53 protein-coding genes, 2 tRNA genes and 4 pseudogenes (2 of these 59 running past the window's edge) are annotated in these 57,671 nt (G+C 56.5%); 22 read left to right on the top strand and 37 right to left on the bottom strand.

Annotated elements, in window-relative coordinates:
- A protein-coding gene (locus HA41_RS20550) for a YhbP family protein (protein ID WP_094122304.1) crosses the window boundary here: on the bottom strand, positions 1-269 show its 5' portion. It extends 160 nt beyond the left edge of the window; only the first 269 of its 429 coding nucleotides appear in the window; the start codon lies at positions 267-269; its stop codon lies beyond the left edge, outside the window.
- Positions 270-354: 85 nt separating this feature from the next.
- Between HA41_RS20550 and HA41_RS20545 the strand changes: the two genes are divergently transcribed.
- Complete coding sequence (locus HA41_RS20545; protein ID WP_094122286.1) at positions 355-654, top strand: GIY-YIG nuclease family protein; 300 nt, start codon at positions 355-357, stop codon at positions 652-654.
- On the opposite strand, the gene HA41_RS20540 is transcribed toward HA41_RS20545, so the two are convergent.
- Positions 638-1,144 carry a GNAT family N-acetyltransferase gene (locus tag HA41_RS20540; RefSeq protein WP_094122285.1) on the bottom strand — a complete coding sequence of 169 codons (507 nt, stop codon included), beginning with the start codon at positions 1,142-1,144 and terminating at the stop codon, positions 638-640. The genes HA41_RS20545 and HA41_RS20540 overlap by 17 nt on opposite strands.
- Complete coding sequence (gene ubiT / locus HA41_RS20535) at positions 1,138-1,662, bottom strand: ubiquinone anaerobic biosynthesis accessory factor UbiT (RefSeq protein ID WP_094122303.1); 525 nt, start codon at positions 1,660-1,662, stop codon at positions 1,138-1,140. Before ubiT ends, HA41_RS20540 begins: the two co-directional genes overlap by 7 nt.
- 205 nt (positions 1,663-1,867) lie before the next feature.
- Between ubiT and ubiU the strand changes: the two genes are divergently transcribed.
- From ubiU to HA41_RS20520, 3 genes are all read left to right on the top strand, one after another.
- A complete protein-coding gene (gene ubiU, locus HA41_RS20530; RefSeq protein ID WP_094122284.1) occupies positions 1,868-2,863 on the top strand; it encodes a ubiquinone anaerobic biosynthesis protein UbiU in 996 nt (331 codons plus the stop codon).
- A 9-nt stretch (positions 2,864-2,872) separates the two neighbouring features.
- Complete coding sequence (locus HA41_RS20525; protein WP_094122283.1) at positions 2,873-3,751, top strand: U32 family peptidase; 879 nt, start codon at positions 2,873-2,875, stop codon at positions 3,749-3,751.
- 116 nt (positions 3,752-3,867) lie between these two features.
- Complete coding sequence (locus tag HA41_RS20520) at positions 3,868-4,878, top strand: luciferase-like monooxygenase (RefSeq protein WP_094122282.1); 1,011 nt, start codon at positions 3,868-3,870, stop codon at positions 4,876-4,878.
- Here the strand turns inward: HA41_RS20520 and HA41_RS20515 are convergent.
- Complete coding sequence (locus HA41_RS20515; protein ID WP_094122281.1) at positions 4,840-5,799, bottom strand: AraC family transcriptional regulator; 960 nt, start codon at positions 5,797-5,799, stop codon at positions 4,840-4,842. The genes HA41_RS20520 and HA41_RS20515 overlap by 39 nt on opposite strands.
- A gap of 185 nt (positions 5,800-5,984) precedes the next feature.
- Between HA41_RS20515 and HA41_RS20510 the strand changes: the two genes are divergently transcribed.
- Positions 5,985-6,731: an SDR family NAD(P)-dependent oxidoreductase gene (locus tag HA41_RS20510; RefSeq protein WP_094122280.1), complete on the top strand. Its 747-nt coding sequence runs from the start codon at positions 5,985-5,987 to the stop codon at positions 6,729-6,731.
- Between the two features lie 57 nt (positions 6,732-6,788).
- Here HA41_RS20510 and HA41_RS20505 read toward each other — a convergent pair whose 3' ends face one another.
- From HA41_RS20505 to rlmE, 17 genes are all read right to left on the bottom strand, one after another.
- Positions 6,789-8,705, bottom strand: coding sequence for a DEAD/DEAH family ATP-dependent RNA helicase (locus HA41_RS20505; RefSeq protein WP_094122279.1), 1,917 nt, complete (start codon positions 8,703-8,705; stop codon positions 6,789-6,791).
- 16 nt (positions 8,706-8,721) lie between these two features.
- Positions 8,722-8,778: a protein YrbN gene (gene yrbN, locus HA41_RS21750; protein WP_098053093.1), complete on the bottom strand. Its 57-nt coding sequence runs from the start codon at positions 8,776-8,778 to the stop codon at positions 8,722-8,724.
- A 105-nt stretch (positions 8,779-8,883) separates the two neighbouring features.
- Positions 8,884-9,768, bottom strand: a complete 885-nt coding sequence (nlpI, locus tag HA41_RS20500; RefSeq protein ID WP_094122278.1) for a lipoprotein NlpI — start codon at positions 9,766-9,768, stop codon at positions 8,884-8,886.
- A gap of 129 nt (positions 9,769-9,897) precedes the next feature.
- A complete protein-coding gene (gene pnp, locus HA41_RS20495; RefSeq protein ID WP_094122277.1) occupies positions 9,898-12,033 on the bottom strand; it encodes a polyribonucleotide nucleotidyltransferase in 2,136 nt (711 codons plus the stop codon).
- A 310-nt stretch (positions 12,034-12,343) separates the two neighbouring features.
- Positions 12,344-12,613: a 30S ribosomal protein S15 gene (rpsO, locus tag HA41_RS20490; protein WP_003851063.1), complete on the bottom strand. Its 270-nt coding sequence runs from the start codon at positions 12,611-12,613 to the stop codon at positions 12,344-12,346.
- Positions 12,614-12,744: 131 nt separating this feature from the next.
- Positions 12,745-13,689 carry a tRNA pseudouridine(55) synthase TruB gene (truB, locus tag HA41_RS20485; RefSeq protein WP_094122276.1) on the bottom strand — a complete coding sequence of 315 codons (945 nt, stop codon included), beginning with the start codon at positions 13,687-13,689 and terminating at the stop codon, positions 12,745-12,747.
- Positions 13,689-14,096, bottom strand: coding sequence for a 30S ribosome-binding factor RbfA (gene rbfA, locus HA41_RS20480; protein ID WP_094122275.1), 408 nt, complete (start codon positions 14,094-14,096; stop codon positions 13,689-13,691). The genes truB and rbfA overlap by 1 nt, the downstream gene beginning before the upstream one ends.
- Positions 14,097-14,161: 65 nt before the next feature.
- Positions 14,162-16,855 carry a translation initiation factor IF-2 gene (infB, locus tag HA41_RS20475; RefSeq protein WP_094122274.1) on the bottom strand — a complete coding sequence of 898 codons (2,694 nt, stop codon included), beginning with the start codon at positions 16,853-16,855 and terminating at the stop codon, positions 14,162-14,164.
- Positions 16,856-16,872: 17 nt separating this feature from the next.
- Entirely contained in the window at positions 16,873-18,360 is a 1,488-nt protein-coding gene (gene nusA / locus HA41_RS20470) for a transcription termination factor NusA (protein WP_094122273.1), read from the bottom strand.
- A gap of 24 nt (positions 18,361-18,384) precedes the next feature.
- The gene (gene rimP, locus HA41_RS20465) at positions 18,385-18,837 is read right to left on the bottom strand and encodes a ribosome maturation factor RimP (protein ID WP_143807390.1); all 453 of its coding nucleotides are present in this window, start codon (positions 18,835-18,837) and stop codon (positions 18,385-18,387) included.
- Positions 18,838-19,049: 212 nt separating this feature from the next.
- A tRNA-Met gene (locus HA41_RS20460) sits at positions 19,050-19,126 on the bottom strand.
- Positions 19,127-19,185: 59 nt separating this feature from the next.
- Positions 19,186-19,272 (bottom strand) — tRNA-Leu (locus tag HA41_RS20455).
- 37 nt (positions 19,273-19,309) lie between these two features.
- Positions 19,310-19,648: a preprotein translocase subunit SecG gene (gene secG, locus HA41_RS20450; RefSeq protein ID WP_094122271.1), complete on the bottom strand. Its 339-nt coding sequence runs from the start codon at positions 19,646-19,648 to the stop codon at positions 19,310-19,312.
- Positions 19,649-19,864: 216 nt separating this feature from the next.
- Complete coding sequence (glmM, locus tag HA41_RS20445; protein WP_094122270.1) at positions 19,865-21,199, bottom strand: phosphoglucosamine mutase; 1,335 nt, start codon at positions 21,197-21,199, stop codon at positions 19,865-19,867.
- Entirely contained in the window at positions 21,196-22,035 is an 840-nt protein-coding gene (folP, locus tag HA41_RS20440; protein ID WP_094122269.1) for a dihydropteroate synthase, read from the bottom strand. Before folP ends, glmM begins: the two co-directional genes overlap by 4 nt.
- Before the next feature lie 80 nt (positions 22,036-22,115).
- Positions 22,116-24,044 carry an ATP-dependent zinc metalloprotease FtsH gene (gene ftsH, locus HA41_RS20435; RefSeq protein ID WP_094122268.1) on the bottom strand — a complete coding sequence of 643 codons (1,929 nt, stop codon included), beginning with the start codon at positions 24,042-24,044 and terminating at the stop codon, positions 22,116-22,118.
- A 113-nt stretch (positions 24,045-24,157) separates the two neighbouring features.
- On the bottom strand, positions 24,158-24,787 hold the full coding sequence (gene rlmE / locus HA41_RS20430) for a 23S rRNA (uridine(2552)-2'-O)-methyltransferase RlmE (protein WP_031375418.1): 630 nt from the start codon (positions 24,785-24,787) through the stop codon (positions 24,158-24,160).
- 127 nt (positions 24,788-24,914) lie between these two features.
- On the opposite strand from rlmE, the gene yhbY reads away from it, so the two are divergent.
- Positions 24,915-25,208: a ribosome assembly RNA-binding protein YhbY gene (gene yhbY / locus HA41_RS20425; RefSeq protein ID WP_008925418.1), complete on the top strand. Its 294-nt coding sequence runs from the start codon at positions 24,915-24,917 to the stop codon at positions 25,206-25,208.
- A gap of 106 nt (positions 25,209-25,314) precedes the next feature.
- On the opposite strand, the gene greA is transcribed toward yhbY, so the two are convergent.
- A complete protein-coding gene (gene greA / locus HA41_RS20420; protein WP_094122267.1) occupies positions 25,315-25,791 on the bottom strand; it encodes a transcription elongation factor GreA in 477 nt (158 codons plus the stop codon).
- A 248-nt stretch (positions 25,792-26,039) separates the two neighbouring features.
- On the opposite strand from greA, the gene dacB reads away from it, so the two are divergent.
- Positions 26,040-27,473, top strand: a complete 1,434-nt coding sequence (gene dacB / locus HA41_RS20415) for a serine-type D-Ala-D-Ala carboxypeptidase (RefSeq protein WP_094122302.1) — start codon at positions 26,040-26,042, stop codon at positions 27,471-27,473.
- Between the two features lie 64 nt (positions 27,474-27,537).
- On the opposite strand, the gene HA41_RS20410 is transcribed toward dacB, so the two are convergent.
- The gene (locus tag HA41_RS20410; RefSeq protein WP_094122266.1) at positions 27,538-29,793 is read right to left on the bottom strand and encodes a TonB-dependent siderophore receptor; all 2,256 of its coding nucleotides are present in this window, start codon (positions 29,791-29,793) and stop codon (positions 27,538-27,540) included.
- A gap of 252 nt (positions 29,794-30,045) precedes the next feature.
- On the opposite strand from HA41_RS20410, the gene fes reads away from it, so the two are divergent.
- The 3 genes from fes to HA41_RS20395 all read left to right on the top strand — a co-directional run bounded on the left by fes (position 30,046) and on the right by HA41_RS20395 (position 35,495).
- Positions 30,046-31,263, top strand: coding sequence for an enterochelin esterase (gene fes / locus HA41_RS20405; RefSeq protein WP_094122265.1), 1,218 nt, complete (start codon positions 30,046-30,048; stop codon positions 31,261-31,263).
- A gap of 103 nt (positions 31,264-31,366) precedes the next feature.
- The gene (locus tag HA41_RS20400) at positions 31,367-31,576 is read left to right on the top strand and encodes an MbtH family protein (RefSeq protein ID WP_094122264.1); all 210 of its coding nucleotides are present in this window, start codon (positions 31,367-31,369) and stop codon (positions 31,574-31,576) included.
- On the top strand, positions 31,569-35,495 hold the full coding sequence (locus tag HA41_RS20395; RefSeq protein WP_094122263.1) for an enterobactin synthase subunit F: 3,927 nt from the start codon (positions 31,569-31,571) through the stop codon (positions 35,493-35,495). Before HA41_RS20400 ends, HA41_RS20395 begins: the two co-directional genes overlap by 8 nt.
- Positions 35,496-35,548: 53 nt before the next feature.
- On the opposite strand, the pseudogene HA41_RS20390 reads toward HA41_RS20395, so the two are convergent.
- The 3 genes and pseudogenes from HA41_RS20390 to fepD form a co-directional block, all read right to left on the bottom strand.
- Positions 35,549-36,345: pseudogene (locus tag HA41_RS20390) on the bottom strand (ATP-binding cassette domain-containing protein).
- On the bottom strand, positions 36,342-37,322 hold the full coding sequence (gene fepG, locus HA41_RS20385; RefSeq protein ID WP_094122262.1) for an iron-enterobactin ABC transporter permease: 981 nt from the start codon (positions 37,320-37,322) through the stop codon (positions 36,342-36,344). The pseudogene HA41_RS20390 and the gene fepG overlap by 4 nt, the downstream one beginning before the upstream one ends.
- A pseudogene (gene fepD / locus HA41_RS20380) lies at positions 37,319-38,309 on the bottom strand (Fe(3+)-siderophore ABC transporter permease). Before fepD ends, fepG begins: the two are co-directional and overlap by 4 nt.
- A 145-nt stretch (positions 38,310-38,454) precedes the next feature.
- Between fepD and entS the strand changes: the two are divergent.
- Positions 38,455-39,708 (top strand): enterobactin transporter EntS, encoded by a 1,254-nt coding sequence (entS, locus tag HA41_RS20375; protein ID WP_094122261.1) that lies wholly within the window; start codon positions 38,455-38,457, stop codon positions 39,706-39,708.
- Here the strand turns inward: entS and fepB are convergent.
- A complete protein-coding gene (gene fepB, locus HA41_RS20370) occupies positions 39,703-40,662 on the bottom strand; it encodes a Fe2+-enterobactin ABC transporter substrate-binding protein (RefSeq protein WP_094122260.1) in 960 nt (319 codons plus the stop codon). The two genes, entS and fepB, sit on opposite strands and share 6 nt — an antisense overlap.
- A gap of 177 nt (positions 40,663-40,839) precedes the next feature.
- On the opposite strand from fepB, the gene HA41_RS20365 reads away from it, so the two are divergent.
- From HA41_RS20365 to HA41_RS20345, 5 genes and pseudogenes are all read left to right on the top strand, one after another.
- Positions 40,840-42,018: an isochorismate synthase gene (locus HA41_RS20365; RefSeq protein WP_094122301.1), complete on the top strand. Its 1,179-nt coding sequence runs from the start codon at positions 40,840-40,842 to the stop codon at positions 42,016-42,018.
- Between the two features lie 10 nt (positions 42,019-42,028).
- Positions 42,029-43,644 (top strand): annotated as a pseudogene (locus tag HA41_RS20360) ((2,3-dihydroxybenzoyl)adenylate synthase).
- 19 nt (positions 43,645-43,663) lie between these two features.
- Positions 43,664-44,518, top strand: coding sequence for an isochorismatase family protein (locus HA41_RS20355; RefSeq protein ID WP_094122259.1), 855 nt, complete (start codon positions 43,664-43,666; stop codon positions 44,516-44,518).
- Complete coding sequence (gene dhbA, locus HA41_RS20350; protein ID WP_094122258.1) at positions 44,515-45,273, top strand: 2,3-dihydro-2,3-dihydroxybenzoate dehydrogenase; 759 nt, start codon at positions 44,515-44,517, stop codon at positions 45,271-45,273. Before HA41_RS20355 ends, dhbA begins: the two co-directional genes overlap by 4 nt.
- Positions 45,274-45,275: 2 nt before the next feature.
- A complete protein-coding gene (locus HA41_RS20345; protein ID WP_167373392.1) occupies positions 45,276-45,695 on the top strand; it encodes a hotdog fold thioesterase in 420 nt (139 codons plus the stop codon).
- Between the two features lie 75 nt (positions 45,696-45,770).
- On the opposite strand, the gene cgtA is transcribed toward HA41_RS20345, so the two are convergent.
- From cgtA to rplU, 3 genes are all read right to left on the bottom strand, one after another.
- Positions 45,771-46,943: an Obg family GTPase CgtA gene (gene cgtA / locus HA41_RS20340; protein WP_094122256.1), complete on the bottom strand. Its 1,173-nt coding sequence runs from the start codon at positions 46,941-46,943 to the stop codon at positions 45,771-45,773.
- A gap of 242 nt (positions 46,944-47,185) precedes the next feature.
- The gene (gene rpmA / locus HA41_RS20335) at positions 47,186-47,443 is read right to left on the bottom strand and encodes a 50S ribosomal protein L27 (RefSeq protein WP_003851093.1); all 258 of its coding nucleotides are present in this window, start codon (positions 47,441-47,443) and stop codon (positions 47,186-47,188) included.
- A 15-nt stretch (positions 47,444-47,458) separates the two neighbouring features.
- Complete coding sequence (gene rplU, locus HA41_RS20330; RefSeq protein WP_008925416.1) at positions 47,459-47,770, bottom strand: 50S ribosomal protein L21; 312 nt, start codon at positions 47,768-47,770, stop codon at positions 47,459-47,461.
- A gap of 256 nt (positions 47,771-48,026) precedes the next feature.
- Here rplU and ispB point away from each other — a divergent pair, with 256 nt between their 5' ends.
- On the top strand, positions 48,027-48,998 hold the full coding sequence (gene ispB / locus HA41_RS20325) for an octaprenyl diphosphate synthase (RefSeq protein ID WP_094122255.1): 972 nt from the start codon (positions 48,027-48,029) through the stop codon (positions 48,996-48,998).
- A gap of 241 nt (positions 48,999-49,239) precedes the next feature.
- The gene (locus HA41_RS20320) at positions 49,240-49,533 is read left to right on the top strand and encodes a helix-turn-helix domain-containing protein (protein WP_094122254.1); all 294 of its coding nucleotides are present in this window, start codon (positions 49,240-49,242) and stop codon (positions 49,531-49,533) included.
- 67 nt (positions 49,534-49,600) lie between these two features.
- Here HA41_RS20320 and murA read toward each other — a convergent pair whose 3' ends face one another.
- From murA to mlaF, 7 genes and pseudogenes are all read right to left on the bottom strand, one after another.
- Entirely contained in the window at positions 49,601-50,863 is a 1,263-nt protein-coding gene (gene murA, locus HA41_RS20315; protein WP_094122253.1) for a UDP-N-acetylglucosamine 1-carboxyvinyltransferase, read from the bottom strand.
- 67 nt (positions 50,864-50,930) lie between these two features.
- Positions 50,931-51,188 (bottom strand): BolA family iron metabolism protein IbaG, encoded by a 258-nt coding sequence (ibaG, locus tag HA41_RS20310; RefSeq protein WP_010251880.1) that lies wholly within the window; start codon positions 51,186-51,188, stop codon positions 50,931-50,933.
- Positions 51,189-51,301: 113 nt separating this feature from the next.
- Complete coding sequence (gene mlaB, locus HA41_RS20305) at positions 51,302-51,607, bottom strand: lipid asymmetry maintenance protein MlaB (protein WP_094122252.1); 306 nt, start codon at positions 51,605-51,607, stop codon at positions 51,302-51,304.
- Complete coding sequence (gene mlaC, locus HA41_RS20300; RefSeq protein ID WP_094122251.1) at positions 51,607-52,242, bottom strand: phospholipid-binding protein MlaC; 636 nt, start codon at positions 52,240-52,242, stop codon at positions 51,607-51,609. The genes mlaB and mlaC overlap by 1 nt, the downstream gene beginning before the upstream one ends.
- Before the next feature lie 15 nt (positions 52,243-52,257).
- Positions 52,258-52,803 carry an outer membrane lipid asymmetry maintenance protein MlaD gene (mlaD, locus tag HA41_RS20295; protein ID WP_094122250.1) on the bottom strand — a complete coding sequence of 182 codons (546 nt, stop codon included), beginning with the start codon at positions 52,801-52,803 and terminating at the stop codon, positions 52,258-52,260.
- A gap of 4 nt (positions 52,804-52,807) precedes the next feature.
- Entirely contained in the window at positions 52,808-53,590 is a 783-nt protein-coding gene (gene mlaE, locus HA41_RS20290; protein ID WP_094122249.1) for a lipid asymmetry maintenance ABC transporter permease subunit MlaE, read from the bottom strand.
- 4 nt (positions 53,591-53,594) lie between these two features.
- Positions 53,595-54,411, bottom strand: a pseudogene (gene mlaF, locus HA41_RS20285) (phospholipid ABC transporter ATP-binding protein MlaF).
- 227 nt (positions 54,412-54,638) lie between these two features.
- Here mlaF and HA41_RS20280 point away from each other — a divergent pair.
- The 4 genes in view from HA41_RS20280 to lptC are tightly spaced (at most 16 nt apart) and all read left to right on the top strand, a layout consistent with a single transcriptional unit that may run on beyond the window.
- Positions 54,639-55,619, top strand: a complete 981-nt coding sequence (locus tag HA41_RS20280; protein ID WP_094122248.1) for a calcium/sodium antiporter — start codon at positions 54,639-54,641, stop codon at positions 55,617-55,619.
- Positions 55,620-55,635: 16 nt separating this feature from the next.
- A complete protein-coding gene (kdsD, locus tag HA41_RS20275; RefSeq protein WP_094122247.1) occupies positions 55,636-56,619 on the top strand; it encodes an arabinose-5-phosphate isomerase KdsD in 984 nt (327 codons plus the stop codon).
- A 13-nt stretch (positions 56,620-56,632) separates the two neighbouring features.
- Entirely contained in the window at positions 56,633-57,199 is a 567-nt protein-coding gene (gene kdsC / locus HA41_RS20270) for a 3-deoxy-manno-octulosonate-8-phosphatase KdsC (RefSeq protein ID WP_094122246.1), read from the top strand.
- On the top strand, positions 57,196-57,671 hold the 5' portion of the coding sequence (gene lptC / locus HA41_RS20265) for an LPS export ABC transporter periplasmic protein LptC (RefSeq protein ID WP_094122245.1). It continues 100 nt past the right edge of the window; 476 of the gene's 576 nt are visible here — the first part of the coding sequence; the start codon lies at positions 57,196-57,198; the stop codon falls past the right edge of the window. Before kdsC ends, lptC begins: the two co-directional genes overlap by 4 nt.

The raw sequence follows: 57,671 nt of genomic DNA, 5'->3' as shown, positions 1-57,671 counted from the left end.
TCTAACCGCACGATCTGGCCGCGATACTGCACCCCTTTGATCAGCAGTACGCTTCTGGGCTGGCCGTTAACCGTGCCGGCCACCTGGGGGTTTTTCATCACCAGCAAGCCGTGGCGGGTATCCGATTCGGTCATGATCCAGAACGCCATGCGTGTTTCATCAAAGACGTAATAGCAGTTGGCGCACCACAGCTCATCATCGGCGGTACAGCAAAGAGAAAGGACGTGCTGTTTTCTGAGATAGCGAACAAGATGGGCATGGTCGGACAAGGTGATCTCCTGGCTGCGTACCGGATAGCGGCAGGCGGCGAAGCGCGCTACACTGCCTGGCACTGTTTTTCTGGAATTCATTGTGATGAGTCAGCGCTGGCAACTCTACATCGTCCGCACGGCGAAAGGGAGTCTCTACACCGGCATTACCACCGATGTCCCGCGCCGGGTGGATCAGCATCAGCGTGGGCGCGGTGCCCGCGCACTGCGTGGCAAAGGTCCGCTGGATCTGGTCTTTCACTGTGAGGCGGGCGATCGTGCCAGCGCGTCCAGACTGGAGTACCAGGTTAAGCAGCTGACCCGCCAGCAGAAGTTACTGTTAGTGGCGAGCCAGCCGGTCAGTCTGGAAAGCTGGCTGGGTGAGCCGGTTAAGGCTGACGGTTAAACGGCTCCGCGAAATCGATGCGCCCTTCCGCGCCGTCAAAAGCATTATCCGCCAGCCGATAAACCTGGAAAGCCGCTTCGCTGCCGGGCCAGCGGCTGTGCAGACCATGACGCGCCGCAGGCTCAAAGCCAAAACGGTTAAAAAACGCCGGATCGCCCAGCACTACCACGGCGCTGTAGCCAAACTCATTGAGCGTATCCAGCCCTTCATAAATCAGCTGTTTAGCGATGCCCTGACCGCGCAGGCTTTCGTCCACCGCCAACGGTGCCAGTGCAACCCAGCCGCGATCTTCGCCCTGCACGCTGACCGGACTGAATGCCGCATAGCCCAGCACCTGACCCCCTTCATCAGTGGCAACCACGCCTAAGGTCAGCAGGCCATCTTCACGCAGCGCCTGGGTCAGCTCAGCTTCGGCTGAACGATCAAAACAGCGTCGGAGTAAACTGTCGATGCCAGCGGCATCAACGCCAATTTCGGTACGAATCAACATGCAACACCCGCGCGCGCCTGTGCGGCCTTCGCGTCCTGTTTCATTCCGGCCTCGGCAAAATTCGCCATCTGCTGAATCGCCGTGCGTAATGCGGTGGGCATGGCGTCGAGTTCAATAGCATCCATTACGTTCTTCACCTCCAGTCCCAGCTCGGTGTCACCTTCAATCGCCAGTCGGCGCTGAAAGAACAGCATGTCAGGATCTGCTTTGCGTGCTGCCACCAGCAATAAGTCGTTGGCATTGCCCCGAAACCAGACATCCGCTTCGGCGTGCTGCAATACCGCCAGTCGGCCATCCTGCATCGTGGTGATCCATCGCAAATTGACATCCGCAATCTCAATACCGAGCAGGCGACCTTCCAGAAAGTCTAACTCACCTTCAGCTAAAGCATGGCGAAATTGCCAGTTCAGGAGTTGTTGCAAAAGCAACTTTTTAACCGGGAATGGGGTTAGCGCTACAGGTAAGCCTAAGATTTCAGGCGCCTTTTTCACAATCCTGGCATGTAACCGCTCTAACACTTTCTTCACTCCCTTCAGAAAATTTTACCTATATTGCCATATCCTTTTCTGCGCACCTCCTCTTAGATCAATAAAAACCCCTGACGGATGATGAAAAAAATCATCACCGGCAACGCTCAAATGGGATTTCACTGCCTCAAATCAACGTTTGTCCGCAGGCAGATGCCTAGACTCGACGCCCATCTGCATGTCGAGAGGATTACCGATGGAACTGCTCTGCCCGGCAGGAAATTTACCCGCAGTGCGCACCGCCGTAGAGAATGGCGCTGATGCGGTCTATGTGGGACTGAAAGATGACACCAATGCCCGTCACTTTGCGGGTCTCAACTTTACCGATAAAAAGCTGGCAGAAGCCGCACGCTATCTGCATCAGCATCGCCGCAAACTGCACGTGGCGATCAATACCTTTGCGCATCCGGATGGCATGGGACGCTGGCAGCGGGCAATTGACGTGGCAGCGCAAAACGGTGCAGATGCGCTGATCCTGGCAGATATCGCCACGCTGGAGTATGCCGCAACGCGCTATCCAGAGGTTGAACGCCATCTGTCGGTGCAGGCCTCCGCCACTAACCTTGAGGCGATTCGCTTTTATCACCGCCACTTCAATTTGCACCGGGTCGTGCTGCCACGGGTGTTGTCGATTCATCAGGTGAAACAGCTTGCCCGCTCAACGCCGGTGCCGCTGGAGGTGTTCGCTTTCGGCAGCCTTTGCATTATGGCGGAAGGACGTTGCTACCTCTCATCATGGCTGACCGGTGAATCACCCAACAGCGCCGGTGCCTGCTCGCCCGCGAAGTTTGTGCGCTGGCAGCAGACGCCGCAGGGCATGGAGTCACGGCTGAATGAAGTGCTGATTGATCGTTATGCCCCCGACGAAAGCGCGGGTTACCCCACCCTGTGCAAAGGCCGCTATCAGGTTAACGATCAGCGCTATCACGTACTGGAAGAACCCACCAGCCTCAATACGCTGGAACTGCTGCCGGAACTGCTGCGGGCCGGCATCGCCTCGGTGAAAATCGAAGGCCGTCAGCGCAGCCCGGCCTACGTGGCTGACGTGGCGCGCGTCTGGCGTCAGGCGATCGATCGCTGTCAGGCGCAGCCGGAACAGTTTGGGGTCACGCCAGAGTGGATGCAGACGCTGGGTGATCTGTCCGAAGGCACCCAGACCACGCTGGGCGCCTATCACCGTGAATGGCAATAAGGAGTCATGATGCAATATGCCCTGGGACCGGTGCTCTGGTACTGGCCAACTGACACGCTGGAACAATTTTACCAGCAGGCCGCGCGCAGCAGTGCGGATATCATCTACCTTGGCGAAGCGGTATGTAGCAAACGGCGCGCCACCGCCTATGCGGACTGGATGGCGCTGGCACGTGAGCTGGCGGCCAGTGGCAAACAGGTGGTGCTCAGCACGCTGGCGCTGCTGCAGTCGCCGTCAGAACTGAAAGAGCTGCAGCGCTACGTCGAAAATGGTGAGTTTCTGATCGAAGCCAATGATATTGGCACGGTGAACATGGCTGCAGAACGTCATCTGCCGTTTGTCGCCGGGCCGACGCTGAATGTCTATAACGCCGAAACGCTGCAGCTGCTGGTCAAAGAAGGCATGACCCGCTGGTGCATGCCGGTCGAGATGTCGCGTGACTGGCTGCTGCAGTTGCTGCAGCAGTGCGAAGAGCGCGGTATCCGCCAGCAGTTTGAGGTGGAGGTGCTGGGCTATGGTCATCTGCCGCTGGCGCTGTCGGCACGCTGCTTCACCGCGCGTTCAGAGAACCGGGCTAAAGATGCCTGTGAAACCTGCTGCATCAACTATCCGGCAGGTCGTCGCGTCCTGTCGCAGGAGGGTCAGCAGGTGTTTGTGCTTAACGGCATTCAGACCATGAGTGGCTACTGCTATAACCTCGGTAACGATCTGGTGGGCATGCATAACCGGGTCGATTGCGTGCGGCTCTCACCGCAGGATTGCACAACGCTGGCGGAGATCGATCGCTTCCGCGCCAATGAAAATGGTCAGGCACCGCTGATGATGGCGAAAGGCAACGATTGCAACGGCTACTGGCGCAAACTGGCGGGCATGACGCTGGCTTCCTGAGTAGAAAGCACATACCGGCTATATTCCTGCTGAGGTTAGCAGTTTTAATATAAGAAATGATGCGTAATACTAAAGGGTGCAGATTTTAATGTCTGCGCCATATAACGGGAGTAGCCATGTCTGAGAAAAAACCTATTCGTCTGTCCGTGCTGGACCTGGCGCCGATTCCCCAGGGCCTGACCGCGCGCGAGGCGTTCCACACGTCGCTGGCACTGGCGCGTCAGGCTGAAAAACTGGGATATCAGCGTTACTGGCTGGCGGAACATCACAACATGACGGGCATTGCCAGCGCCGCAACCTCGGTGCTGATAGGTTATCTGGCGGCGAACACCGACACACTGCAGCTGGGCTCTGGCGGTATCATGCTGCCTAACCATGCACCGCTGGTGATCGCCGAGCAGTTCGGCACCCTGGCTTCGCTCTATCCCGGCCGTATCGATCTGGGCTTAGGCCGTGCGCCCGGCTCCGACCAGCGCACCATGATGGCCTTACGCCGCCATCTCTCCAGCATGCATGCCGATACCTTCCCGGACGATGTGGCTGAGTTGATTAGCTGGTTCGATGCCGAACCGGGCGATCAGCCGCCGGTGCAACCGGTGCCGGGTCTCGGTCTGAAGATTCCGGTCTGGCTGCTGGGTTCCAGCCTTTACAGCGCTCAGCTGTCAGCCAGAATGGGGCTGCCGTTCGCCTTTGCCTCGCATTTCGCGCCGGATCAGTTATTCCAGGCGCTGCATGTCTACCGTGAGAATTTCCAGCCTTCGGCGCGCCTTGAAAAACCGTACGCGATGGTCTGTATCAACGTGGTGGCCGCCGACAGCGAGCGCGATGCCCGTTTCCTGTTTACCTCGCAGCAGCAGCAGTTTATTAATCTGCGCCGCGGTAAGCCGGGTCCCTTGCCGGCACCGGTAGAGAATATGGATAATCTCTGGTCGCCATCCGAGCAGTATGGCGTACAGCAGGCGCTCAGTATGTCACTGGTCGGTGATACCGATAAAGTGCGTCACGGACTGGCCTCGCTGATGCGCGAAACCCAGGCTGACGAGATCATGGTTAACGGCCAGATTTTTGATACTGAAGCCCGTCTGCGTTCATTCGCCATTGCGATGGAGGCGGCCCGCAGTCTGTAATGCCGTCTGCGGCGGACGCAGCGTCTCTGCGCCCGCCGCCAGTTGGCGACTGTCACGCGCCGGTGAGCAGCCATAAAACCGGCTGTATTCCCGGCTGAACTGCGACGCACTCTGATACCCCACCCGATAGCCCGCCGTACCGGCATCCAGCTTCTCCACCCGCATCAGCCTTCTTGCCTCATTCAGCCGTAGCTGTTTCTGATACTGCATCGGCGTCATTGCGGTCACCGCTTTGAAGTGATGGTGCAGCGACGAGACGCTCATTCCCACCTTACTGGCGAGTTGATCAATCTTCAGCGGCTGATGAAAGTTTTCCCGTAGCCAGCGCGCCGCCTGCGCCACGCGGTTGCCGGGTCGCTCGGCCAGCGCCATATTCAGGATGCGCGGCCCTTCCGGTCCGGTCAGCAACCGATAGAAGATCTCCTGCTCAATCAGCGGTGCCAGCGCGGCGATGTCCTGCGGCTGGTCAAGTAAACGCACCAGCCGGATCACCGCATCGACCAGCAGCGACGACATCTTATGTACCGTAATGCCACGTTCACTGCCCGCCTGCCCCGGCGGCAGCGCGGACGGAAACTGTTCGAGATAGCGCATCAGCCGCGATTCATTGATGGCGATGCCAATCCCGAGATTGGGCTTTTCCGGCGTGGCAACGGTTACGCAGGAGCGCACCGGCATATCCAGTGTCACCAGCAGCAGATCGCCCGGTCCGTAATGCAGCACTTCATCGCCGATATGCAGCGCCTTACCGCCCTGCGCCACCAGCGCGAAGCTGGCCCATTGGGCAATATGCACCGGCTCGCTGGGCGCAGAGCTTCGGCCAAAAAACAGGCAATCAATGGCACTGTTGTGCCGCCCGTCAGTGGGTGCGTGGCGGTCAATTAGCTGCGCCAGCGCCTGCCATCTATCATTTTCTGTCATCAATCCCCCCGCTTCCGCCAGTCACTACACCAGGCTATCGATGTTACCTGAAGTTATTCCCGACGCCCGCCCCGTAACCTCACTTTTGCAGGATTGTGCAAAAAGCTTGCAGGATTGCGCTACCCCCATCCGGGGGTCAGCGCGCATAGTCTGGCTACGCGATCATTACGGCAGAGAACAAAATTATGAAAGCACTGGAAAACAGAGTCGCGCTGGTGACGGGCGCGTCAAAGGGGATCGGTGCGGCGATCGCCATCGCTTTTGCCGCCGCTGGCGCACGCGTGATAGTGAACTATCGACAGGACGAGCCGGGTGCCGCCGACGTGGTGAGCGATATCCGCTTACTGGGCAGCGAAGCAGTAGCAGTTCAGGCGGATGTGTCACAGTCGCGCGATGTAGAGCGGCTGTTTGCCACCACCGTGGCGCAGTTCGGCGCACCCGATATTGTGGTTAACAATGCCGGCAGTTTTCATCACGGTGATTTTACGGCTCTGACGCTGGAGGCGATGCGCCAGCAACTCGACGTCAATCTGCTCGGCACCCTGCTGGTGTGTCAGCAGGCGATTCACCACTTTCCGCCGCACGGCGGCAGCATTATCAATCTCAGCGCCCTGAACAGCAAAAACAGTACGCCGGGCTCGGTGCTGTGGGCCGCCACCAAAGGCGCCATCGATACCCTGACACAGGGGCTGGCGCGTGAACTGGGGCCGAAAAATATCCGGGTCAACGCGTTAGCACCAGGCATGATTCTGACCGAAGGTTTGCTGGCAGCCAAAAAATTCAGCCCGCAGCTGAAGGCGCAGATGCTGGCAGCCACGCCGCTGGGACGTTTTGGTCTGCCGGAGGATGTTGCGCAGGTGGCGCTGTTTCTGGCGTCTGAGGAGTCTGCTTACGTCAGCGGCGAGCGCGTGATGATCAGCGGCGGCGCCTGACCGGCATAAAAAAAGGGAAGCCCGAAGGCTTCCCTTTTTATCACGACTTAACGTCTGTTATGCGTCACGACGACGTGGTGCTGCGGCACCGCCATCTTCACGACGTGGACCACGACCGCCTTCACGGTTGAAGCTGCGTCCGCCTTCACGACCACCTTCACGGCGTTCAGAAGAGAAGCGACGACCACCTTCACGGTTTGCGCCCGCGCCTGCACCCGCAGGACCACGACGCTCGCCACCACCGGCTGGACGACGATCGCCACGGCCTTCGTTCGGCTGTGCATCACCCAGTAACTGCATATTCATCGGCTTGTTCAGAATACGGGTACGTGTGAAGTGCTGCAGCACATCGCCTGGCATGCCTTTCGGCAGCTCGATAGTTGAGTGGGTACCGAACAGCTTGATGTTACCGATGTAACGGCTGCTGATGTCGCCTTCGTTCGCAATCGCACCCACGATGTGACGAACTTCAACGCCATCATCGCGACCCACTTCAATGCGATAGAGCTGCATTTCGCCAACGTCACGACGTTCGCGACGTGGACGGTCGCCATCACGGCTTTCACGTGGACCACGTGAGTCACGCGCTTCACGGCTGTCACGACGGCCATCACGCTCGTCACGATCGCGGAATTCGCGGCGTGCCGGGCGCGGTGCTTCTGGTGGCAGAATCAGAGGACGTTCGCCCTGTGCCATCTTCAGCAGTGCTGCCGCCAGCGTTTCCAGATCCATCTCTTCTTCTGGCTGCATTTTAGCCAGCAGCGCACGGTACTGATCCAGATCGCTGCTTTCCAGCTGCTGCTGGACTTTGGCCGCAAATTTAGCCAGGCGACGCTCACCCAGCAGTTCTGCATTTGGCAGCTCAACTTCCGGGATGGTCAGCTTCATGGTACGTTCGATGTTGCGCAGCAGACGACGTTCGCGGTTCTCAACGAACAGCAGGGCGCGACCCGCGCGGCCTGCACGACCGGTACGGCCGATACGGTGAACGTAAGATTCTGAGTCCATCGGAATGTCGTAGTTAACCACCAGACTGATGCGCTCAACGTCCAGGCCACGGGCCGCCACGTCAGTTGCAATCAGGATGTCGAGACGACCATCTTTCAGGCGCTCCAGCGTCTGCTCACGCAGTGCCTGGTTCATGTCACCGTTCAGCGCGGCGCTGTTATAGCCACTACGCTCCAGCGCTTCAGCCACTTCCATCGTTGCGTTTTTGGTACGCACAAAGATGATGGCAGCATCAAAGTCTTCCGCTTCAAGGAAGCGAACCAGTGCGTCTGTTTTACGACCGTAAGCGGTCCAGTAGCTCTGGCTGATATCAGGGCGCGTGGTCAGGCTTGACTGAATACGCACTTCCTGTGGGTCTTTCATGAAGCGTTTAGTGATGCGACGAATCGCTTCCGGCATGGTTGCAGAAAACAGCGCAGTCTGATGATCGGCTGGAATTTGCGCCATGATGGTTTCAACGTCTTCGATGAAGCCCATGCGCAGCATTTCGTCTGCTTCATCCAGCACCAGACCACGCAGGTTAGAGAGATCTAACGTGCCGCGTTTCAGGTGGTCAAGCAGACGGCCAGGTGTACCCACAACAACCTGTGGTCCCTGACGCAATGCGCGCAGCTGCACGTCATAACGCTGGCCGCCATAAAGGGCAACCACGTTCAGGCCACGCATGTGTTTAGAGAATTCGGTAACTGCTTCAGCAACCTGTACCGCCAGTTCGCGGGTCGGTGCCAGCACCAGGATTTGTGGTGCTTTAACAGTAGGATCAATGTTGTGTAACAGCGGCAGAGAGAACGCCGCAGTTTTACCACTCCCGGTCTGCGCCATGCCTAACACGTCACGGCCCGCCAGCAGGTGAGGAATACACTCAGCCTGGATTGGGGATGGCTTAACGTAGCCCATGCCATTCAGTGATTCAAGGATGTCGGCGTTCAGGCCAAGGTCAGCAAAAGTGGTTTGAATATCAGTCATGTAGTACACGTGCCTCTTAGATTGCGGCGGCCAGTCTACATAACTCGTCGTGAAAACTTTCAGTCATTTTCATCAAAAAGTGTGAACCGGCTCAAATTAGAAGTTTCGACGAACAGAAAAGCCTTCATCCCTGAAGATGATGACTTGACAGGTTTTACAGGCAATTAAAGTTCGTCAGCTATTGCTGGTCAGATTCTGATAAATCGTCTTGTGCCTGGCCGAGTTGCGCCAGTTCCAACAATGCGTATCGGTGTTCAACAAAGTTATTGACGTTGTTGGCCACCGCCAGTTTGAACAACGCTTTTGCGTCGTCCTTCTCCCCCAGACTTAGGTAGTACTTACCTAAATAGAAGTTGGTTTCACTGAGATGTTCAGCGAGCGAGGTGTTATCCGTTGCGTCCGCCTGGAGACTTTCCATCAACGACTTTTCGCTGATGTCACCCAGGTAGAACTCGACAATATTCCATCCCCATTGGTCTCTGTCCGCTTTATCATGACGCTGTTGAAGCGCCACTTTTGCCTTGTCGGCATCCATCTCACGTTCAACGAGATAGAGCCACAGACTGCGGAAAGGATCGTTAGGATCGTCTTGATAAAACGCCAGCAGATCATCTTGCGCTAACTTGTATCGACCGCCGTAATAGAGGGCGATACCACGGTTTAAATGCGCATAGTTGTAAGTTGGATCAAGCTCAAGTACAGAATCAAACGCTTCATAGGCGGCATCAAAGTTGCCCGCCTGCGTTAAATATATGCCTAAGTAGTTAAACACTTCTGGCATATCTGGTCTTATAGACAGCGCTTGCGAAAAATCGTTCCGCGCTAATGCCCGCAGACCTAAACTATCATACAACACTCCGCGCTCATATAACAGCTGTGCGCGTTCATCATCGGTGAGGGCGCGACTGGCAAGAATTTGTTCCATGCGCGCCAGAATCACTTCCTGCTGCAGTGTGGGCTGTAAAGGTACTGCAAGAACTTCGTTCTTACGCCAATTGGAGTTGCTGCATCCTGCCAGCGTCAAAGCTGTCGCAACAAAACACCAGCGCAGAAAAGGCTTCATTTCCCACTCCCGAATACAACCATTGGGATAACCATCCTGTTATCCGCCTGCTGTGCACAAGGATTCCCGCCCTCGCGATGACTCAAACGCCTCTCCCTGCCAGGCAAGGAGAGGCAAATCAGCAACGACTTATTCAGCGTCAGGTGTGCTCACCGCTGCAGCTTCTTCAGTCTGCGGCTTAGATTCTGTCGCTTCTTTGATGCTCAGACGGACACGGCCCTGGCGATCAACTTCCATCACCTTAACCGGGACTTCCTGACCCATCTGCAGATAGTCGGTCACTTTCTCAACACGCTTGTCGGCGATTTGAGAGATGTGGACCAGACCTTCTTTACCGCCGCCAATAGCGACGAAGGCACCGAAGTCAACGATGCGGGTCACTTTACCACTGTAAATGCGGCCCACTTCGATCTCTGCGGTGATCTCTTCAATACGACGAATCGCTTCTTTCGCTTTCAGACCATCGGTCGCGGCAATTTTCACCGTGCCATCATCTTCGATTTCGATGGTGGTGCCGGTCTCTTCGGTCAGTGCACGAATCACTGAGCCGCCTTTACCGATCACATCTTTAATCTTGTCAGAGCTGATTTTGATGGTGTAAATGCGTGGTGCAAATTCAGAAATCTCAGTACGCGGCGTGCTGATAGCCTGTTCCATGACGCCGAGAATGTGCAGACGCGCACCTCTGGCCTGGTTCAGCGCTTCCTGCATGATTTCACGCGTGATGCCTTCGATTTTGATGTCCATCTGCAGCGCGGTGATACCTTCACGGCTACCGGCTACTTTGAAGTCCATGTCACCGAGGTGATCTTCGTCGCCGAGGATGTCAGACAGAACCACAAACTTCTCGTCTTCTTTCACCAGACCCATCGCGATACCGGCAACAGCAGCCTTGATCGGAACACCCGCATCCATCAGCGCCAGTGAGGCACCACAGACAGAGGCCATTGATGAGGAGCCGTTTGACTCGGTGATTTCTGACACCACACGGACGGTGTACGGGAATTCTTCCGCTTTTGGCATCACGGCCAGCACGCCGCGCTTCGCCAGACGACCGTGACCAATTTCACGACGCTTAGGCGAGCCAACCATACCGGTTTCACCCACGGAGTACGGAGGGAAGTTGTAGTGGAACAGGAAGCTGTCGGTACGTTCGCCCATCAGCTCATCCAGATTCTGCGCATCGCGGGTGGTACCCAGCGTTGCGGTGACCAGCGCCTGCGTTTCACCACGGGTGAACAGCGAAGAACCGTGAGTACGTGGCAGCACGCCAGTACGCACATCCAGACCACGGATCATGTCTTTCTCACGACCGTCGATGCGTGGCTCGCCGTTCAGGATGCGGGTACGAACCACATTCTTTTCAAGGCTGTGAACGATATCGCCAATTTCAGCGCTATCCAGTGTTTCATCTTCAGCCAGCAGCGCAGCGATGGTTTCATCTTTAATCACGCCAACCTGAGTGTAACGCTCCTGCTTATCCGTGATGCGGTAAGCATCGCTGATGCGCGATTCAGCCAGCGCAGCCACGCGAGAAATCAGCGCGGTGTTGGCGGCTTCTGGCTGCCAGTCCCAGCGTGGTTTGCCCGCTTCGGCGACCAGTGCGTTGATGTTTTCGATAACAACCTGCTGCTGGTCGTGGCCGAAGACCACAGCGCCCAGCATCTGCTCTTCGGACAGGATCTCAGCTTCAGATTCCACCATCAGAACGGCATTTTGCGTACCGGCTACCACCAGATCCAGACGAGACTGTTTCAGCTCATCGGCCGTTGGGTTCAGCACATACTGATCGTTGATGTAGCCAACGCGCGCAGAACCAATCGGACCATTGAATGGCAGACCGGAAAGTGCCAGCGCAGCAGAGGCACCAATCATTGCCACGATGTCCGGATGAACCTGTGGGTTCACGGAAACCACGGTGGCAATAACCTGAACTTCGTTAACAAAGCCTTCCGGGAACAGCGGGCGAATCGGGCGGTCAATCAAACGCGCAATCAGCGTTTCGCCTTCGCTTGGACGGCCTTCACGACGGAAGAAGCTGCCCGGGATACGACCAGCAGCGTAGGTACGCTCCTGATAGTTAACAGTCAGTGGGAAGAAGTCCTGACCTGGTTTAGATTTTTTCTGACCTACGACAGTGACGAACACTGCGGTATCGTCCATGCTCACCATTACAGCGGCAGTCGCCTGGCGAGCCATCATGCCGGTTTCCAGCGTGACGGTATGTTGACCATATTGGAATTTGCGTACGATCGGATTCAGCAAAATCAAAGTCCTTAACTTCGGGGCACGGCTATCTGTAGCCTGCCATTGATCACCGATCTTCAGTTGCATCCCTCGCGACTAATGACAACCCTTAACCGCCCCTGCGGTAAAGCCTCTCATTAGCCGCGCGAAACTCTGCAAAAAAAGATCACACTAAGCAACAATACATCAGTTTGGTCCGGATTGCTGCCGATTGCTCGAAAAAAGGGGCCATAAAGGCCCCCTCTTCACGAAACTCGCACAAATCTGATCGTAAGCTGCACAGAGTGCAAAAGCCCGCATAATGCCCCGACGATCAGATTCTTCAGACTTAGCGACGCAGACCGAGACTTTCGATCAGGCTGCTGTAGCGTGCAACGTCTTTACGCTTCAGGTAGTCCAGCAGCTTACGACGCTGAGATACCATGCGCAGCAGACCGCGGCGGCTGTGGTGGTCTTTTTTGTGCTCAGAGAAGTGACCCTGCAGATGGGTAATCTGCGCGGTCAACAGGGCAACCTGAACTTCCGTTGAACCGCTGTCGTTAGCACCACGGCCATATTTAGCAACGATCTCTGCTTTAGCTTCTACGCTTAGAGACATAATAAACTCCAGTAAAAAATGAATGTATGGGTGCCGATCTCTAATTCAGCATCCCGCTTTAAAGCCGCGCTATTCTACTCTTCGCCCGATAGCAACGCAAATGCGCTATCAGCGAAAAAAGGTCACGCCGCTTAATCCTGATATTCAACCACTAAACGCCGCGGTGCCACGCGGCCATCGTCGGCGATTTCCGCCATGCCGATAAACTTACGCGCATCACCTTCGGTAACACGAACCAACCCCTGCGCTGGCACATTGCTGGCCTGCACCGGTTGTCCCTGTTTGAAGTACGCCGCAACGGCAGACAACAAATTCACCTCAGGGAAATCTGCGGCGGGACTGTCCATCGGCAGCAGCAGCGGATCCAGCTGGGTTTCCAGCGGAATACCGGCTTCGGTCGCCTCAGCCAGTAAGCCATTAAGCTGTTCCAGCGTGACCATTCGCTCATAAGGGTAGCGTGCAACCTGCACCCGACGCAGCATGATAACGTGCGCGCCACAGCCGAGCTTTTCACCCAGATCATCGATGATAGTGCGGATATAGGTCCCTTTAGAGCAGTGGATTTCCAGCTCCAGTTCATCCCCTTCCCAGCGAATAAATTGCAATTCGTAGACGGTGATGGGACGCGGCTCACGCGCAATCTCTATGCCCTGACGCGCATATTCATACAGCGGTCGGCCCTGATGCTTTAACGCGGAAAACATCGATGGCACCTGCAGCGTCTCGCCGCGGAAACTTTCCAGTGCGGTATCCAGTTCGGCCTGGGTAAAGCTCACCGGGCGCGTCTGTACCACGTTGCCATCGGCATCAGAGGTATCAGTACGCTCACCGAGGCGAGCGATCACCCGATAACGCTTGTCGGAGTCCAGCAGATACTGCGAAAACTTGGTCGCTTCACCCAGGCAAATCGGTAGCATGCCGGTGGCCAGCGGATCAAGCGCGCCGGTGTGTCCTGCGCGATTAGCGTTAAAAATACGCTTCACTTTCTGCAGCACATCATTCGACGAGACGCCTTGTGGCTTATCCAGCAACAACACGCCATGGACGTCGCGACCGCGACGACGCGGACGACTCATTACGCCTCCTCGTCATCACCATTGGCGTCAGGGCCACGGCGCTCGGCATCGTTTTTCACGACGCTGCTGACGAGGTTGGACATGCGCATCCCTTCGATCAACGAGTTGTCGTAGAAGAAGGTCAGCTCAGGCACGATACGCAAGCGCATCGCTTTGCCGAGCAGAATGCGGATATAACCTGAGGCTTCTTTCAGCGCTTTCAGGCCATTTTTTACCGCTTCTTCATCTTTATCATTCAGGAAAGTCACGAACACTTTGGCGTAGGCCAGGTCACGTGAGACTTCAACACCGGAGACGGTGACCATCATGCCAAGACGTGGATCTTTGATCTCACGCTGCAGGATCATCGCAATCTCTTTTTGCAGCTCTTGTGAAACGCGCTGCGGGCGACCAAATTCTTTCGCCATCATTATTTCTCCCAAATAATTCGGGAGGCCAGAGGCCTCCCAAATTGCAACACATCAGCAGTTTATTACTCGATGGTGCGTTTAATTTCGATGATTTCAAACACTTCGATCATATCGCCAACGCGAACATCGTTGTAGTTCTTCACACCGATACCGCACTCCATGCCGTTACGCACTTCGTTGACGTCATCTTTAAAGCGACGCAGAGACTCCAGCTCGCCTTCGTAAATCACCACGTTGTCACGCAGGACGCGGATTGGATTGTGACGTTTGATGTTACCTTCCGTCACCATACAACCGGCAATGGCGCCAAACTTCGGTGATTTGAAGACGTCGCGGACCGCAGCCAGACCAATGATCTGCTGTTTGTACTCTGGTGCCAGCATGCCGCTCATCGCCGCTTTCACTTCGTCAATCAGGTTATAGATGACGGAGTAGTAGCGCAGATCCAGGCTTTCTGCATCGATGACGCGACGCGCAGAGGCATCGGCACGGACGTTGAAGCCAAGGAGGATGGCGTTAGAGGCCGCAGCCAGGGTCGCATCGGTTTCGGTGATCCCGCCCACGCCTGAACCGACAATCTTCACCTTCACTTCGTCGGTGGAGAGTTTCTGCAGAGAATCGGAGATCGCTTCCACAGAACCCTGAACGTCCGCTTTCAGCACGATGTTCAGTTCAGAAACTTCGCCTTCGGTCATGTTAGCAAACATGTTCTCCAGCTTAGATTTCTGCTGGCGAGCCAGTTTAACTTCGCGGAATTTGCCCTGACGATAGAGCGCAACTTCACGTGCTTTCTTCTCGTCACGGACCACGGTCGCTTCATCACCGGCAGCCGGCACGCCGGACAGGCCCAGAATCTCAACCGGGATAGAAGGACCCGCTTCCATGACTTCGCGACCCAGTTCGTCACGCATTGCACGAACGCGGCCATATTCGAAGCCACAGAGTACGATGTCGCCTTTGTTCAGCGTACCTTCACGCACCAGCACGGTAGCAACCGGTCCACGACCTTTATCGAGGAACGATTCGATGACCACGCCGCTCGCCATACCTTCACGGATAGCGGTCAGCTCCAGCACTTCCGCCTGCAGCAGGATAGCGTTAAGCAGATCGTCAATGCCGGTACCCGCTTTCGCAGAGACGTTAACGAACATGTTTTCGCCGCCCCACTCTTCCGGGATGATCCCGTACTGAGTCAGTTCGTTTTTAACACGATCCGGATCGGCTTCAGGCTTATCACACTTGTTCACCGCGACCACAACCGGCACTTTAGCCGCTTTGGCGTGCTGAATAGCTTCGACAGTCTGTGGCATCACGCCATCGTCTGCTGCCACGACCAGGATAACGATGTCAGTCGCCTGCGCACCACGTGCACGCATCGCGGTAAACGCGGCGTGGCCTGGGGTGTCGAGGAAAGTGACCATACCGTTATCGGTTTCTACGTGGTATGCACCGATGTGCTGGGTAATGCCGCCCGCTTCGCCAGAGGCGATTTTGGTGGAGCGAATGTAATCCAGCAGTGAGGTTTTACCGTGGTCGACGTGTCCCATGATGGTCACAACCGGCGCGCGAGACTCCTGCGCAGCATCGGTATCACGATCGTCCATTACCGCTTCTTCCAGCTCGTTTTCACGACGCAGGGTCACTTTGTGGCCCATCTCTTCGGCAACGAGTTGTGCAGTTTCCTGATCGATAACCTGGTTGATGGTCGCCATGGCACCCATCCGCATCATCGCTTTGATGACCAGAGACCCTTTCACCGCCATTTTGTTCGCCAGTTCGGCTACGGTGATAGTTTCGCCAATCACGACATCGCGGTTAACCGCTTGTGCTGGCTTGTTAAAGCCCTGCTGCAAGGCGCTTGGTTTGCGATGCTTACCGCCTTTACCACCACGAACTTGCGCACGCGCTTCTTCACGGTCGGTTTTGGCTTCAGAATGTTTGTTGCCTTTTTTCGCCGGACGCGCAGCTTTAGCGGTAGTACGCGCACGCGCACGACCCGCTTCAACCTGACGGTCATTTTCGTCTTCAGCCTGACGGGCATGGGTCGAAGTGGTGACGTGATAGTCGCCTTTATCTTCTTCTTCCGGTTTTTCCCATTCAGCTGATTTCTCTTCAGCCAGACGGCGGGCTTCTTCTGCTACAAGGCGGGCAGCCTCTTCAAGCTTACGGCGAGCTTCTTCTTCAGCTTTACGCTTCAGTTCGGCAGCTTCAGCTTCGCGACGGGCTTTATCGGACTGGGCAGCCTTGGTCACTTCGTCGGTAGGTTGATTTGTCACTTTCTCATTTTCCGCTGCTGCACGTTTGGCCTTGTCAGCGGCTTCGCGCCTGGCTTTCTCTTCGGCTTCACGTTGCGCTTTCTGTTCAGCTTCGCGACGGGCTTTTTCTTCAGCCTCGCGTTGCGCCTGCTCTTCCGCTTCACGCTGCGCCTCAGCTTCTGCTTCAGCCTGAGCTTGCTCAGACTCTGCATCACCTTTCACGTATGTGCGCTTTTTGCGGACTTCGATTTGCACCGACTTACTTTTACCCCCGGTGCCAGGAATATTCAAGGTGCTGCGTGTTTTACGCTGCAGCGTCAGCTTAGCTGAACCGACCTGACCGTGCTCACGATTCAGGTGAGACAATAAGGTTTCTTTCTCGTGCTGGGTCACTGCGTCATTTTCAGACTTAGGGATCCCCGCATCAGCAAATTGCTGTACCAGGCGATCGACCGGAGTCTGAATTTCTGCGGCCAGCGATTTTACGGTTACATCTGTCATGCTGTTCCTTCCTGTTATTACGCGTCATCGCCGAACCAGCAGATATTACGGGCGGCCATAATCAGCGCGCCGGCTTGCTCATCAGACATGCCTTCAATATCCGTCAGATCGTCAACACCTTGCTCAGCGAGATCTTCCAGCGTGCAAACGCCTTTCGACGCCAGGCGGAAAGCCAGAGCACGATCCAGACCTTCAAGATTCAGAAGATCCTCAGCGGGCTGCTGGTTACCAAGGCTCTCTTCTTTCGCCAGTGCCAGGGTGGTTAACGCATTTTTTGCTCGTTCACGCAGGGCTTCAATGGTCTCTTCGTCGAGGCCGTCAATTTCCAACAGCTCGTTGATTGGCACGTAGGCCAGTTCTTCCAGCGAAGAGAAGCCCTCTTCCACCAGTACGGTGGCGAACTCTTCGTCGATGTCGAGATGTTTGGTGAACATATCGATTGCTGCATGGGCTTCAGCCTGATGTTTGGCCTGCAGATCATCGACGGTCATTACGTTCAGCTCCCAGCCACTCAGCTGTGAAGCGAGACGCACGTTTTGGCCGTTACGGCCGATCGCCTGAGCCAGATTGCCAGCTTCTACAGCGATATCCATGGTGTGGTTATCTTCATCAACCACGATTGACGCCACATCGGCCGGAGCCATGGCGTTGATAACAAACTGCGCCGGGTTATCGTCCCACAGCACGATATCGATACGCTCGCCGCCCAGTTCACTGGAAACCGCCTGAACACGCGCGCCGCGCATACCCACACAGGCACCAACCGGATCGATACGTTTGTCGTTGGTCTTGACTGCAATTTTAGCGCGCGAGCCCGGATCACGAGCAGCGGCTTTAATTTCAATCACTTCTTCGCCAATTTCTGGCACTTCAATACGGAACAGCTCAATCAGCATTTCCGGTTTGGAACGCGTCACGAACAGCTGCGCGCCACGCGCTTCCGGGCGAACAGAATAGAGCACGCCACGAATACGGTCACCTGGGCGGAAGTTTTCACGCGGCAGCATATCTTCGCGCAGAATCACCGCTTCGGCATTGCTGCCTAAATCGAGAGAAATATTGTCGCGGTTAACTTTCTTCACCACGCCAGTAATAATTTCGCCTTCATGCTCACGGAACTGATCAACCACCATCGCACGCTCGGCTTCGCGCACTTTCTGCACGATAACCTGCTTAGCAGTCTGGGTGGTGATACGGTCAAAGGTGACCGATTCAATCTGATCTTCAACATATTCGCCCAGATTGAATGCTTCATCTTCGAAGCGGGCCGCATCCAGCGTGATCTCGCGCGTCGGCTGCGTCACCTCTTCTACGATTTCCCAACGGCGGAACGTATCGAAATCGCCACTACGGCGATCAATGCTGACGCGTACGTCAATTTCTTGCTCGTACTTTTTCTTGGTCGCAGTCGCCAGCGCGCTCTCCAGCGCTTCGAAGATTTTCTCACGCGGCAGGGCTTTTTCGTTAGAAACGGCTTCTACAACAGCTAAGATCTCTTTGTTCATCCTGGTTAGCCTCAATCCGGACTTTTAAAAGTGGGGGACCAGGTTCGCTTTCTGAATATTACTCAGCGCGAACACTTCATCGCTACCCTCAACGTTCACCGTGATCATCTCGCCATCAACAGCCTTGATGATTCCCTGCCATTTACGGCGGTTCTGAACGGCCATACGCAACACCAGACTCACTTCATCGCCCATAAAACGGACGTAGTGTTCTGCAGTGAACAGAGGACGATCGAGTCCCGGTGAGGAGACTTCAAGGTTGTAAGGCACGGTAATGGGATCTTCCACATCCATTACGGCACTTACCTGGTGGCTGACATCGGCGCAATCATCGACATTGATGCCATCTTCACTATCAATATAGATGCGCAGGGTTGATGTGCGACCACGAACGAATTCAATTCCAACCAGTTCGTAGCCCAGCGCTTCTACCGGAGCCGATACCAACTCTGTCAATTTTTGCTCTAATGTGGACAAGCCCACCCCCAAGACATAAAAAAAGGGCCTATAGCCCAGTATTACGATTCGCTAATAACAAAAAACCCCGAATATTCGGGGCTTTTAATCACTGGACCCTGTACGCCGCGATGCGGCCCGGACTCCATCCAAAGAATTTTCTTTCAAAAAATAACCGTGAATGCGTCCGTCGATGCATACAGTATATTTGAAAAAGAACTCAAAGGGAAAATTGGTTGCGGGGGCCGGATTTGAACCGACGACCTTCGGGTTATGAGCCCGACGAGCTACCAGGCTGCTCCACCCCGCGTCCGAAAACGTGGCGAATATTACGCCAGACCTGCATAAAATGCAAGGGATACTGCTATTTGGTACCGAGGACGGGACTTGAACCCGTAAGCCCAATCGGGCACTACCACCTCAAGGTAGCGTGTCTACCAATTCCACCACCACGGCACTGCACTGACCACAACGATTCGTTGTGCTGACGATCTTACTTAGGAATATCGCTGCCCGGCGTGACCGGCTGAGCTGGCTTTTCAGTCTGTTGAGAAGACTGTGCCGGCGCAGTAAGATTTTCCCACTCGCTTCCTTTAGACGCTTTATTACTGTTCAGATTACCCAGAACCAGGCTGATGATGAAAAACAGCGCTGCTAAGATGCCGGTTGTACGAGTCATGAAATTACCTGAACCCGAAGAACCAAACACCGTACCGGATGCGCCTGCACCGAATGAGGCTCCCATATCAGCGCCTTTGCCTTGCTGCAGCATGATCATACCCACGAGGGCGATAGCTACAATAAGGAAAACTACTAAAAGAGCTTGGTACATATCATCCTGTTCCTTGCACGGTAATCGTACAGTTAAAGCTTCAACCAGTATTGATGGGGAGTCTCGTCATCACCCATCAGAAGCGGGTGTGAATACTAACCAAAGGCGCATATCTCTGCAAGTGCAATTTTTACTACCCAGACTGATTGCAGAAAAAAACGCCATCCCGGTGATTTTACAGGCGGTTCGGCAACGCGCCGACCGCCTGTCAGGCCATTAAAATGCTTTCACCTGGTCGGCAATCCGGTTAGCCAGATCGGTGACCTGCGCTTCGTTTTCGCCCTCTACCATCACCCGAATCAGAGGTTCAGTGCCCGACTTGCGCAGCAACACCCGACCGCGACCCGCCAGCGCTTTTTCCACTTCAGCCGTCGCGCTCTTCACCGCTTCGCTCTGCAGCGGATCGCCTTCGCCGGTAAAGCGCACGTTGACCAGCACCTGAGGCAACATTTTCATGCCGCTGCACAGGTCGTGCAGACTCATATGATTACGTACCATCGCAGTGAGTACTTGCAAACTTGCCACGATACCGTCGCCGGTGGTGGTTTTATCCAGCAAAATCACATGACCAGAGTTCTCCGCACCCAGCCGCCAGCCCTTCTCCTGCATCTTCTCCAGCACATAACGGTCACCGACTTTGGCTCGGGTAAACGGAATGCCAAGCTGTTTCAGCGCCAACTCCAGTCCCATATTACTCATCAGTGTGCCCACTACGCCACCGCGTAGTTGTCCCTGACGCAGTGCTTCACGCGCAATGATGTAGAGGATCTGGTCGCCATCAACTTTTTCACCCAGATGGTCAATCATCATGATGCGATCGCCGTCGCCATCATAGGCCAGGCCGATATCAGCCTTCTCCGCCAGTACGCGTTGCTGCAGCAGTTTGAGATCGGTGGCACCACACTCTTTATTGATGTTCATGCCATCTGGCTGGACACCGATAGCAATTACGGTCGCACCCAGTTCACGCAAGACATTGGGCGCGATGTGGTAAGTAGCCCCGTTGGCGCAGTCGACCACAATTTTCAGGCCATTCAGATTCAGTTCGCTGGGGAAGGTCCCTTTGCAGAACTCAATGTAGCGTCCGGCTGCATCAACAATACGGCTGGCACGGCCCAGCAAGGCAGATTCAACACAGGTAATCGGTTTTTCCATCTCCAGTTCGATCGCCTCTTCAACATCATCCGGCAACTTGGTGCCTTCAGAGGAGAAGAATTTAATGCCGTTATCGTCGAACGGATTATGCGACGCCGAAATTACAATCCCCGCTTCGGCGCGGAAAGTCCGGGTCAGATAGGCGATAGCTGGCGTCGGCATCGGTCCGGTAAAGGCAGCAGTCAGGCCAGCGGCCGCCAGACCGGCCTCTAAGGCTGACTCCAGCATGTAGCCGGAGATGCGGGTGTCCTTACCGATAATGATTTTTTTCGAACCGTGCCGCGCCAGCACTTTCCCTGCGGCCCAGCCCAGCTTCAGGACGAAATCGGGGGTGATTGGTGCTTCACCGACTTTGCCACGAATGCCATCTGTACCGAAATATTTACGATTACTCATGATACTCCTTTTGCTCTTCGGGTCGCTTCGACCACGCGCATCGCTTCGGCCGTCTCTTTAACATCATGAGCACGAATAATCTGTGCTCCCTGCATGGCAGCGATGACCGCGCAGCTCAGGCTGCCGGTTAAACGCTGTGACGGACCGACATTCAACAGCTGACCTATCATCGATTTGCGCGACATGCCCACCAGCAGGGGCAGGCCGAAATGGTGAAAATCGCTGAGATGAGCCAGCAGTTCATAGTTGTGGCTAAGATTTTTACCGAAACCGAAGCCCGGGTCGAGTATCAGCCGCTCTTTTTTGATTCCCGCCGCTTCGCAACGCGCGATCTGCTGCGCGAAGTAAGTGTCCACTTCGCTCAGGATGTTTTCATAGTGTGGCGCCTGCTGCATGGTGCGGGGTTCGCCCTGCATATGCATTAAACAGACCGGCAGGCCTGTCTCAGCGGCGGCTTCCAGCGCACCTGGCTCAGAGAGCGAACGAACGTCATTAATGATGTGAGCGCCCACTCGCGCTGATTCACGAATCACCTCAGCTTTGGAGGTATCAACCGAGATCCAGACCTCGAAACGCTGGGCAATCGCTTCGACCACCGGAATGACGCGCTCCAGCTCCTGCTCGACGCTAACCTCATCAGCCCCCGGACGGGTCGACTCACCGCCGACATCGATGATGGTTGCGCCGGCATTGACCATCTCATTGGTGTGCGTCAGCGCATCGACCAGCGCGTTATGTTTACCGCCATCGGAAAAGGAGTCGGGCGTGACATTTAAAATACCCATCACATGGGGAAAGGATAAATCGAGATGGGAATCACCGGCGAACAACTTCATGGCGAATCACTCCTTGCTGATCACTATCTGGATATAAAAAACCCCGGACCAGCCGGGGTTTTGTCTGACGAGGTGACGTCTTATTTGTCGAACTGTTCTGACATGGTGTTGCCTGGGTTTGGCGTACGCGGTTCATCGACCGGACGCGGCGCCTTTGGCGTGCCGTTGCTGTCAGAGTTGCTGCTACCCGGGTCTTCCCAGCCCGCTGGCGGACGCACTTCACGGCGCGCCATCAGGTCGTCGATCTGCGGTGCATCGATGGTTTCATACTTCATCAGCGCGTCTTTCATCGCGTGAAGGATGTCCATGTTCTCACCCAGAATGCGGCGAGCACGCTGGTAGTTGCTGTCGATCAGATGCTTAACTTCCTGGTCGATAATGCGGGCGGTCTCATCGGACATATGCTTCGCTTTCGCGACGGAACGTCCGAGGAACACTTCGCCCTCTTCTTCAGCATACAGCAGTGGACCCAGTTTTTCAGAGAAGCCCCACTGCGTCACCATGTTACGTGCCAGGTTGGTCGCGACTTTGATGTCGTTCGACGCACCGGTAGAAACACGTTCCGCACCGTAGATGATCTCTTCGGCCAGACGACCGCCGTACAGGGTTGAAATCTGGCTTTCCAGCTTCTGACGGCTGGCGCTGATTGCGTCGCCTTCAGGCAGGAAGAAGGTCACACCCAGCGCACGACCGCGCGGAATGATGGTCACTTTATGCACCGGATCGTGCTCAGGCACCAGGCGTCCAATGATGGCATGGCCTGCTTCGTGATAGGCGGTTGACTCTTTCTGCGCTTCCGTCATCACCATAGAGCGGCGTTCCGCACCCATCATGATTTTGTCTTTCGCTTTCTCAAACTCAACCATCGATACCACACGCTTGTTTGAACGGGCAGCAAACAGCGCAGCTTCGTTGACAAGGTTAGCCAGGTCAGCACCAGAGAAGCCAGGCGTACCACGCGCAATGATTGCCGCATCGATATCGGTCGCCAGCGGAACACGGCGCATATGCACTTTCAGAATCTGCTCACGGCCACGTACGTCTGGCAAGCCCACCACAACCTGACGGTCGAAGCGGCCTGGACGCAACAGCGCCGGGTCAAGCACGTCAGGACGGTTAGTCGCGGCGATAACGATAATACCTTCGTTACCTTCGAAACCATCCATCTCAACCAGCATCTGGTTCAGCGTCTGCTCACGTTCATCATGACCACCGCCCAAACCCGCGCCACGCTGACGGCCTACCGCATCGATCTCATCGATAAAGATGATGCACGGCGCGGCTTTTTTGGCCTGTTCGAACATGTCACGCACACGAGATGCGCCGACACCGACAAACATTTCAACGAAATCAGAACCGGAGATGGTAAAGAAAGGCACCTTCGCTTCACCGGCAATCGCTTTCGCCAGCAGGGTTTTACCGGTACCCGGAGGACCGACCATCAGCACGCCTTTCGGAATCTTACCGCCCAGCTTCTGGAAGCGGCTCGGTTCACGCAGATATTCCACCAGCTCGGCGACTTCCTCTTTCGCTTCGTCACACCCGGCAACGTCGGCGAAAGTGGTTTTGATCTGGTCTTCCGTCAGCATGCGGGCTTTGCTTTTGCCGAAGGACATCGCGCCCTTGCCGCCACCGCCCTGCATCTGACGCATAAAGAAGATCCACACCCCGATCAGCAGCAGCATCGGGAACCACGAAATGAATATCGACGCCAGCAGGCTTGGCTCTTCCGGTGGTTCGCCAACCACTTTGACGTTTTTGGTCAAGAGGTTATCGAGCAACTTGGGATCATTGACAGGAATGTAGGTCGTATATTTATTGCTGTCTTTTTTAATAACGTTAATTTCACGCCCGTTAATACGTGCCTCGCGGACCTGATCCTGGTTCACTTCCGACAGGAAGGTTGAATAATCAACCCTACGGCCATTCGACTCGCTGGGCCCAAAGCTCTGGAATACTGACATCAGCACGACCGCGATGACTAACCAGAGAATCAGGTTTTTCGCCATGTCACTCAAGGGATTAACCTCATATTACAACGGTGTTAACAGATAGCGTAGGGTACTATAGATCCTTCATACATGGAATCGCAGCAAAACTGCGGACTTCTCCAGCAATTTGGTTATAGTTTGCGCCCAGTCGCCACAATGTACACTTCACGTGAACGTGACCGTGAAGCGTCCGGCTTACGAATTTTCACTTTCGTAAACAGGGAGCGAATTTCCCGCAGGTATTCATCGAAGCCATCTCCCTGAAACACTTTCACTACAAAGCTGCCGCCGGGTGCCAGAATATCGCGACACATTTCCAGCGCCAGCTCGACTAAATACATCGACCGGGGAATATCTACGGCAGGTGTACCACTCATGTTCGGTGCCATATCGGACATGACAACCTGAACTTTCTGATCGCCGACGCGCTCAAGCAGCGCATTGATCACTGATTCTTCACGAAAATCGCCCTGAAGAAAATCAACACCGACAATCGGATCCATAGGCAGGATATCACAGGCAATAACGCGACCTTTGTTCCCAATTTGCTGTACCACATATTGTGACCAGCCACCGGGTGCAGCACCCAGATCTACCACGGTCATGCCGGGTTTGAAAAGCTTGTCACCCTGTTGTATTTCATCAAGTTTAAACCAGGCGCGCGAACGCAACCCTTTTTTCTGCGCCTGAAGCACATATTTATCGCTAAAGTGTTCCTGGAGCCAGCGGCTGGAGCTGGCCGAACGCTTTTTACCCGTCATATTATTTCCAACTAAATCGTCATCGTAGCGATAAACCTGCACGCAATGGGTTGCGTCGATTTGGTGATATACCCGAGATGGCGGTAGAATGAACCGTTTTCAATCCCTGAGTAAGTAAAAAACTACGATGAATCTAAGTACCAAACAAAAACAGCACCTCAAGGGCCTCGCCCATCCGCTCAAGCCAGTGGTTATGCTGGGTGGTAATGGCCTGACCGAAGGCGTGCTGGCCGAAATCGAGCAGGCTCTCGCCCATCACGAACTGATCAAGGTGAAAATTGCCTCAGAAGATCGTGAAACGAAGCAGCTGATCGTTGAGGCTATCGTGCGTGAAACCGGCGCCAGCAACGTACAGGTGATCGGCAAAACGCTGGTGCTGTACCGCCCGTCTAAAGAGAGCAAAATTTCTCTGCCACGTTAAGTGGGCAAAGAAAGTGCCATGCTCTTACCTCAGATAAAAGGCCGCAATGCGGCCTTTTTCCTTTCTTTACATTGTGCTTTAACGCTTTTCAAAGCGTAGCAACATCTTAAAGGTATTCCACCTTCAGAATTTCATATTCAACATCGCCGCCAGGGGTTTTGATAATGGCCACATCATCGGCCTCTTTACCCACAAGGCCACGTGCCATCGGTGAATTGACCGAAATCAGATTTTGCTTAAAATCCGCTTCGTCATCCCCCACGATACGATAGGTCGACTCTTCGTCGGTCTCGATATTCAGCACAGTAACCGTCGCGCCGAAAATCACGCGGCCGGTTTTTGGCATCTGGGTCACGTCAATGACCTGCGCATTAGAGAGTTTGGCTTCAATCTCCTGAATACGGCCTTCACAGAAGCCCTGCTCTTCACGTGCGGCATGATATTCCGCATTCTCTTTCAGGTCGCCATGCTCGCGCGCGTCAGCGATAGAGGCAATAATGCGCGGACGCTTCACGGTTTTCAGCTCGTTCAGCTCTTCGCGCAATCTTTCAGCGCCTCTTAACGTCATCGGAATCTGATTCATTTAAGCTCCTCGTCATCTAACCTGTTTAACGGTGTCATCCTGACCGGTGACTGCAGAAAAAAGCGTTCTGCGACGCATTAGCCGGTTTTGCAAACAAAAGAATCCTGACCCGGATAGTGTTCCAGGCCAGAAAAGGGTTTTGCAATTTGATACGTATTTTACCCCAGAGTTCACTGCGGGTCATCGTTTACTTTCCACCGTCCAGCGACGTAGTATTGACGGCTTCACCTGCCAGTTACCGCGAGATTATGCGATTTTCACGACTTGTTACCGGATTAACCTGTGCATTTATGCTGCAGGCACAAGCAGCGCCAGTTGATGAATACATGCAGTATCTGCCAGATGGCGCCAATCTGGCGCTGATGGTGCAGAAAGTGGGTGCATCAACGCCGATTATTGATTACCACGGAAAACAGATGGCGTTACCCGCCAGTACCATGAAGGTGGTGACAGCGCTGGCGGCTTTACTGGAACTGGGCGGAGACTACCGTTTTCAGACCACATTTGAGACCAAAGGCGCGCTGGTCGATGGTACGCTGAACGGCGATTTAGTGGCACGTTTTGCCGGCGATCCCACCTTAAGCCGACAGGATCTGCGCAACATGGTGGCGGCGTTAAAGAAACAGGGTATCACCCATATTAAAGGCAATCTGGTGATTGATACCTCGGTTTTTGCCAGCCATGACATGGCGCCGGGCTGGCCGTGGAACGATCTGACCCAGTGCTTCAGCGCCCCGCCAGGTGCCGCTATCGTGGATAAAAACTGTTTCTCTGTCTCGCTCTACAGCGCGAGTACGCCGGGCGAGAACGCATTTGTCCGTATCGCCTCCTACTATCCGGCGCATATGTACAGCCAGGTACGCACCATCGGCCGCAACAGCGGCGAAGGGCAATATTGCGAACTGGACGTGGTGCCGGGCGAACTCAACCGCTATACCCTGACCGGCTGTATGCGTCAACGCGCCGAACCGTTGCCGCTGGCCTTTGCCGTTCAGGATGGCGCGGCCTGGGCAGGTGAGATCCTGAAAGCGGAACTGCGGGCGGCGGAGATCGATTACAGCGGGCATCTGGTACGTCAGTCGCAGGCCACCGAGCCAGGTACCGTGCTGGCCTCGACCCAGTCGGCACCACTGCATACCCTGCTGCACACCATGCTCAAGAAGTCAGACAACATGATTGCGGATACGGTATTTCGTACCATAGGCCATCACTACTTCAACGTGCCGGGGACTTTCCGTGCCGGACAGGACGCGATTCGTCGCATCCTGAAAGCCAAAGCCAATATCGACATGGGGAACAGCATTCAGGTCGACGGTTCGGGTCTCTCTCGTCATGACCTGATTTCGCCGCAAACCATGATGCAGGTGTTGCAGTACATTGCAAAGAATGACAGCACGCTGGATTACATCTCGATGCTGCCACTGGCTGGTTATGACGGCACGCTGCAGTACCGTGGCGGACTGCATGAGGCGGGACTGGATGGCAAGGTGTCGGCGAAAACCGGTTCACTGCAGGGGGTTTACAACCTGGCGGGCTTTATCACCACCTCCAGCGGCGCGCGGGTGGCCTTTGTGCAGTTCCTCTCCGGCTACGCGGTGCCACCGGAAAATCAGCGTACCCGCCGGATTCCGCTGGTGCGATTTGAGAGCCGGCTCTACCGCGATATTAATCAGAACAACTGATTATCCGGCACAAAAAAACGCAGCGATCCTCCGGGACGCTGCGTTTTTTTTAGCGCTAAACCGATCAGAAGCGGGTGTTGACACTCATATAGTAAGTGCGGCCCGATTCGTTAAAGGTATTGGCGCCGGCACCGTAGAGATAAGCACCCGTCGTGGCGTTACCGGTGGTCTGCGCATTGCCTTCGCGGAAGTGGCGCTTATCGAACAGGTTGTCGATCCCTACGGTGACGCTGGCATATTTGTTGACGTCATAGGTGCCGCTCATGCCTACTACTGAGTAAGGACTGACTTCATCAGTGGCGCTGCCGGTGACCGGATTGCCTTTGTAGTCATACTTTTTCGGGACCTGTTTGCCGTACCAGGTCAGCGTGGTTTGCAACGACAGATCCTGCGTCGCCTGCCAGCTCAGCGTCGAGTTAAGGGTATATTCCGGGATCACCGACAGCCGATCGCCGGTCTCTTTGTTCTTACTCTGCAACATGTAGGTGAAGTTATTGTTCCAGCTTACGCTGTCTGAGAACGGCACGTTGACCGTCCCTTCCAGACCTTCCACTACCGCTTTCGGTACGTTTTCCCATTTGTAGATGTCGGTCGTACCGTTCGAGGCAGTACCGGTGGGCAGCGTACCCGCTTCAATCTTATTGCGGTAGTCGTTGCGGAACCAGGTCAGACCGGCCTGATAACCCTCATGCTTCCACTCCAGCCCAATCTCTTTATTGATGCTGTTTTCCGCTTTTAAATCGTCGTTGCCCATCAGATAACAGGCACCGGTGCTGGCGGCGCAGCCCTGACCGTTGCTGTAAAGCAGGTAGTTGGGGTTGGTCTGATAGAGGCTCGGGGCTTTGTAGGCGCGGGCAATCCCCATTTTCAACGTGAAGTCATCGCCTAATCCTTGTGACAGATTAAGTGACGGGCTCCAGTTATTGCCCACGATAGAGTGGTAATCGAAACGCAGCGCTGGCGTCAGCATGGTGCTGTCGGTCAGTTCAATGTTGTCTTCAGCAAACAGCGAGAAGATTTCCGCCTGAGAATAGGGGCTGCGTCCGGTGGTGGCGACGCCCGGGATTGAACCGTAATTGGCCGCCTGGGTCGTCGAGGAGGGGTCCTTCATCCGCTGCTGGTTCCACTCGGTGCCGAGAGTCGCGGTCTGGTTGACCAGCCATTCGAACGGAATACTGATTTCACTGTGCAACAGCACATCATCCAGCTGGATGGTATTAAAGTTGCTGTTAGAGAAGATCCCTTCGGTGCCGCCCGCCAGCCCTTCATTCAGGCGCGAGTTACGGGTGTTCTCATACTGTGCATAGGTATCAGTGCTAATGCCATTATCCCAGGCGCCGGTCCACTTCAGCGAGAAGTTCTGACGATAGAGGCGGTTGGTCTCCTCACCATATTTACTTTTCACCAGCGCATTGGTGTTGGTGTTCTGGGTGTCACCGGCATACAGGTTGCCCTGGCGACTGTAGCCAGCGCCCAACTCCAGCGCCTGCATCGGGGCAAAGGCCCAGCGCAGTAAGGCGTGGATATCTTTGTTCACCGAACCTTCACGACCTGCAGGATACGAGCCAGCATAGGTACCGGTGCGTTCAGCGGCATGACCTTCATTAATGTCGTAAGCATCGGCCTGGGTTTTTGCCAGCCCGCCATACAGCCGGAAACTGAAATCGTCGCCTAACGGCCCTTCCAGACTAAAGTTAGTGCGTTTGGTTGCGCCTTCGTCGCTATGCTGCGGCACGTTGTAATAGGCGCTCCAGGAGCCGTGCCACTGATTATCCATCTGTTTTTTAGTGATGATGTTCACTACCCCACCTGCGGCACCGTTACCGTAACGGGCGGCGGCCGGACCGCGAATGACATCAATCCGCTCAATAAGCTCTGGCGGAACCCAGTTCGTGTCGCCGCGCGTATCACGCTCGCCGCGCCAGCCAAGACGCACCGAGTTGCGGCTGGTAACCGGCAGGCCATCGATTAAAATCAGGGTATTTTCCGGGCCCATGCCGCGAATATCGATCTGGCGATTATTACCGCGCTGGCCACTGGTGGAGTTACCGGTCAGGTTAACGCCGGGCATGGTACGAATAATTTCAGAGACGTCGCGCGCGGGCGGACGTTTTTTGATTTCGTCGGCGGTGATGGTGGAGACACCGGGTGCCTGCAGCGTCTGCTGGGCGGCCGTCACCGTCATGGTGGTTTCGCTGGCAGTATCGGAGGCGTAGCTGGTGATGCCTGGCTCAGCGGCTGCTGTACCGGTAGAAATGAGAGCGGTGGTGAAACCCAGTTCAATCATAATGGCTAACGAAAGCCGGGATAACTTTTTCATTTTTTTATTCCTGGATTGCCAGCGAAAGGCCACTGCCGGCGCGCCGGTGAAAAGGTAAGTACCTTGCCTGCAACGCATTCCAGTTCTCTGCGGACCCATATCAGGCAACCTTACACCTGGTCTGAAGCCCGATACGGCAGAGAGGATGCGCGCGCTCCCTGTAGAGCGGAAACACCCTATTGCAAATGAAAATAATTATCAATAGTATTATTCATAACATGCAAGACCCTAATCAAGTGCAGTGATTAACTGATGGCGCGTATGACGTGGTTAAATGAAATGACCGGCAGTGACGCCTGGTGGCAACAGCAGCAGCAACAGGGCATTCCCCTGATTGAACCCGGTGATGAGGGAACCTGTCAGGTCACCTTCTTCTGGCGTGATCCGCACGGCGATGAGTCACACTCAGCCACGCGTCACGTCTGGATCAATATCACCGGCGTGACCGATCACCATCAATCCGCTGCACCCTCCTCCTTAATACGCGTTCCCCATACCGATGTCTGGTGGTGGCAAACCACTCTGCCCGCTGAGTGGCGCGGCAGTTACTGCCTGATGCCCGATAGCCAGGCGGAGAGGTTCGACGGCCAGACGGATATGCAGGCGCTGCGGCAATGGTGGCAGGAAAAATTCCCTTCGGCGCAGCCGGATCCGCTTAATCCACTGCGCGGCTGGGCAGGAGGGCGTGGGATGGCGGTTTCACCGCTGCATCTGCCGCTGGCGCCCGATCAGTCGCTGTGGCGCGATGTTGATCGCGGCCATCCGGCAGATATTCCGCTGCAATCACTGTTGTGGCGCAGCGAACGGCTGGGCAACCAGCGTAGAGTATGGGTTTACTGTAGCGGCGATGAGCAACCTGGCGAACGTCCGCTGGCGTTACTGCTGGATGGTCAGTTCTGGGCGCAGACCATGCCGGTTGCCGGTCCACTCCGTCAGCTCACCGCCGCAGGTGAACTGCCACCGGCAGTCTACGTGATGATCGACATCATCGATCGCGAACACCGCAGCCGGGAACTGCCCTGCAATCCCGATTTCTGGCTGGCGGTTCAGCATGAACTCCTGCCGCTGGTTCAGCAGGCTGTTCCCTGCCGGATGCAGGACGGCAGCACGCTGGTGGCGGGACAGAGTTTTGGTGGACTCTCCGCAGCCTACGCCACCTTAAACTGGCCAGAGACCTTTGGTGCCGCCATCAGCCTTTCCGGCTCCTTCTGGTGGCCGGAACGCGGTAACCCCAACGGCTGGTTACCGCAACAATTACAACAAGGTTTGCTGCAGGCACCGCCGCGCCGCTTTTACCTCGAAGCAGGACGGCGAGAGCGGCTGATTCTGGCAGCGAATCAACAGCTTGAGCGTGATTTAATCGTGGCCGGACATCAGGTCAGCTATCACCCGGTTGAAGGGGGACACGACGCGCTGTGCTGGCGCGGCGGCCTGCTGGCCGGACTTAAAGCAATGTGGCAATACCCCTGATTCGCTTATCTCCCCTTTTGCACGCAGCAGGCCGATCGCGGTCAGCCGCGGCGTGCAGGATAAGGGCGAGATCTCGCCCGCACTTCATGGGCAGGAGACCGATATGCAACAACTCAACCCCTTCGACGATCCGCAGCAGCAATGTCGCGTACTGATCAATAATCAGCAGCAGTACAGCCTGTGGCCCGCTTTCCGTGCTATTCCGGCAGGCTGGCAGCCGGTGTTTGGGCCGCAGCCACAGGCGCTTTGCCTGAGCTGGCTGAATGAACACTGGCACGATATTCGCCCGAACAGCGGGAGCGACAATGTCTGAGATCACCACGAACCCGAATCTGACCGACCAGACTACACTGCCGCTGGTGGCCGCTCAGCCCGGCATCTGGATGGCAGACCAGCTATCTCCGCACGCCAATGCCTATGCGGTCGCGCACTTCGTCGAGCTGCGCGGGGCGATCAACAGCGCGCTGCTGGCCAAAGCCATTGTTGCCGGAATGCAGGAAGCGGACACGCTGAATATGGCGTTTGGCGAGCAGGATGGCGAACCACTGCAGTGGCCTGCGCCGCAGCGCTTTGCTGAGCCGCAGATGATTGACCTGCGCAATTCAGCCGATCCCGCAGCTGCGGCTCGCGCGCTGATGCAGCAGGATATGTCCGGTGACCTGCGGGTGGTGAGCGGCGCGCCGCTTTATCATCACAGCCTGCTGCGATTAAGTGACGATCACTGGTACTGGTATCAGCGTTATCACCATCTGGTGGTCGATGGCTTCAGTTTTACCGCACTGACCCGCCGTATCGCCAATCTCTACAGCGCCTGGCTACGCGATGAAGCGCCGGGGCCGACGCCCTTTACCCCGTTCAGGGAGGTGGTTGACGAGTACCAGCGTTATCAGCAATCCACCGGCTGGCAGCGTGATGCGCAGTTCTGGCGCGAAAAAGGCGCGCAGCTCCCCGCGCCCGCCTCGCTGTCCGATCTGCCGCTGGCCGGTCAGAGCGCCACTACCGATCTGCTGCGACATACCTTTGCGCTGGATCGCAGCGCATTTCAGACGTTGCTGACGCATACCCGACAGCAGCAGCTCAGCGCGGCGGACACCGCGATTGCGCTGGTCTCACTCTGGCTGGCGCGCCTTACCGGACAAAATGACTTTGCGGCAGGTTTCATCTTTATGCGCCGCATCGGTTCCGCCGCACTGTGCGCCACCGGTCCGGTGATCAATGTGCTGCCGATGGCGGTGCGCAGCGATCCGGCCCAGCCGCTCAGCGTGCTGGCTGCGCAACTGGCGGGCGAAATAAAAAAAATGCGTCGTCATCAGCGCTACGATGCCGAGCAGGTGCAGCGTGATCTTGGCCGCTCCGGTGACAGCGATCCGCTCTACGGACCGGTCATCAACCTCAAGATGTTCGATTATCAGCTCGATTTTGCGGGTATTGAAGGCGTGACCCATCAACTCGCCTCTGGTCCGGTACGCGATCTGGAAATTGCCATCTACCTCAGTGAACAGGGCGACCTGACGCTGGAGCTGCTGGCAAACGCAGAGCGCTACCGCGAAGCGACCCTGAAACAACATGCCAGCCGTTTTGCGTTGATGCTGTCACAGCTGGCCGCCAGTCCCGACTCTCCGTGCGGCGAACTGGATATGCTGACGCCCGCTGAACATCAGCAGTTAGCGACCCTCAATAACACGACGATGCCGCTGCCGGCGGAGACGCTGAGTAGCCTGCTGCTCAGCCAGGCACAGCGTACCCCGCTGGCACCGGCGCTGGCGGATGAGGCGCATCAGCTCAATTATCAACAGATGCAGCAGCAGGTGGCGGCGCTGGCGCAGCAGCTGATTGCGCAGGGCGTGGCAGCGGGCGATATCGTTGCCGTCGCGCTGCCGCGCTCGATCTTCCTGTCGCTGGCGCTGCAGGCCATTGTCAGCGCGGGCGCCACTTATCTGCCGCTCGACACCGGCTATCCCGACGACCGCCTGCAGATGATGCTGGAAGATGCCGCACCGAAAACCCTGATCACCTGCCGTGAACTGGCTGGCCGACTGGCGGCCCTTTCACCGGTCACGCCACTGTTTTACGACGCGCTGCTTACCCCGGTCCGGACGGCAATCGGTCAGCAGCCGCGTCCGCAGGATGGCGCTTATCTTATCTACACCTCCGGCTCCACCGGTCGGCCAAAAGGGGTGCTGGTCAGCCATCAGGCGATCGTCAACCGCCTGCTGTGGATGCAGGATCACTATCCGCTCGGCAATGATGATGTGGTGTTGCAGAAAACCCCGAGCAGCTTCGACGTGTCGGTGTGGGAATTCTTCTGGCCACTAATGACTGGCGCACAGCTGGTAATGGCCCCGCCAGATGCACATCGCGATCCGGAGGCGCTGCAACAGCTCTTCACCCGCTATCGCGTTACGACGACCCATTTTGTTCCATCGATGCTGGCTGCCTTTGTCGCCACGCTGCAGGATGATGATGCCGTAGCGCGCTGCGCGACGCTGCGCCAGGTGTTCTGCAGCGGCGAAGCGTTACCGGCCGATCTGTCACGTCAGTGGCAAACGCTGACCCAGATCGCCCTGCACAATCTCTACGGTCCGACCGAAGCAGCGGTGGATGTCAGCTACTACCCGGCATCGGGTGCCGGACTGGCGGCGGTTGAGGGTGCCAGCGTGCCAATTGGCTACCCGGTCTGGAATACCGGCTTACGGATTCTGGATGCCCGTCTGCAACCGGTGCCGCCTGGCGTGGCCGGCGATCTCTATCTGACCGGCGTGCAGCTGGCGCACGGTTATCTGGACCGTCCCGACCTGACCGCCAGCCGCTTTGTCGCTGATCCGTATGGCGACGGCAGCCGGATGTATCGCACCGGTGATGTCGCACGCTGGCTGAATAACGGTGCCGTTGAATACCTCGGCCGCAGCGATGACCAGCTCAAAATTCGCGGCCAGCGCATTGAACTGAATGAAATTGATCACGCGCTGGCGGCCCTGCCCGGCGTGGTGCAGGCGGTAACGCACGCACGGGTGCTGGGCGGCAGAGACGATCAGCAGGGTGATGCCCGCCAGCTGGTGGGCTATGTGGTGGCGGATCAGCCGATTGATGCCGCAGCGATGCGGCAGACACTGGCGATGCAGTTACCGGCACATATGGTGCCGGTCGCCATTGTCCAGCTGGCCGCATTACCGCTCAGCAGCAACGGCAAACTGGATCGTAAAGCGCTGCCGCTGCCGCAAACGCAGGTAGCAGAAGCCGGTCGTGCCCCGCTTCCGGGTCTGGAAACCACGCTGGCGCAGGCGTTCGCCACCCTGCTGGAACGGGAGTCGGTCAGCGCCCAGGATGATTTCTTCGCCCTCGGCGGCCACTCGTTACTGGCGATGCGGCTGGCGGCACAGTTGCGCCATCATCTTAATCAGCCGGTTTCGGTCGGCCAGATTATGGTCGCCTCCACGGTGGAAAAACTGGCGGCCTTGCTGAGCGGTGAACCGGCTGAGGCCAGCCGGGCCGGCTTTGAAGCGGTGCTGCCGCTGCGGCGCGGCAACGGGCCGACGCTGTTCTGTTTCCATCCGGCCTCCGGTTTTGCCTGGCAGTTCAGCGTGCTGCAACGTTATCTCGATGCGCGCTGGTCGCTGCTTGGCATTCAATCGCCAGACCTCGCCAGTCCGCTCAACCAGGCACAGCATCTCGATGCGGTGTGTGACGCGCACCTGGCAACGATTCGTCAGCAGCAGCCGCACGGTCCTTACTATTTCCTCGGCTATTCGCTGGGCGGAACGCTGGCGCAGGGTATCGCGGCGCGGCTGGAAGCGGCAGGTGAAACCGTTGCTTTCCTCGGTCTGCTGGACACCTGGCCGCCAGAGACGCAGAACTGGGATGAAAAGCGTGGGGAGAACGTGCTGGACCCGGCGGTACTGGAAGAGGTTAACCGGGAGCGCGAACAGTTTATCGCCGCGCAACGCCAGCAGGCAGGTGAAGGGATGGAGGCGCTGTTTACCACCATCGAAGCCAACTACGCCAGCTCGGTGCGACTGCTGGCTACCGCCCGCAGCGCGCGCTTTAACGGTCGTGCCACTCTGTTCCTGGCGGAGCAGACGCAGCAGCCCGGTCAGGATGCCCGCCGTGCCTGGTCGCCTTACGTTGCCCAACTGGAGATATGGCCGCTGGATTGCGCCCACGTCGAGATCATTTCGCCGCGGATGTTTGAGCAGATTGGGCCACGTCTGCAGCAGTTGCTGTCCGCGTTTTAATCTGTCGGTGCGCGGCTTACTGCTGCGCGCCTTCCCGGCGGCTGAAGGCGGGATCAGCGGGCTGCACGTCCCAGCGGCACTATCATCGGGGTATGCGCCACCGGATCGTCAACAATCATGCAGCGCAGGCCGTAAATGGCCTCAATCAGCGCCGGCGTCACGATGTCGGCCGGTTTGCCTTCCGCAATAATCTCTCCATCACGCATGGCGATCAAATGGCTGGCATAGCGGCACGCCTGATTAAGGTCATGCAGTACCACCACCAGCGTACGGCCATGCTGCTGATTAAGATCCTGCATGAGTTCCAGCAGCTCAATCTGATGAGCGATATCCAGCCAGGTGGTCGGTTCATCCAGCAACAGCAGCGGGGTTTGCTGCGCCAGCACCATCGCAATCCAGACCCGCTGCCGCTGACCGCCGGACAGCGTATCGACCGGCTGCTGTGCCAGGTCGGCAACGCCGGTCGCCAGCATCGCCTGCTGCACCGCCGCCTCATCTTCCTGACGCCAGCGGCCAAACAGCGGCTGATGCGGATAACGCCCGCGCGCCACCAGTTCACTGACGCTGATACCGGCAGGCGCATTCGAGCTTTGCGGCAGCAGCCCGAGCCGGCGCGCCACCTCTTTGGTGGAGTAGTGGGTGATGGCATTGCCATCCAGCAGCACCTCACCCCGTAACGGCGCGGCCAGCCGGCTCAGGGTGCGCAATAGCGTCGATTTCCCGCAGGCATTGGGGCCAATAATCACCGTCAGTTCCCCGTCAGGGATGGTGATCGACAGGTTCTCCGCCACGATTTTTTGTCATAACCGAGCGTCAGCGCATCGCCCTGCAAACGTGTTGTCACTGTCATTGGCGTCGCGCCTCCCGCACCAGTAGAGCAATCAGATAAAGTCCGCCCAGGCTGACCGTGATGACGCCAACCGGCAGCTGATAGGGCAGGAAAAAGTGCTGCGCGGCGTAGTCAGCGGCGGTGAGCAGCAGCGCGCCGCACAGCGCCGCCAGCGGCAAGGCACCTTTGATGCCGCCACACAGCCGGCGGGCGATCTGCGGTGCCAGCAGGGCGATAAACGAAATCGGCCCGACCAGCGCGGTTGACGCCGCCGTCAGGATCACCCCGACCAGCATCAGCAAAATACGACTGCGCTCAACCGGTACGCCCAGCGCGCAGGCGGTATCATCGCCCATCTCCAGCAGCCGCATGCGCCGCGCCAGCAGCGACGTCGCCAGCAGCGCCAGCAGCAGCACGCTGATCACCGGCGTGGTTTTCGCCCAGCTGATACCGTTCAGCGAGCCAGCGCTCCACAATCCGGCGCTCAATGCCGCTTCCAGTGAAGCGCTGATGATCAGCCAGCTATTCAGCGCCATCAGCAATGCCCGCACGCTGATACCCACCATAATCAACCGGAAGGTATCTACACCGTTGCGCCAGCTAAACAGCCAGACCACGCCCGCGGTCAGCAAGCCGCCAGTCAGTGCCGCCAGCGTCATGCCTTCCATATTCTGCTGAAACAGCACCAGCGCCACCAGCACCCCGCTGTAAGCCCCGGTGTTAAAACCCAGGATGTCCGGGCTGCCGAGCGGGTTGCGCAGCAGCGACTGGAAAATGGCGCCGCTGACACCCAGCGCAGCACCAATCAGCAGCGCCATCATCACCCGCGGCAGACGCCATTCCAGCACGATCAGCTGAATATTGCGTGCCGCCTCACCGTTGATCACCTGCCATAGCTGTGCCGACGAGATCGGCAGGGTGCCGCGCGTCACGCCGAGGAAGGCCAGCGCCAGACAGGCCAGCAGCAGCCAGGTGCCATTGAGTGCGGCGCGTTTCATACCGCACCTCTGCCAGCCTTGCGGCGCACCAGCACAATCAGCATCGGCGCGCCGAGAATCGCCGTCACAATCGACACACGTAGCTCGCCCGGCACCAGCACCCGGCCGAGAATATCGGCGGCCAGCAGCAGACAGGGCGTGATAACAAGGGTGCCAGGCAGCATCCAGCGATGATCGTTGCCAAGCAGCCAGCGTGCCAGATGCGGCGTCATTAATCCGACAAAGGCAATCGGACCTACCGCGGCGGTGGCGGCCCCGCTCAGCAACGCAATCGCCAGCAGCCCGGTCAGCTGGGTGCGGACAACGCGGGTACCCAGCGCCGTCGCCATGTCACCCCCCCATGCTGAGGCTGTTAAGCGACCGCGCCAGCAGCAGCGCCAGCAGAGAGCCGACCGCCACCGCAGGAAACGTCGTGCGCAGAATGGCAAAATTGCGGATATCCAGCGAACCGCTGTGCCAGAAACGCAGATGGTCATAGATGTCAGGATTCAGCAGCGATAAGCCGGAGGTTAAGCCTTCCAGCACCGCGCCCAGCGCGACCCCGGCCAGCGTCAGCCGCACCGGATTGACCCGTCCGCCACCGATCGCGCCAGTCAGCGCCACCAGCAACGATGCCAGTAGCGCGCCGACAAAGGCAAAACCGAGCCAGTCAGCCGGGGAATCGGCACCGAACAGCGCAATGCCCAGCACCACCGCGAAGCCGGCCCCGGCATTAATCCCCAGAATGCCGGGATCGGCCAGCGGGTTTCGCGTCAGGCTTTGCATCAGTGCGCCCGCCACGCCAAGACCTGCGCCCGCCAGCAGCCCGGCCAGGGTACGCGGCAGTCGGGCGTCACGCACAATGATGCAGTCAGCGCTGGAGCAGCGGGTCAGCAACGCCTGGGTGACATCATGGAAGGCAATGGATTTGGCACCCAGCATCAGGCTGAGCGCGAGGAGCAGCAACAGCAGCATCCCTGAGCCTGCTATTACACGGAATTGACGCATCACAGTTAAACCTTTACGGATTCAATGGCATCGGGATAGAAACCATTATGATAATGATACTTGTTATCGTTATTACACATTTTTTGTATGTTACCATGACTCGCAAACTCAATGATGAGGAAAATGGGTGCAAAAAGGCGACGTTATGAACAAACCCTCCCACTTTATCGATCTCAGCCTGCTGAAAACCCATCCCGCTTTTCGCGCCGTGTTTATTGCTCGCTTCATCTCGATTGTCGCGCTCGGTATGCTGGCGGTCGCCGTGCCGGTACAGATTCAACAGTTAACCCAATCGCCGTTGCTGGTGGGTCTGGCGGTGACGCTGGCCGGAGCCGGCATGTTTATTGGCCTGCTGACCGGTGGCGTACTGGCCGATCGCTATGAGCGCCGGCGCCTGATCCTGTTTGCCCGTTCAACCTGCGGCCTTGGGTTTATCGCCCTGTGCGTTAATGCACTGCTGCCTGTTCCCTCGGTGATCGCGGTGTTTGTGCTGGGCCTGTGGGATGGCTTTTTTGGTGCCATCGGTGTCACCGCGCTGCTGGCCGCTACGCCAGCGCTGGTGGGCCGTGAAAATATTATGAAAGCGGGCGCGATCACCATGCTGACGGTGCGCTTTGGTGCCATTCTGTCACCGGCAATTGCCGGACTGGTCATTGCCCACGGCGGCGTCGCCTGGAACTATGGACTGGCGGCGCTTGGTACCTTACTGACGGTACTCACCCTGCTGCGCCTGCCGACGCTTGCCCCACCGCCACAACGGCGTGAGCATCCACTGAAAGCGTTATCGGGGGGAATTGGTTTTCTGTTTGCCAGCCCGATAGTGGGTATGGCGGCGCTGGTCGGCGCGCTGGTGACCTTAGCCAGTGCGGTGCGCGTACTCTATCCGGCGCTGGCACCGCACTGGCAAGTTGGGCTGGAGCAGCTGGGGCTGATGTATGCCGCCGTGCCGCTCGGGGCCGCGTTCGGGGCCTTAACCAGCGGCCGGCTGGCGCAGTCACCGCAGCCGGGCCGCCTGATTCTGGCCAGCGCCATTGCCGCTTTTATTGCCCTGGGCCTGTTCAGCCTGATGCCGTGGTTCAGCCTGAGCCTGGTCTGTCTCGCCGTGTTTGGCTATTTCAGCGCCATCAACAGCCTGGTGCAATATGCCCTGATCCAGACGCTGACCCCGGATGCGCTGCTTGGGCGGATCAACAGCCTGTGGACGGCACAAAATGTTACCGGCGATGCGATTGGCGCGGCGATGATTGGCGCGATGGGTTCACTGCTGCTGCCGCAGCAGGCGGCAGGCCTGTTGGGCCTGGCTGCCACCGTGCTGGGTGTGGTGATGTGGTTACTGATGGCGCGTTTGCGCCGTTATCAACCGCCTGCGCCGACGCAAACGGAAGAGTCCGCATTATGATTTAACGAACAGCGCCTCCAGCCGGTTCAACAGGTTGCTGGCGCTGTAGTAATCAAGACGAAAGGTATCCAGCCCCAGCGCGTAAACCGCTTTGGCACGCACCGCCGGGGTTTGCGCCAGGAAAGGATTCTTCATGACCTGCTCTGCGGTCTGCGGCTCAGCAGCAAACAGCAGATACGAGTGACCATTTAATCCCGCCGCCAGATTTTCCCCTGACAGCTGAACAATGTCTTTACGCTGCCCCATGCTGTGACCGTGCTGCATGTCGGCAGGCGGTGTGGCCAGAGTGAACCCCAGCTGCTGCAGCAATTTTCCCTGCGCCGATGCCTCAGTCCACAGATTGACGGCGCGACCGTCGCCGTTCCACACCAGGGCGGAGACCGGCTGCGGCGGCAGCGTCAATGCGGATTTAAGCCTTTTTTCCTGCGCATCAAACGCGCTGATGCGGGCGACAGCGTCAGCTTCATGGCCGGTTGCCTCACCCAGCAGTGTCACAAGCTGCTGCCAGCTTTTATCGTCATAGTTGATCACCAGAACCGGTGCGATAGCGGTCAGCTGATCGACCAGTTTAATCGCCGAATCATTGCCGGTGGCGCTGACCACAATCAGGTCCGGTGCTTCCGCCGCAATCGCTTCAGCATTGGGTTCACCAATATAGAGGCGTTTCACGCCGCGCTGTTTTGCCACCTCGCCCCACTGACGGAAGAATCCCTGCCCATCGGCCAGCCGGCTGTTGGGTGCCGTTGCACCACTGGCAATCACCGGGGCATTAATCGCCAGCAGCGATCCGGTCAGGGTGACGCTGGTCGAGACAATGCGGGTTGGCGCCTGGGATAAAGTCACACTGCCTTTCGCGCCTGTTATCGTGCGCGGCCAGCCGTTCTGGGCCGCAGCCATGAAACTGATACTGAAGAAAAACAGCGCGATTGCCGCCTTTACACCACGTTTAGTCATAAATTTCAGTCCACTTTTATGCTGGCAATTTGCCCTGCTGTTTGTGCTGATTTAACAGGAAAACGCAGCCGAAACACCGCGTATTTATTGACACTTCCGGCTAATCAACGTAGGTTACTGGGCCACAATACAAATGATAATCATTATTAATTATCTTATCATTTATAGGTGAAAATTATGGTGGAATCGTTGACGTTTGAACATCCCTTGTTGCAGGATTTCTCCGCGTTGTGCCGCGGTTTCCTGTTTACCTCTCCCTGGCAAAGCCTGACCACGCAAGGCTGTTTCACCACGCTGACCGCCCCGGTGAATGATGGCGAAGCGCTGACAGGGGATTTTCAGCAACAATTGCAGCACCATTTTGCCTCTGCCAGAAAACAGGGGATTGCGAACCCGATTCTGGTGGGCGCGATTCCGTTTGACGTCAATCAGCCATCGGCGCTGTTTATCCCTGAGTCCTGGCAGACCTTTAACCGCGCCGATCTGCACGCGGTGAACGCAACCCGTGAAAATGAACTGCCCCAGGTGAGCCGCCGCACGGCGATACCGGATCATGACATGTTCACCGATATGGTGGCGCAGGCGGTTGCTGCAACGCAGCGTGGCGAGCTGGATAAAGTGGTGCTGTCGCGGCTGATGGATATTACCGCTGAACAGCCGGTGGATACTGCTGACCTGATGCAACGCATCGTGGCGCAAAACCCGAACAGCTATCACTTTCATCTGCCGCTGCCGAAAGGCGGTGCGCTGGTCGGGGCCAGCCCGGAACTGATGATCCGCAAACAGGGCCACAGTTTCAGCTCCTGTCCGCTGGCCGGTTCCGCCCGCCGTGATGCCGATCCACAGCGTGATCAGGCGGCAGGCGAAAGCCTGATGCAGTCAGACAAAGATCGCCATGAACATAAGCTGGTGACCGATGCGATGCGCACCACGCTGCAAGCGCGCAGCCGTGTGCTGGCGGTACCAGAGGAGCCGTCGCTGATCACCACCGCAACCTTATGGCATCTCGCCACCCTGATTGAGGGCGAGGTGCTCGACCCTCGCGAAAATGCGCTGTCGCTGGCCTGTCTGCTTCATCCGACCCCGGCCCTGAGTGGCTTCCCGCATCAGCGCGCCCAGCAGCTGATTCAGCAACTCGAACCGTTCGAACGTCAGCTGTTTGGCGGCATTGTCGGCTGGTGCGACGACCAGGGCAATGGCGAATGGGTCGTGACCATTCGCTGCGGCACGGTGCATGGCCCGCGCGTGCGACTGTTTGCTGGCGCAGGCATCGTAGCTGACTCACAACCGGAATCAGAATGGCGTGAAACCGGCGTCAAACTTGACACCATGCTTCGCGCTTTTGGACTGCAATAAAGGAACCTGTATGACCATTTCCTACAGCCGCTGGCCTGACGATCTGGCCGCGCGTTACCGCGAAAAAGGTTACTGGCTGGATTTGCCGATGACCGACATCCTTGAACGCCACCAGCAGCGCGACAGCGTGGCGGTGATTGATGGCGACCGACAGTTCACTTACCGCCAGCTGGCCCGCTTAAGTGACAACCTGGCAGCGGCGTTGCAGCGTCGTGGCCTGAAATCGGGTGATACCGCGCTGGTGCAACTCGGCAACGTGGCGGAGTTTTACCTGACGCTGTTTGCGCTGTTTAAAATTGGCGTCGCGCCGGTTAACGCGCTGTTCAGCCATCAGCGCACTGAGCTGACGGCGTACGCCAGTCAGATTGCGCCCCGCCTGCTGATTGCCGATCGCAACCATGCGCTATTCGCCGATGATGCGTTTATTGACCAGCTGTGCCGCGATCATGACACGCTACAGCAGGTGATTCTGCGCGGCGCCGGTCAGGCTGAAAACAGCCTTGAAGCGCTGCTGGCCGAACCGGCGGGTGATTTCGTCGCTACGCCGACCGCGGGTGATGAAGTGGCCTTTTCCAGCTGTCAGGCGGCAGCACCGGCACGCCAAAACTGATCCCGCGCACCCATAACGATTACTATTACAGCATCCGCGAGAGTGACGTGATCTGTGGCGTGACCGCTGAAACCCGTTATCTGATCGCCCTGCCCGCTGCGCATAATTTTCCGATGAGCTCACCGGGCGCACTGGGGGTGTTTTACGCAGGCGGACAGGTGATTCTGGCCGCCGATCCCAGCGCCACACTCTGCTTCCCGCTGATTGAAAAGCATCAGGTGACCGATACTGGTCTGGTTCCGCCCGCCGTGAGTCTGTGGCTGCAGGCGATTCAGGAATGGGGCAGCAATGCCGCACTGGCGTCACTGCAACGCATTCAGGTTGGCGGCGCGAAGCTGGGTGAAACGCTGGCGGCGCGCATTCAATCAGAGATTGGCTGCAAACTGCAGCAGGTGTTCGGTATGGCAGAAGGCCTGGTGAACTACACACGGCTTGATGATGATGAAACCACCATTCTCACCACCCAGGGTCGTCCGATCTCCCCGGATGATGAAGTATGGGTCGCCGATGAACAGGGCAATCCGCTGCCGACAGGGGCCATTGGCCGTCTGATGACGCGCGGGCCTTATACCTTCTGCGGCTACTACAACAGCCCGGAACATAACGCCGCCAGCTTTGATCAACAGGGCTTTTACTGCTCCGGCGATCTGATTGAGATCACCCCGCAGGGCAACATCATTGTTCAGGGTCGGGAGAAAGATCAGATCAACCGCGGCGGTGAAAAGATCGCGGCGGAAGAGATCGAAAATCTGCTGCAGCGTCATCCCGATGTGATCCACGCGGCGCTGGTGTCGATGAACGATGAGCTGATGGGTGAAAAGAGCTGCGCCTTTATCGTCGCCCGTCAGCCGGTGAAACCGGTGGCGCTGCGTCGCCACCTGCGTGAACTGGGGGTAGCGGAATTCAAACTGCCCGACCGTATTACCTGCGTAGATGCCCTGCCGCTGACCCCTGTCGGCAAGGTGGATAAAAAACGTCTGCGCCAACAACTTGCCGATCAACAAGCGCAAGCCTGATCTGTCCGGAGATTTTTCTATGGCTATTCCAAAACTGACCTCTTATCCGCTGCCAGCTGCCACTGAGTTACCGACCAACAAGGTAAAATGGGCGCTGGAGTCCGGTCGTGCCGCGCTGCTGATCCACGATATGCAGCGTTATTTCCTGAATTTCTGGGGCGAAAACAGCCCGCTGGTGGAGCAGGTGGTCGACAATATTGCCCGCCTGCGTCGTTACTGCAAAGCGCAGGGGATTCCGGTGTTCTACACCGCGCAGCCCAATGCGCAGAGCGATGAAGATCGTGCGCTGCTCAACGATATGTGGGGGCCGGGCCTGAATAAGCATCCCGATCAGCAGAAGATCGTGGACGCGCTGGCACCGGATGCCGACGATCAGGTGCTGACCAAATGGCGCTACAGCGCCTTCCATCGCTCGCCGCTGGAGTCGATCCTGCAGGAGATGGGCCGCGATCAGCTGATCATCACCGGCGTTTATGCCCATATCGGCTGCCTGACCACCGCTACCGATGCGTTTATGCGCAACATCCAGCCGTTTATGGTGGCCGATGCGCTGGCGGATTTCAGCCGCGAGGAGCATATGATGGCGCTGACCTATACGGCTGGCCGCAGTGGCAAAGTGGTGATGACCGCCGATCTGATGCCGTTGCCGCTGAGCAAAGACGATTTGCGGGCGCTGATTCTGCCGCTGCTGGAGGATGACGACGTGCCGGAAGATGATGAAAACCTGATCGATTACGGTCTGGATTCGGTGCGGGTAATGGCGCTGGCGGCACGCTGGCGTCAGGTGCACGGCGATATCGACTTTGTCAGCCTGGCCAAAAATCCCAGCATTGATGGCTGGTGGGCTCTGCTGTCACGGGAGCCTGCACAATGAGCCACGCATGCGACTTCAGCGGAAAAATTGTCTGGATAACCGGTGCCGGCCAGGGGATCGGTTATCACACCGCGCTGGCGTTTCATCAGGCGGGTGCGCAGGTTGAAGCCTTCGATCAGCGTTTTCACGGCCATGACTACCCGTTTCCCTGTCATACGCTGGACGTCTCCGAGCCTGCGCAGGTGAAAACGGTCTGCCAGCGTCTGCTGGCGGCTCAGCCGCGCATTGATGTGCTGGTTAACGCCGCCGGTATTCTGCGGATTGGCGCAACCGATGCGCTGTCGTTTACCGACTGGCAGGCCTGCCTTAACGTCAATGCCGGTGGCGCATTTAACCTGTTCCAGCAGACCCTGCCGGTGTTCCGGCAGCAGCGGTCGGGCGCGATTGTTACTGTCGCCTCAAACTCAGCGCACGCGCCGCGTATTGGCATGTCCGCCTATGGCGCATCAAAAGCGGCCCTGCGCAGCCTCTGCCTGACCGTGGGCCTGGAGATGGCGCCCTATGGCGTGCGCTGCAATATCGTCTCACCCGGCTCAACCGACACAGAGATGCAGCGCAGCCTGTGGCATACGCCGACCGGTGAGCAGGAGATGATCGCGGGCTTCCCGGATCAGTTTAAGCTCGGGATCCCGTTAGGAAAGATCGCGCAGCCGCAGGAAATTGCCGCCAGCGTGCTGTTCCTCGCCTCCGATCTCGCCAGCCACGTAACCTTACAGGATATCGTGGTGGATGGCGGCGCAACCCTGGGAGCCTGATGATGTCAGCGATCTGGAAACGATCCATCGATCTTGTCGCCCTGAATGCGCTGGGTGAGAACTCGCTGGTGGCGCATCTGGGGATCATTTTTACCGTCATTGGTGATGACTATCTGGAAGCGACCATGCCGGTCGATGCCCGTACCCAACAGCCTTTTGGCCTGCTGCATGGCGGCGCATCGGTGGTGCTGGCGGAGTCGATGGGATCAATTGCGGGCTATCTGGCAACAGAGGAAGGCAGCAGCGTGGTAGGCGTGGAAGTGAATGCCAGCCATCATCGTGCGGTATCAAGCGGTGTGGTGCGTGGAATTTGTCGTCCGCTGTATCGGGGTAAGCGTAGCCAGAGCTGGCAGATAGAAATTCGTAACGGTCGGGATCAGCTGTGTTGCAGTGTACGGCTCAGCGTAGCGGTGATGAGTTAACGTTGTGATGTTCCCCTTTCAGCCAGAAAGGGGAGCATCGCGCATCAGCCGCCAGGCAGTGATGCGCGTAGCGGTTTAGCGCTGATAAATAATTTCGACGCCTTCGTCGTCTTCATCATCCCAGTCGTCATCCCACTCTTCATCTTCCACTTCAACCGCATTTTCAATGGTTTCTTTGTGGTAATCATCCCACATGAACTCCACTTTCTCCGGCTGCTTCTCTTCAAGCTCTGCTTCTTTCGGGTTCGCGTTGATAAAGCTCATCACATCCCAGCAGAGTTCGTTGACACCGGTACGGCTGGCGGCAGAGATCAGGTAATACTTATCTTCCCAGCCCAGCGCTTCAGCAACGGCTTTAGCCCGTGACTGGGCCTCTTCTTCACTGATCAGATCAATTTTATTGAAGACCAGCCAGCGTGGCTTGTTGAACAGCTTCTCGCTGTACTTTTCCAGCTCGCCGAGAATGATGCGGGCATTTTCAACCGGATCGCTTTCATCGATCGGGTCGATGTCGATCAGGTGCAGCAACACGCGGCAGCGCTCAAGATGCTTCAGGAAGCGAATGCCGAGGCCTGCGCCATCTGCTGCGCCTTCGATCAGGCCAGGAATGTCAGCCACCACGAAGCTCTGCTCACTGTCCATACGCACCACGCCCAGGCTTGGTACCAGGGTGGTAAACGGATAGTCCGCCACTTTCGGTTTGGCAGCCGAGACGGCACGGATGAAGGTTGATTTACCGGCGTTCGGCAAGCCCAGCATACCGACGTCAGCCAGCAGCATCAGCTCCAGCTGCAGATCGCGCTTTTCACCGGGCGTACCCATGGTTTTCTGACGCGGACTGCGGTTAACCGACGATTTGAAACGGGTGTTGCCCAGGCCATGCCAGCCGCCCTTGCCGACCATCAGTTTCTGGCCGTGGCGCGTCATATCGCCTAAGGTCTCACCGGTACCCTGGTCGATCACCCGGGTGCCGACCGGCACTTTCACCACGATATCTTTACCGCGTTTGCCGGTACAGTCCCGGCTCTGGCCGTTCTGCCCACGCTCGGCGCGGAAGGATTTCTCGAAACGATAATCGATCAGGGTGTTAAGGTTTTCATCAGCGATCAGATAAACATCACCGCCATCACCGCCATCACCGCCGTCCGGGCCGCCCTTCGGGATATATTTTTCGCGGCGGAAGCTGACGCATCCATTACCGCCATCACCGGCGACGACCAATATTGTCGCTTCATCAACAAACTTCATTTTCTATCTCCGTCACACAATCGTCTGCAGCGCTCTGCAAACGGGTCCGCCAGGGTCTTCTGCGCTGACCAGCGGCGGATAAATCAGGATTGGCTTTCGCCAGTGCGTACATAAAGTGTACAGCAAACTTTTGTGATGCGTCGCCTTTACGGCAACCGAGCGCAGAATGTAAAAAGCCCCGCAGGAGCTGCGGGGCCTTCAATTCGTGCGTTCAGACGTTAAACGTCTGCGTCACGACAACCTTACTCAGCAACGATGCTGATGTATTTACGGTTGTTCGGACCTTTAACTTCGAACTGTACTTTACCGTCTGCGGTAGCAAACAGGGTGTGGTCGCGACCACAACCTACATTGGTACCGGCGTGGAATTTGGTGCCACGCTGACGAACGATGATGCTACCTGCCAGAACAGATTCACCACCAAAACGTTTTACACCCAGACGTTTTGCATTGGAGTCACGACCATTTCGAGTCGAACCACCAGCCTTTTTATGTGCCATTTGTCAGATCTCCTCTTACGCCGTGATACCAGTGATTTTCACATCAGTGAACCACTGGCGATGGCCTGCTTGCTTACGGTAGTGTTTACGACGACGAAACTTAACGATCTTAATTTTCTCGCCACGACCATGAGCAACAACTTCCGCCTTGATCATACCGCCTGAAACCAGTGGCGCGCCGATTTTCACGTCTTCGCCATTGGCAATCATCAGAACCTGGTCAAACTCAATCGTTTCACCGGTTGCGATGTCCAGCTTTTCCAGGCGAACGGTCTGACCTTCGCTTACTCGGTGTTGTTTACCACCACTTTGGAAAACCGCGTACATATAAAACTCCGCTTCTGCGCTTGCCTTTTAGTTCATCAGGCGGCGCGCTAAATATTCACAATAGGGCGCGAATTCTACGCAAAACTCCAGGAGAAGACAAGAGCACTTTGCACTCTCTTGCAGAAAAAAAACACAGGCTGAACGCAAACGTTCCTCAACCAGAAAATTCAAGTACAATCAGTAACAGATTACCTGAATGCTGGCTGGGTAAAAGCACTTACCATGGCAGAGAAACGAGTCATAGCTGAAAAGACGAATGAACTTAGAACAGATTAATGAATTAACCGCACAGGATATGGCTGCCGTTAACCAGACCATCCTCGACCAGCTGGATTCAGATGTCTCGCTCATCAACCAGTTGGGCTATTACATCATCAGTGGTGGGGGCAAGCGTATCCGCCCCATGATCGCCGTGCTTTCCGCACGCGCCATGGGTTATAAGGGCGATCTGCACATCACCAATGCGGCGCTAATCGAATTTATCCATACCGCCACGCTGTTGCATGACGATGTGGTGGATGAATCCGATATGCGTCGTGGCAAAGCGACCGCCAATGCGGCGTTCGGCAATGCGGCGAGCGTGCTGGTCGGTGATTTTATTTACACCCGTGCTTTCCAGATGATGACCAGCATGGGCTCATTGCGCATTCTGGCGCTGATGTCGGAAGCGGTGAATGTGATCGCGGAAGGCGAAGTGCTGCAGCTGATGAACGTGAACGATCCTGACATCACCGAAGAGAGCTACATGCGGGTGATTTACAGTAAAACTGCGCGCCTGTTCGAAGCCGCCTCGCAGGCCTCTGCGATTCTGGCTGAGGCCACGCCTGAAGAGGAGAAAGCGCTGCAGGATTATGGGCGCTATCTGGGTACGGCTTTCCAGTTAATTGATGATTTGCTGGATTACAGCGCCGACGGTGAAACGCTGGGTAAGAATACCGGCGATGACCTGAGCGAAGGGAAACCGACGCTGCCGCTGCTGCATGCCATGCAGCATGGCTCGCCCGATCAGGCAAAGATGATCAGAGAAGCGATTGAGCAAGGCAATGGCCGGCATCTGCTGGAACCGGTGCTGGAAGCAATGAATCAGTGTGGTTCGCTGGAATGGACACGCAAGCGTGCGGAACAGGAAGCGGATAAAGCGATTGATGCACTGAAGATCCTGCCGGAAACACCGTGGCGCAGCGCGCTGGAGTCGCTGGCACACATGTCTGTTCAGCGCGATTTCTAACCCCCTGACGGAGCCAGCCCTGGCTCCGTTTTGTTGATCTGCCTCACTTCCGTCCCCCCTCTTTCTTTTGTTGCATCGCTTTTGCGTGAATTCACGCAGATCTGGATTAAGATCCAAATTTTACTGGAAACATATGGAAACTGTTTGCTATAAAAACCGATATCTTTCCAGATGATGCTGAAAAAAGGAAAGTCAGCGCCCGTTTGGGTGACGCAATAACAAGGAAAAGGAGAACAGGTTTATGCAGAAAAGGATTGAGGACTGGCATCCCGCCGATATTATCGCCGCCTTACACAAACGCGGTACCACGCTGGCCGCTCTGTCACGCGCGGCAGGCCTGAGTTCATCAACGCTGGCTAATGCACTGTCGCGGCCCTGGCCCAAGGGTGAATGGCTGATCGCAGAGGCGATCAAGGTTCATCCTGCTGAGATCTGGCCCAGCCGTTACTACGATCCCGATACACACTGCCTGCTGGATCGTAAGCAACGGATACGATCCTCGCTCGATCAACCCGCTGACCACGCCGATCTTTAGCCTTCAATCGGTGAAAAAAACCAGCCCCTGTTACGGGGCTGGCTCTTTTCAGGGGCGTTCAGCAGACTTACTCTTCGCCGCTGACGCGCTCAATATTGGCACCCATCGCTTTCAGTTTATCTTCGATGTGTTCATAGCCACGATCGATATGATAAATACGATCGACCAGCGTGGTGCCTTCCGCGATGCAACCCGCCAGTACCAGACTGGCAGAGGCGCGTAAATCGGTTGCCATGACCTGGGCGCCAGACAGCGTCTCAACGCCGTGGCAGATCGCAGTATTGCTCTCAATTTCCGCGTGCGCACCCATACGGATTAATTCCGGGATGTGCATAAAGCGGTTTTCAAAGATGGTTTCAGTGATCAGGCCGGTGCCTTCCGCGACCAGGTTAAGCAGCGTGAACTGCGCCTGCATATCGGTTGGGAAACCCGGATGCGGTGCAGTGCGGACATTAACCGCTTTCGGCCGCTTGCCGTGCATATCCAGGCTGATCCAGTCCTCGCCGGTTTCGATATCCGCACCCGCGTCACGCAGTTTGGCCAGTACGGCATCCAGCGTATCGGGCTGCGTTTTGTGACAGACCACTTTGCCACCTGAAATGGCCGCCGCCACCAGGAAGGTGCCGGTTTCAATACGGTCCGGCAGCACGCGGTAAACCCCACCGCCCAGACGCTCAACGCCTTCGATGGTAATTTTGTCCGTGCCTGCACCGCTGATTTTCGCGCCGAGGGTATTCAGAAAATTGGCGGTATCGACAATTTCTGGCTCACGGGCAGCATTCTCAATCACCGTTGTACCGGTAGCCAGCGTCGCGGCGCTCATGATGGTCACGGTGGCACCGACGCTGATTTTATCCATCACAATCAGCGCGCCTTTCAGACGGCCATCAACGGACGCTTTAACGTAGCCCTCTTCCAGCTTGATCTCGGCACCCAGCTGCTCAAGGCCGGTAATATGCAGATCAACCGGACGCGCGCCAATCGCGCAGCCACCCGGCAGGGAAACCTGACCCTGACCAAAACGGGCCACCAGCGGACCCAGCGCCCAGATCGAGGCACGCATGGTTTTGACCAGATCGTAAGGGGCACAGAATACATCCACCGCGCTGGCATCGACATGCACAGAACCGTTACGCTCCACCTTCGCACCCAGCTGGCTCAGCAGCTTCATGGTGGTATCGATATCGCGCAGCTTCGGCACATTCTGGATCTCGACCGGCTCTTCAGCCAGCAGGGCAGCAAACAGAATAGGCAGCGCGGCGTTCTTCGCCCCGGAAATGGTTACTTCACCACTTAAGCGGGTGGGGCCTTGCACACGAAATTTGTCCATTAACACGGCTCTCAATTAACTAGCTAAAGGTTGGACTCGCGCACGGCGAGTTCACCAGGCTGACGGATCAGAAACCGTTGAGTTTACGGTCACGCGCCCATTCAGCGGGAGTATAGGTTTTGATGGAGACAGCATGAATGCGGTTATCCGCGATGAATTCCATCAGCGGCGCGTAAACAGCCTGCTGCTTCTTAACGCGGCTCAGCTCACCAAACAGTTCGCCTACGGCGATCACCTGAAAATGGCTGCCATCATTGCTCATCACATGCACTTCATCTAAAGGCAATGCTGCCATCAGCACGGCCTGAATTTCACTGTTTTCCATTGCGCTTAACTTCACCTGATAATAATAAGTGAGACATCTTAGAGGAAAGCGGCTGACTCTTAAATACGCAAAAGCCCCTGTGTAAAACAGGGGCTTAGCATAACAATCAGAAATCAGGCGCTTTTATCCGCAGAAACAATAATCTGTTGCAGATTGTAAAGGGTAATCAGCGACTGCAGTTTGTCGCTGATACCGGCGAACCGTGGGGTAACGCCCTGGGCCCGGGCGATTTCACGCAGATGCACCAGCAGGGCCAGTCCGGAAGAGTCGACCCGCTCCAGCGCCGCGACGTCAATAATATCCACGTCTTTGATCAGCGTGTCACGCTGCTGCCACAGGCTGAGCAGCGTATCGCGGTCCAGCTCGCCTTTCAGTAATAGCGTGCTGGCTTCACGCTGCCAGCGTAACGATTCGCGCATTATTGCTGTTTATCCAGCGTAATCGGCTGCGCCGCGGAGGATTTCAACTGCGCCGTCAGGCCGTCGATCCCTTTAGTCCGTAACAGATCGCTCCACTCGTTTTGTTTGGTGGTGATCATGCTGACGCCTTCAGCGATCATGTCATACGCCTGCCAGTTGCCGCTCTGGCTGTTTTTGCGCCACTGGAAATCGAGGCGAACCGGCGGACGGCCATTCGGATCGATAATCGAGACGCGAATCGCGATAATGTTAGCATCGCCTAACGGCTGCTCAGGCTGAATCTGATAGGTCTGACCGTGATACAGCGCTAAGGCCTGGCCGTAAGCCTGCGCCAGATAGTCACCGAACGCGCTGAAATAGGCTTCGCGCTGTGCAGGCGTCGAGTCACGGTAGTAGCGACCCAGTACCAGAGCACCGGCATATTTAATCTGCACATACGGCAGCAGTTCCTGACGCACGATTTCACGCAGGTAGTTCGGGTCCTGTTTGATTTTCGGCTGCTCATTTTTAAGACGGGTAAAGGTCTTCTGTGCCGCTTCGTTCATCAGTTTGTAGGGATTGCTCTGATCGGCAGCATTCGCCGTCAGCGGCACTGCCACGACCAGCATGGCAATCATCAGTAAACGTTTAAACATATATACCCTCTTGTTTTAAGGTTGAGCCGGTGCCGCAGGGGCAGCATTGTTGCCCTCCTGCGCATCCTTACTGTCATTATTCTGTTTATTATCGCCGCTCTTGTAGAGGAACTGACCTATCAGGTCCTCCAGTACCATCGCCGACTTGGTATCACGTAAGGTGTCGCCATCTTTCAGCATCGCCGATCCCAGTTCAGGATCGTCAAAGCCTAAGTTTAGCGCCAGAAACTGTTCACCCAGCAATCCCTGGGTACGGATCGCCAGCGAACTGGTATCTGAAATCTTATTGGCGTACTGATCGCTGATATCCATGGTGACGCGTGGCAGCAGCGTTTTTGGCTCCAGCTCAATGTCGGTCACCCGGCCAATCACCACGCCGCCAATTTTTACCGGCGAACTGGCTTTCAGACCGCCAATATTGTCAAAGGTAGCGTAGAGCTTCCACGTAGGTTCAGTACCCATCGATTTCAAATCGGCGACGCGCAGCGCGAGAAACAGCGCCGCCAGTAACGCCATAATCATAAAAATGCCAACCCAGATTTCGCTTTTTTTGCTTTGCATTGCTTCAGTTCCCAAACATCAGTGCTGTCAGCACAAAATCCAATCCGAGCACCGCCAGTGACGCGTGCACCACGGTACGCGTCGTCGCGCGACTGATCCCTTCAGACGTTGGAATCGCATCGTAGCCGTTAAACAGCGCAATCCACGTTACGGTAACGGCAAATACCGCGCTTTTAATCAGGCAGTTCACTACATCGGAACGAAAATCAACGGCATTCTGCATCGCCGACCAGAAGAAACCCGGATCGATCCCTTTCCAGCTCACGCCGACCAGCGCCCCGCCAGCAATGCCCACCGCGGTAAAAATCAGCGCCAGCAACGGCATACTGATAAACCCCGCCCAGAAGCGCGGCGATACCACCCGGCGTAACGGGTCAACCGCCATCATCTCCATGCTGGAGAGCTGTTCGGTGGCTTTCATCAGGCCGATTTCGGCGGTCAGCGCGGAGCCTGCCCGTCCGGCGAACAACAGCGCGGTCACCACCGGCCCCAGTTCGCGCAGCAACGACAGCGCCACCAGCATACCGAGGCTGGTTTCAGCCCCGTAAGTGGTTAAGACCAGATATCCCTGAAGGCCAAGCACCATGCCGATAAACAGCCCGGAAACCACGATGATCAGCAGCGACAGCACGCCGACGCTATACAGTTGTTTAATCAGTAGCGGCGTGTGTCTGCGGAACGCTGGTTTGCCGACCAGCGCATGAAACAGCATGAGTCCTGCGCGTCCAAAACTGGCGCACGTTTCAATTCCCTGACGACCAAATGACGCCAGCGCCTTCAACACCATCAGCTTAGTTACTCCCTGAGCCGGTTAAATCTGCGAGATAGTCGCCGGCAGGAAAACGGAATGGAACCGGACCATCCGCTTCTCCATCAATAAACTGGCGGACACGCGGATCATTGTTTTCTCGCAGTTCCGGCGTGGTGCCGTGTGCGATAATTTTCTGTCCGGCCACGATATAGGCGTAGTCCGCAATACTTAATACTTCCGGTACGTCGTGCGACACCACAATACAGGTCAGCCCCAGCGCGTGATTAAGTTCATCAATCAGTTTAACCAGCACGCCCATGGTAATCGGGTCCTGTCCGACAAAGGGTTCGTCGAACATAATCAGTTCAGGTTCCAGTGCAATAGCGCGGGCCAGCGCCACGCGACGCGCCATCCCGCCCCGACAGCTCAGCTGGTTTCAGCTGCGCCGCGCCGCGCAGGCCGACCGCTTCCAGCTTCATTAATACCGTGCTGTGCAGTAACGGGGCCGGCAGTTGGGTGTGTTCACGCAGCGGCCAGGCCACATTTTCATACACCGTTAAGTCGGTAAACAGCGCGCCCGACTGGAACAGCATGCTCATTTTTTTACGCGCTTCATACAACTTAGCGCGTGATAATGACGGGATGTTTTCGCCACGAAAAAAGATTTCGCCGCGGGTCGGCTGAAGCTGCCCCCCAATCAAGCGTAGCAGAGTGGTTTTGCCGATCCCGGAGGGCCCCATTATCGCCGTCACCTTGCCTTTCGGTACGGTCAGCGAAATGTCATCGAAGATTTGGCGATCTCCGCGCGCGAAACTCACGCCACGAACCTCAACCAGATTCGTCTGCTGCTGGATCATTATTACCTCTTGTAAGGATCGGGCGTAAACATGGGTTACGATGGTAGCCTGTTCGGTCCTGATTCACGATAGCTTTACAGAAACTTATCGTTAAGATTTGGCGAAAACGGCCATTAAATTTACTTTTGCCTTTCAGACGGTCAAAATCAGCGCCTGATTCATCGCACAGAACCTGAAACCCGTCAGATAAGGTGTGCTGGCCTGGGGTTTTTACGCAAGGATTTTTCATGTTCGTAGCTTCTGCACTGCTGATTATCGGTTTGCTTTTACTGGCTTATGGTGCCGATCGTCTGGTGTTTAGCGCCTCGATTCTCTGTCGATCATTTGGCATTCCGCCGTTAATCATCGGTATGACCGTAGTCAGCATCGGCACATCGCTGCCTGAGATGATTCTCTCCTTCTCCGCCGCGCAGCACGGCCAGATGGATCTTGCTGTCGGCACCGCGCTCGGCTCGAATATTACCAACATTTTACTGATTCTGGGTGCCGCTGCGTTAATGCATCCGCTCAGCGTACACTCAAACCTGATACGCCGTGAACTGCCATTAATGCTACTGGTGACGCTGCTCAGTGGTTTTATGCTGTTTGATAATCAGCTTAGCCGCCTGGATGGCCTCGGGTTGATCGCCATCGCCGCCATTTATCTGATGGTGGTGATCCGCATCGCGCGCAAGGCGGAACGGGATAACAACGATACCCTGACCCGTGAACAGCTGGCGGAACTGCCGCGTGATGAAGGCGGTAATACGGTGGCATTCCTCTGGCTGGCGGTCGCACTGATTATTCTGCCGATGTCGACGCGGATGGTGATCGACAACGCCACGGTGTTTGCCGACTATTTTGGCGTCAGCGAACTGGTGATGGGCCTGACGCTGATTGCGGTCGGCACCAGCCTGCCCGAACTGGCAACAGTGATTGCTGGCGCGCTGAAGGGCGAAGATGATATTGCGATCGGTAACCTGATCGGCGCCAACATTTATAATATTGCTATCGTACTGGGCTTGCCGGCGCTGATGCACCCTGGCAGCATCGATTATCACGCTTTCGCCCGCGATTACTGGGTGATGCTGGGCGTCAGCGCCCTGTTCGCCCTGCTCTGCCTGTTACGCCGCCGACGCGTTGGCCGGACGGCAGGTGCACTTTTACTCTGTGGTTTCTTCGTCTGGGTGACGCTGCTGTGGATGCAGCCCGCGTTTATGGACGGCTAACAAGGACAGACTGACCATGTCATATCAGCAACCGGCAGTTTTTGATTTCCAGCGCGCAGGCAAAGCGGTATTGCGCATTGAGCGCGAAGGCCTTGAGCAGCTCGATCAGTACATTAACGACGATTTTACCCGCGCCTGTAGTCTGATCTACGGCTGCAAAGGGAAAGTGGTGGTGATGGGGATGGGCAAGTCAGGACACATCGGTAAAAAAATGGCGGCCACCTTTGCCAGTACCGGTACGCCAGCCTTTTTCGTCCATCCGGCTGAAGCCAGCCATGGCGATCTCGGTATGGTAAGCCAGAATGATGTGGTGATCGCCATCTCCAACAGCGGCGAGTCGAATGAAATTCTCGCGCTGATCCCGGTGCTGAAGCGGCAGAAGATCTCGCTGATTTGCATGACTGGCCGGCCTGAAAGCGCGATGGGTCGGGCGGCCGATGTCCACTTGTGCGTCAGCGTCCCGCAGGAAGCCTGTCCGCTCGGCCTGGCACCGACCAGTAGCACCACCGCCACGCTGGTGATGGGTGATGCGCTGGCCGTTTCGCTGCTGGAAGCGCGCGGTTTTACCGCTGAAGATTTTGCGCTCTCGCATCCCGGCGGCGCGCTGGGGCGTAAACTGCTGCTGCACGTTGCGGACATCATGCACAGCGGCGATGAACTCCCGCACGTCACACGTGACGCGTCGCTGCGCGATGCCCTGCTGGAAATTACCCGCAAAAACCTCGGGCTGACGGTAATTGTCGATGACCTGATGAAGATTGAAGGCATTTTTACCGATGGTGACCTGCGCCGTATCTTCGATATGGGTATCGATTTCCAGCACGCGACCATTGGTGAAGTGATGACACCAGGCGGCATTCGGGTGCGGCCCAACATGCTGGCGGTTGAGGCGCTGAACCTGATGCAAACCAAAAACATTACCTCGATCCTGGTCGCCGATGACGACCATCTGCTCGGTGTGGTACATATGCATGACATGCTGCGCGCTGGCGTGGTCTGAACAGGAAAAGAAAATGCAACAGGCAACTCCCCCGATTGAAACCTGCTACGGACCGGTCAGCGCCGAGGTGATGGCCCGCGCCAGCCAGATTCGTCTGCTGATTTGCGACGTTGATGGCGTGATGTCCGATGGGGTGATTTACATGGGCAATAACGGTGAAGAGCTGAAGGCGTTTAACGTGCGCGACGGCTACGGCATACGCTGCCTGCTGACCTCGGATGTGGAAGTGGCTATTATTACCGGCCGAAATGCGCGTCTGATGGAAGATCGCTGTAAAACGCTCGGTATTCGTCATCTTTATCAGGGACAATCGGATAAGCTTTTGGCCTACGGCGAACTTCTGGATAAACTGTCTCTTTCCGATCGCCAGGTCGCCTATATTGGTGATGATCTGATCGACTGGCCGGTGATGGCAAAAGTGGGATTAAGCGTGGCGGTAGCGGATGCACATCCGGTGCTGTTACCCCGTGCGAACTACGTGACGCGCATCGCTGGCGGACGCGGCGCAGTACGTGAAGTGTGCGATCTGATATTAATGTCGCAGGACAAATTTGAGGATGCCAAAGGGCAATCAGTATGAGTAAAAGCAGGCGTTGGATAACGCTGATTCTGACCTTGATTGCACTGGTTTTGATCGGCTGGAATCTTACCAACCAGGATGAGGGTACGCCGGTTGCTACCGATAGTCAGGCACCGACCTATACCAGTGCGAATTCCCATACCGTGGTCTACAACCCACAGGGTGCGCTGTCGTATAAGTTGATTTCCGATAAAGTGACCTACTTTTCGGAACAGGAACTGAGCTGGTTTGATAATCCGGTAATGACCACTTACGACGAAAATAAAGTGCCGACCTGGGCACTGCGTGCAGACAAAGCAAAGCTCACCAAAGATCGTATGCTTTATCTGTATGGTCATGTGGAACTGAATACGCTGACGCAGGATTCTCAGCTTGAGCGGGTCAAAACCGACAATGCGCAGATCAATCTTGTCACTCAGGATGTTACCTCTGACGACCAGGTAACGCTGTATGGCCGTAGTTTTAACTCCAC

It is taken from the genome of Pantoea conspicua (assembly GCF_002095315.1).
Classification (GTDB): Bacteria; Pseudomonadota; Gammaproteobacteria; order Enterobacterales; family Enterobacteriaceae; genus Pantoea; species Pantoea conspicua.
This window is presented reverse-complemented; position numbering and strand designations above follow the sequence as displayed.

Bases quoted from the DNA above. Each gene is read 5' to 3' on its own strand.
- ubiU (WP_094122284.1), top strand. From the start codon at position 1,868: ATGGAACTGCTCTGCCCGGCAGGAAATTTACCCGCAGTGCGCACCGCC.
- entS (WP_094122261.1), top strand. From the start codon at position 38,455: ATGAACAAACCCTCCCACTTTATCGATCTCAGCCTGCTGAAAACCCAT.
- glmM (WP_094122270.1), bottom strand. From the start codon at position 21,199: ATGAGTAATCGTAAATATTTCGGTACAGATGGCATTCGTGGCAAAGTC.
- greA (WP_094122267.1), bottom strand. From the start codon at position 25,791: ATGAATCAGATTCCGATGACGTTAAGAGGCGCTGAAAGATTGCGCGAA.
- ispB (WP_094122255.1), top strand. From the start codon at position 48,027: ATGAACTTAGAACAGATTAATGAATTAACCGCACAGGATATGGCTGCC.
- fes (WP_094122265.1), top strand. From the start codon at position 30,046: ATGGCGCGTATGACGTGGTTAAATGAAATGACCGGCAGTGACGCCTGG.
- HA41_RS20395 (WP_094122263.1), top strand. From the start codon at position 31,569: ATGTCTGAGATCACCACGAACCCGAATCTGACCGACCAGACTACACTG.
- mlaC (WP_094122251.1), bottom strand. From the start codon at position 52,242: ATGTTTAAACGTTTACTGATGATTGCCATGCTGGTCGTGGCAGTGCCG.
- infB (WP_094122274.1), bottom strand. From the start codon at position 16,855: ATGACAGATGTAACCGTAAAATCGCTGGCCGCAGAAATTCAGACTCCG.
- rbfA (WP_094122275.1), bottom strand. From the start codon at position 14,096: ATGGCGAAAGAATTTGGTCGCCCGCAGCGCGTTTCACAAGAGCTGCAA.
- truB (WP_094122276.1), bottom strand. From the start codon at position 13,689: ATGAGTCGTCCGCGTCGTCGCGGTCGCGACGTCCATGGCGTGTTGTTG.
- mlaB (WP_094122252.1), bottom strand. From the start codon at position 51,607: ATGCGCGAATCGTTACGCTGGCAGCGTGAAGCCAGCACGCTATTACTG.
- rplU (WP_008925416.1), bottom strand. From the start codon at position 47,770: ATGTACGCGGTTTTCCAAAGTGGTGGTAAACAACACCGAGTAAGCGAA.
- rpmA (WP_003851093.1), bottom strand. From the start codon at position 47,443: ATGGCACATAAAAAGGCTGGTGGTTCGACTCGAAATGGTCGTGACTCC.
- nusA (WP_094122273.1), bottom strand. From the start codon at position 18,360: ATGAACAAAGAGATCTTAGCTGTTGTAGAAGCCGTTTCTAACGAAAAA.
- dhbA (WP_094122258.1), top strand. From the start codon at position 44,515: ATGAGCCACGCATGCGACTTCAGCGGAAAAATTGTCTGGATAACCGGT.
- folP (WP_094122269.1), bottom strand. From the start codon at position 22,035: ATGAAGTTGTTCGCCGGTGATTCCCATCTCGATTTATCCTTTCCCCAT.
- HA41_RS20365 (WP_094122301.1), top strand. From the start codon at position 40,840: ATGGTGGAATCGTTGACGTTTGAACATCCCTTGTTGCAGGATTTCTCC.
- HA41_RS20540 (WP_094122285.1), bottom strand. From the start codon at position 1,144: ATGTTGATTCGTACCGAAATTGGCGTTGATGCCGCTGGCATCGACAGT.
- HA41_RS20400 (WP_094122264.1), top strand. From the start codon at position 31,367: ATGCAACAACTCAACCCCTTCGACGATCCGCAGCAGCAATGTCGCGTA.
- HA41_RS20320 (WP_094122254.1), top strand. From the start codon at position 49,240: ATGCAGAAAAGGATTGAGGACTGGCATCCCGCCGATATTATCGCCGCC.
- dacB (WP_094122302.1), top strand. From the start codon at position 26,040: ATGCGATTTTCACGACTTGTTACCGGATTAACCTGTGCATTTATGCTG.
- kdsD (WP_094122247.1), top strand. From the start codon at position 55,636: ATGTCATATCAGCAACCGGCAGTTTTTGATTTCCAGCGCGCAGGCAAA.
- HA41_RS20280 (WP_094122248.1), top strand. From the start codon at position 54,639: ATGTTCGTAGCTTCTGCACTGCTGATTATCGGTTTGCTTTTACTGGCT.
- kdsC (WP_094122246.1), top strand. From the start codon at position 56,633: ATGCAACAGGCAACTCCCCCGATTGAAACCTGCTACGGACCGGTCAGC.
- HA41_RS20345 (WP_167373392.1), top strand. From the start codon at position 45,276: ATGTCAGCGATCTGGAAACGATCCATCGATCTTGTCGCCCTGAATGCG.
- HA41_RS20355 (WP_094122259.1), top strand. From the start codon at position 43,664: ATGGCTATTCCAAAACTGACCTCTTATCCGCTGCCAGCTGCCACTGAG.
- HA41_RS20505 (WP_094122279.1), bottom strand. From the start codon at position 8,705: ATGACTGATATTCAAACCACTTTTGCTGACCTTGGCCTGAACGCCGAC.
- mlaD (WP_094122250.1), bottom strand. From the start codon at position 52,803: ATGCAAAGCAAAAAAAGCGAAATCTGGGTTGGCATTTTTATGATTATG.
- HA41_RS20410 (WP_094122266.1), bottom strand. From the start codon at position 29,793: ATGAAAAAGTTATCCCGGCTTTCGTTAGCCATTATGATTGAACTGGGT.
- secG (WP_094122271.1), bottom strand. From the start codon at position 19,648: ATGTACCAAGCTCTTTTAGTAGTTTTCCTTATTGTAGCTATCGCCCTC.
- HA41_RS20515 (WP_094122281.1), bottom strand. From the start codon at position 5,799: ATGACAGAAAATGATAGATGGCAGGCGCTGGCGCAGCTAATTGACCGC.
- yhbY (WP_008925418.1), top strand. From the start codon at position 24,915: ATGAATCTAAGTACCAAACAAAAACAGCACCTCAAGGGCCTCGCCCAT.
- fepG (WP_094122262.1), bottom strand. From the start codon at position 37,322: ATGAAACGCGCCGCACTCAATGGCACCTGGCTGCTGCTGGCCTGTCTG.
- rpsO (WP_003851063.1), bottom strand. From the start codon at position 12,613: ATGTCTCTAAGCGTAGAAGCTAAAGCAGAGATCGTTGCTAAATATGGC.
- HA41_RS20545 (WP_094122286.1), top strand. From the start codon at position 355: ATGAGTCAGCGCTGGCAACTCTACATCGTCCGCACGGCGAAAGGGAGT.
- ibaG (WP_010251880.1), bottom strand. From the start codon at position 51,188: ATGGAAAACAGTGAAATTCAGGCCGTGCTGATGGCAGCATTGCCTTTA.
- HA41_RS20510 (WP_094122280.1), top strand. From the start codon at position 5,985: ATGAAAGCACTGGAAAACAGAGTCGCGCTGGTGACGGGCGCGTCAAAG.
- mlaE (WP_094122249.1), bottom strand. From the start codon at position 53,590: ATGGTGTTGAAGGCGCTGGCGTCATTTGGTCGTCAGGGAATTGAAACG.
- rlmE (WP_031375418.1), bottom strand. From the start codon at position 24,787: ATGACGGGTAAAAAGCGTTCGGCCAGCTCCAGCCGCTGGCTCCAGGAA.
- cgtA (WP_094122256.1), bottom strand. From the start codon at position 46,943: ATGAAGTTTGTTGATGAAGCGACAATATTGGTCGTCGCCGGTGATGGC.
- nlpI (WP_094122278.1), bottom strand. From the start codon at position 9,768: ATGAAGCCTTTTCTGCGCTGGTGTTTTGTTGCGACAGCTTTGACGCTG.
- HA41_RS20520 (WP_094122282.1), top strand. From the start codon at position 3,868: ATGTCTGAGAAAAAACCTATTCGTCTGTCCGTGCTGGACCTGGCGCCG.
- HA41_RS20525 (WP_094122283.1), top strand. From the start codon at position 2,873: ATGCAATATGCCCTGGGACCGGTGCTCTGGTACTGGCCAACTGACACG.
- murA (WP_094122253.1), bottom strand. From the start codon at position 50,863: ATGGACAAATTTCGTGTGCAAGGCCCCACCCGCTTAAGTGGTGAAGTA.
- fepB (WP_094122260.1), bottom strand. From the start codon at position 40,662: ATGACTAAACGTGGTGTAAAGGCGGCAATCGCGCTGTTTTTCTTCAGT.
- ftsH (WP_094122268.1), bottom strand. From the start codon at position 24,044: ATGGCGAAAAACCTGATTCTCTGGTTAGTCATCGCGGTCGTGCTGATG.